A 57,150-nucleotide genomic window follows, 5' to 3' on the forward strand; every position below is an offset into this window, starting at 1 on the left:
ACTCTCCATAAAAGAAATTTGATTAGCTCAAATTGTTTTGCTGGCATCAATTTTGATGTCCAAAATTTTGTTTCGTTCACTAACGAAGTTAGCTAGTAAAAACTATATTGATTACGTTTTGCTTGTTCAGTTTTCAAGGTTCATTTCGTTACCAGTTATTTTCAGCAACTTTTATATAATAACATTTTCGATTTTCTTTGTCAACAACTTTTTGAAATATTTTATTTCCTTAAGAAATGACAACTTTTAAATCTTACCACTTTACAATGTTGATGTCAACACTTTTTTGTGTGTTATTAATGTTTTGTAATACTTAATGTTTCGTCGTCTTAGCGACAAGTAATAATTTAACACGATTCTATAATCTGTGCAAGTGTTTTTCTACAAAAATATCATTTTATAAAAAAAACGTCATTAGTAAGCTATTAATAGCTTATTCTAGCTTCAAAGTTATTGCATTTATTATTACTTTAAAACATTGTTATTACTATACCTCTGTTTTTGTAATTTCACAATAAAATAAAGAGACCCTTTTGATAAAGGATCTCCTCATTAAGATATTATTTTGTAGTGTGGCGCATTGTTGGGAATAATAATACGTCACGAATTGATGGAGAGTTTGTAAGAAGCATAATTAAACGGTCGATACCTATACCTAAACCACCTGTTGGCGGCATACCGAATTCTAAAGCTTCAATAAAGTCATTATCCATTTCGTGCGCTTCGTCATTACCAGCTTCTTTTTCAGCTAATTGTGCCTCAAAGCGTTCGCGTTGATCGATTGGGTCATTTAGTTCTGTAAAGGCATTTGCATGCTCACGACGCACGATAAACAATTCAAAACGATCTGTAAAACGCTCGTCCTCTGGATTTTTCTTCGCTAAAGGAGAGATTTCTACTGGGTGACCGAACACAAATGTTGGTTGTACAAGAGTTTCTTCTACTTTTTGCTCGAAGAATTCGTTAATAATATGGCCGACTTCGTGCGCAGCCTTTACTTCTACTCCATGCTCTTGAGCAAGTGCCTGAGCTTGTTCTTTCGTCATTGGTTGCCAGAAATCTACACCTGTAGCTTCTTTAACAGCATCTACCATGTGAACACGTCTCCAACCTACTGCTAGGTTGATTTGATCTTCACCGTATTGTACTAACGTTGTGCCTAGTACTTCTTGTGCTACATGTGCAATTAAGTTTTCTGTTAATGACATAATATCTTTGTAGTCCGCATAAGCTTCGTACAGCTCAATCATTGTGAACTCCGGATTGTGACGAGTTGAGATTCCTTCGTTACGGAATACACGACCAATTTCATAGACCTTTTCTAGTCCACCAACGATTAAACGTTTTAAGTGCAGCTCGATAGCGATACGCATATATAGTTCCATATCAAGTGCGTTGTGGTGAGTAATGAATGGACGTGCCGCTGCACCACCAGCAATAGTATGAAGCATTGGTGTTTCCACCTCTAAATAACCTGCGTTATCTAAATAGTTGCGAATAGCACGTATAATTTTAGAACGTGTAATAAATGTATTTTTGCTATCTTCGTTCGTCATTAAATCTAAATAACGTTGACGGTAACGTTGTTCTACATCTTGTAAGCCATGGAATTTTTCAGGCATAGGACGTAGCGCTTTTGTTAGGAATGTAAATCCTTCAGCCTTTACTGAAAGTTCTCCCACTTGCGTACGGAATACGTTACCACGTACACCTACGATATCGCCTAGGTCAGCTTGTTTAAATAAGTCATAAGCTTCTTCACCAACGTGGTCCTGACGAACGTAGATTTGAATTTGGCCACCTAAATCTTGAATATGTGCAAATCCAGCTTTCCCTTTACCGCGCTTTGTCATAATACGACCTGCGATAATAACTTCTTGTAAGTTTTCTTCTAGCTGTTCTTTTGTTTGATCTGCAAATTGTTCACGCACTTCTGTCGATAAATGTGTACGTTCAAATCGACTACCAAATGGATCTTGTCCGTTCTCTTGAATAGCAGTCATCTTTTGACGTCTCACCAAAAGCTGATCATTTAATTCTTCTATGTTTGACACTTGTTTCACTCCTTATTAAATTGTCCGCGTTTACGTCCATAATATTTCTATTGTACACAATTTTAAAGCTGTATTCATCTGTTTCGGTTTAATTTCCAAAAGAGTTAAAATTATTAATAATTCTAAAAATTAAAGTAAGCTTAAAAAGTTTTATTCCTTATACACTAGTTTGTTCTATATCTATCTTTCCATGAATCACATAAAAAAGAGGCCTCTCAAAATAAAATTGAGACACCTCTTTTCACTTTATACGATTAATTCTTTCTGCTCTGGCGCAAAAATTCCGGACTCAAGTTCTTCATACTCTTGCACAATCCCATTTAGTATAGCGCGTAGCTCTACTGCTGTTTCGGTTTGGTTAATGGCACTACGAGCTTTGCCGTTACCGCGAATACCTTTTAAATACCATGATGCGTGTTTCCGCATTTCGCGCACAGCCACACTCTCGCCTTTTAATTGTAATAGACGTTCAAAGTGCAGTAAACATACATCCATTTTTTCACGAACCCCCGGCTCGTCTTTTAACTCACCTGTTTCAAGATATTGAACTGTACGATAAATCATCCATGGATTACCTAATGCCGCACGTCCTATCATGACCGCATCAACACCCGTTGTATCAAGCATACGTTTTGCATCTTGCGGTGTTTCAACGTCGCCATTGCCAAGCACAGGAATATTTACATTTTCCTTTACTTGACGAATAATATCCCAATTTGCTTTACCTTCATACATTTGCACACGGGTACGACCATGAACCGCTACCGCTGAAGCGCCAGCACGTTCTACAGCCTGTGCATTTTCTACAGCAAAGACATGTTCATCGTCCCAGCCAATACGCATTTTTACGCTGACTGGCTTTTTCACAGCATCTACAACAGCTGCTACCATTTCATATATTTTGTTTGGATCTAAAAGTAAACGAGCGCCTGCTTCACACTTAATAATTTTATTTACCGGACAGCCCATATTAATATCAATAATATCAGCAGTTGTGTTTTCGTCTACATACTTCGCCGCTTCTACTAATGTTGTTTTATCTCCGCCAAAAATTTGTAATGAAAGGGGGTTTTCTCGTTCATCGATATAAAGCATACCTAACGTTTTTTCGTTTTTATTAACAATCCCTTTATCACTAATCATTTCGGCATATACAAGCCCTGCTCCAAATTCTTTTACTGTTAATCGGAAAGCAGAGTTACAAATCCCAGCCATTGGTGCTAAGACGACACGGTTGTCCATGACAATATCGCCAATTTGAAACGGCTTCTCAGTTGTCTGACTCAACGTCGATTTCCTCCTTCTACGGGCTTTACCCTACATTCCTAAAGATCTATTGTTAATGCTTAGGCAGTTATTGTTAAGTTAACCACAAATAATAAGGTATCATCACTTATGCCCGTTACTTCATAGACGGCATAAATCTCGTATCCGATGATTCCTTCCATAGCATTATGCCTTCCTCTTGGCAATTTAACTGTTTCAGCGTTTCATGCGCTCGTTGTAATTGCTCTCCTACTGGTGTAGGTGTAATTTCTATGAGTGGCACTAACACGAAAGCTCGTTCATACATTCTTGGATGTGGCACAAGCAAACTCTCTGTTTCAATATTTTCGTGATTGTAGAGCAAAATGTCAAGGTCAATGATTCGAGGTCCCCATCGAAACTCTCGAACACGCCCTAGCTCATTCTCTACTGACTGACAAACCTTAAGCATCTCCGAAGAAGAGTAGCTCGTTCTAATATAAACCGCAATATTTAAAAAGTCCGCTTGGTCAGTGTAACCTACAGCAGCTGTTTCATATATAGAAGATATACGGACAACCTCTACCCCTTCTTTTTCTATTAAAAGCTCGATGGCATGCTGAAGGTTTTCATAGCGCTCACCAATATTTGTTCCAATTGATAGATACACATCATTCATTAGAAATCACCTCTAATAAGCTCAACTGAAACTTCTTTATAATAACCATGTATCGGAGGATCTGGTTTAATGAGCTCAACTCGAACACCTTTCACCTTGTCAGGGTAAGCAGAGAGTATACTGTTTGCAATTTTCGATACAAGTGCTTCTATTAACTTAAGCGGCTCACCCTCAACAATGTCACGACATACCTCATACACTTCCGCATAATTTACCGTGTACTTTAAATCATCTGTTTCTCCCGCCTCTGTCATATCAACCGCAAGCGAAACATTGGCACGAAAGCGCTGACCAAGTGTTGTTTCTGCCGCTAAAACACCGTGGTAACCATAAAACTGCATATCCTTCAAATGAATATAGTCCATTATGCTTCCTCCTCGTATATACGTTTGCCGACTAACACATCTGTCATCTGCGAAGCACGTGCCATTTCTTTCACATCATGCACACGAATCATATGGCAGCCTTTTTCAATACCATAAACAACGGTTGCAATTGTTCCTTCTATACGTTCTTCTACAGGAAGCTGCAATACATTGCCGATCATCGATTTACGGGAAGTTGCTAATAACACCGGGTAACCCATGTCCACTAAATTAGCAAGATGCTGCATCATAGCAATGTTATGGGATGTTGTTTTAGCAAACCCAATACCCGGATCCAAAATAATATGCGTGTCCGGCACACCCGCATTTTTCGCAATCGCAATACTTTCTTCAAGATCAGCCTTTGCTGTTTTCCAAAAATCAGCTCCGTAGTCTATATTTTCACGATTATGCATTAAAATTATAGGTACATTTAGTTCTGCAGCAACCTGTGCAATGGCAGGTTCTGATTTCGCACCCCAAATATCGTTAATAATATGCGCACCCGCTTCAATTGCTGCACGGGCTACGTTCGCTTTATACGTATCAACTGAAATAATTGCAGGCACTTCTGCTATTAGCGCCTGAATTACTGGTACAATGCGAGCAATTTCATCTTCATCAGAAATACGCTCATAGCCAGGGCGTGTTGATTCTCCGCCTACATCAATAATTTTTGCACCATCAGCCACCATTTTTTTAGCTTGTTCTACTGCCGCCTCGACGTTATTGTATTTTCCTCCGTCTGAAAAAGAATCTGGCGTGACATTTAAAATACCCATTACGAATGTTTCGCTTGTATAATCTAATGTAATCCCGTTAATTGTTAACGGTGTTATATATTTTTCTAGCATGTTGACGCTCCTTCTATTCTTGTTCCACTTCTTTGACAAATGCTTCATGTAAACGCAAATAAATAGGTCCCTTATTGCCTAACAACTGTATATCTTCTATTCTACAAATGGGAACAAGCTCTTGCACAGAGTTTGTAATAAAACATTCGCACCCTTGTTCCACATCATTTTTAGTAAAAAGACCTTCTTGTACTTCAATTCCTAGTGATTGTGCGCGCTCAATTACCCACGCTCGCGTTATCCCTGGTAAAATACCAGCTTCTAAAGAAGGCGTATATAGTATATCATTTTTCACCCAGAAAATATTTGATGTGATACCTTCAGCAACATAACCTTCTTCTGTTAAAAAGAAACCTTCCTGCGCGGCTAATGAAGGTATTTCAAATCTTCCTAAAACGTTATTGCCATAATGATGTGACTTTACACGATACGCTCCTTCAGGCGTATTCCGTCTTGTCTCTAGCCATTGTGCAGTTTTTTCTTTCCCACGAGGTGCATCAAGTAATTCTTTACGAAAGACAATAACATTTGGTTGCGTATACTCCCTCGGTTGTAAACCAATACCATGCTCACCAGCAGATATATTTACACGAAAATAACCATCTGTTCCATCCGCCGCTGCATTTAGTTGTTCAAAAACAGCAAGCAAATTTTGCTTTGTATATGGCATGTGAATATGGAATTGCGATAGTGCTGCTTGTAATCTTTCCATATGCGCATCCCAAAACAGCACTTTTCCGTCGTAAGTACGAAATGTCTCAAAAAAACCTAACCCATATAAAAAGCCGTGGTCAAATGGTGAGATCCGTAATTCATCCGCCGCTACATAATTCCCATTAATCCAGCACTGCATTTTGCTTCGCTCCTTGTACGTACAATTCGATAAAATGATGCAGCAGCTTTTTCCCCTGTTCCGTCATAATAGATTCCGGATGATATTGCACACCTTCAATTGGATAGTCTTTATGACGAATACCCATAATTTCTCCTTCTTCAGTCCATGCAGTTACGTCAAAGCATTCTGGTAATGACTCTTTCTCCACAATAAGGGAATGATAACGTGTTGCTTTAAATGGATTTGGCATACCTGCATGTAGTCCTATTTCCGCATGTAAAACGGGAGACGTTTTGCCATGCATTAAACGCTCAGCACGAATAACATTACCACCAAATACTTGAGCAATTGCTTGATGTCCGAGACAAACACCTAAAATAGGAATATTTCCCGCGAAATATCGAATAATCTCTAAACTTTCACCAGCTTCGTTCGGACTACAAGGTCCTGGTGAAATAACAATCATATCTGGCGCAAGTTTTTCAATATCTTCAACTGTTAATGAATCGTTTCTTTTCACTATTAACTCATGTCCAAACTCTCCAAAATACTGCACAAGATTATATGTAAAAGAATCATAGTTATCAATCATTAAAATCATTTTGCTCGCTCCTCCGCCATCGCCTTAGCCTGCCACATCGCTTTTGCTTTATTTAGAGACTCTTGGTATTCTCTTTCTGGAACAGAATCTATAACAATACCCGCACCAGCTTGTATATGAGCCATTCCGTCTTTTACAAATGCTGTTCGAATAACAATATTTAATTCCATATCCCCTGTATAGCCTAGCCAGCCAATTGAGCCTGTGTATAATCCTCGACGTACTGGCTCTAGTTCTTCAATAATTTCCATCGTACGAATTTTAGGTGCCCCCGTAATCGTACCGCCTGGGAACATCGCTCGTACAACATCTGCATTTGTCTTGCCTTCAGCTATTTCACCACGAACATTTGACACAATATGCATTACATGTGAATAGCGTTCAATTACCATAAACTCGTCTACTTCAACAGTACCGTATGCTGAAACTCTCCCTAAATCATTACGCTCTAAATCTACAAGCATTACATGCTCAGCTCGCTCTTTCTCGTTATCAATTAATTCTTTCGCCAATGCAATATCTTCTTCTTCCGACTTTCCTCTCGGACGAGTGCCTGCTATTGGTCGTGTTGATAACTCATTACCATGACGCTTTACTAGTAACTCAGGAGATCCCGACACAACAGCAAACTCAGGCGCTTCAATATATGCCATATATGGCGACGGATTAAACGCACGTAATGCCTCATACACATCCATCGCAGTAGCATTTAACTTTTTAGATTGACGCACCGATAAATTCACCTGAAACACGTCACCCTGTGCTATATACGTTTGGATTTTTCTCACTGCAGCTTCGAAATCTGTTCCTGCGAATGACACAAGTAATTCACTTTCATCATTCACTACTTCAACAGCACTTGTCTTTTCAAATTTTCGTAAATGTAAACCTTCCTGTGCCGCTACTTGCCATGCATGCGCGCGCTCCTCTAAATTCACATCGCTGTCTGTTAACTTCATAAGCGTTACTGCGTTTGTCGTGACATCATGTACCGCCCAACAGTCAAATAAATAAAAATAAATATCGGGCACCATTAAATCATCCGATGCCACTTTAGGCAGCTCTTCAATTTTTCGAGCGTAATCGTAAGACACAAAGCCAATAGCACCCCCCTGAAAAACTGGTAGCTTAGGGTCATAAGTCAATTGATAAGTAGCTACTAATTGTTCTAGTAAATCAAGCGGCTCGCCAGTTAACATTTCACTGTTCCCATTTCTCCACTTGACTAGCAAACCACCTTCAATTGATTGGGCTGTTGCTAAAGGTTGCCAAGCCGCAATCGAATAGTGCCCCCCACGCCCACTCTCTAAAAAAACATGGGCTTGTTCATGTTCTGTTTGTTTCTTATAGCTATAAAAAAACGCGTCTGCGTCCATCTTCATTGATTTGGTTGATAATGTATTCACGTTGCTATTCCCCTTTGAATCATATGATGTGATTCCATCTTAACTAGAAAAATGAAAAGATGCGAATATTTTTTGCTAACAAAAAATAACTATAAACACCCCACTTACCACAACAGATCGCAAGCACAATGCCAATACTATTTAGTAACGTCCGCACCGTTTCTTTCACAAAATCGCAAAAATAAAAAGACTCCCATAATAGGTGTCTCTTTGGAGTGTAGACAAACCGTTGATTTCTGTTTCGTGCGCTTCATTTCCGCAGGCACGGCTCCAACTGATTTTCCATTCATGCTGTTTATGCAGAAGTGTCACACATCCCACAAAACGGAGCGTTCTAAAATTTCGAGGTGAATATAAACCTACATCTTCTTTCCAAAGTCGTTTGCGCAAAAGGAATATCATAGTAAAAAATTTTGAAATAAACCTTTTATTTTCGCGCATCTTAGAACGCTCAAAACGTAAGGCGCAACAAACATTGCACACATAAGAAACTTTAACGGAAATCAAGATAAGTCGTCACCGCTGTTCCAAAAAAAGTAGGCAAACTCAATTTATTGAGTTTGCCTACTTTGTGCAAGACTCATAGGAGAGCCTTTTTTATATTCGAATTAATCTTCAAATTGATATAAAGGTGTAGATAAGTAACGCTCACCGTTTGAAGGTACAATTGCAAGAACATTTGAGCCTTTACCTAAACGTTTCGCTGTTTCGATAGCTGCATAAATCGCCGCTCCTGAAGAAATACCGCATAGAATACCCTCTTCACGCGCAACTTTACGAGCTACATCAAACGCAATTTCATTTTCCACAGGGAATACTGATGAATAAACATCTGTATCTAATACTGCAGGCACAAATCCAGCACCAATACCTTGGATTTTATGTGGACCTGGTTGGCCTCCTGAAAGTACAGGAGAGTCTTTTGGTTCAACAGCAATAATTTCAATTTCTGGGTATTTCTCTTTTAATACGCTACCAGCACCTGTAATCGTACCACCTGTACCAACGCCCGCAATAAATGCATCTAATTTTAAGCCATCAAATGCTTCTACGATTTCTGGACCTGTAGTTAAACGGTGTACAACCGCGTTAGCTGGGTTTGTGAATTGTTGTGGTAAAAAGTATCCGTGTTCTGCAGATAATTCTTCTGCCTTTGCGATAGCACCTTTCATACCTGCTGGTCCTGGTGTTAACACTAAATCGGCACCGTATGCACGCAATAGGTTACGGCGCTCTAAACTCATTGTTTCTGGCATTACTAAGATTGCTTTATATCCTTTAGCTGCAGCGATCATTGCTAATCCAATCCCTGTATTACCTGAAGTAGGTTCAATAATAGTGCCACCTGGTTTTAACGTACCATCTTGTTCAGCAGCTTCGATCATTGCTAAAGCTAAACGGTCTTTTACAGAACTTCCTGGGTTAAAATATTCTAATTTAACATAAACAGTACCTTCGTTCTCACCTGTTGCATGATTTAATTTCACGATTGGTGTTTTACCAACTAATTCAGCTACCGAGTTTGCTAATCTACTCATTTATTAATTCACTCCTAATCCCTACTATTTTTATAGGTTTTACTTATTTTGTATTTTATCAATTTTTTAGTTGAATTGTCAATCAATAAAACTTATATTTTCAGAATATTTATTAGAAGCCAGAAAGTACGCTACTCCCTGGCTTCCTTTTATCATTTCTTTGCCTCACCATAATACCAAGTTGCCTTAAACTCTGACCAAAATGCTTCTGGTGTTATAGATTGTTGCAATTGCTCTAACGCAAGCTCTCGTTCGATATGTTCTTTCACATCGTCATATGTAAAGGATTGACCTTCTATTACTTCTTGAACTTGCACAATTCCGTAATGTCCGTTATCTAGCTTAAAGGCCTTACTAACCTCATTTGCTGATAAAGCTTTCGCTGCCTTTAAAATTGCTGGATCAATATTGCCCTGCTTTTCAGTTAGGAAACCGATATCGCCACCTAAACTGGCTGATGCGCTATCAATTGAAATCTCACGTGCAAGCACGGAAAAATCAGAGCCATTTTTCAGTTCACTTAACGCTTCTTCAGCTGCCTTCTTTGAATCCACCTCAATGAAATTCGTACGATAGCTTGTTTCAGTATTGTATAACGCTTTGTTTTCTTCATAGTACTTTTTAACACTATCTTCTTTAATAACTACATCTTTTGTCAGTACTTTATCTAAAATAAGGCCTGAGCGAATTTTCTGTTTTAGCTGCTCAGCTGATAAATTTTGCAATGCCGTATCGAATTTGTCTTGCGCTGAACGCATTAACGCAAGCTCTAAATCAATCTCTTTTTCAGACACTTTTATTTTATATTTATCGGCTGCCTTTTCCATCACTGATTCATTAACTAAATTTTGAAGTGTCTCTTTACCATAGCGTTCTTCCATAGCGATCATCCACTCTTGGCGTGTTATGACATCACCATCAACGGCAGCGACTTGTTCGTCGCTACCGATTTCCTGACCGTTATTTGGAATTAACCAAGCAATGAACCATAAAAGATTTCCTAATAATAATATGGTAAAAATTATTAAAGCCGGCTTTGTTTTTAAACGGCGCTGCAATAAAGGCGTTTGGTTTGATGTTGAAGATGGTTGTGGTCTACGATTACGCGTTGAGCTCATCAATAAACCCTTCTAATTCTTCTTTTGAGAAATGGTACGTTTCTAAACAGAAGTGACATTGAGCTTCTGCCTCACCATCTTCATCGATCATTTCTTGAATTTCCTGTGAACCTAAGCCTAAAATCGCTGCTCCAAATCGCTCTTTTGAACATTGGCATTTAAATTCAACCGGCATTGAATCTAAAATTTGGACTTTTCCTTCTCCTAGTACAGCCTCTAAAATTTGCTCTGGCGTATAGCCTTTTTCAATCATTTTTGATACAGGTTCAATTGTTGCTAAATGCTGCTCGATTGCATCAATCGTTTCTTCTTCACAGCCCGGCATAAGCTGAAGAATGAAGCCACCCGCTGCAAGAATTGAATTATCTGGATTTACCAATACGCCAAGTCCTACAGATGAAGGCACCTGCTCAGATGTAGCAAAATAATAAGTAAAGTCTTCTGCAATTTCGCCAGATACGATTGGTGTTTGTCCAGAGAACATATCACGTAAGCCAAGATCTTTTACTATCGTTAACGCACCTTCTGTACCAACACCAGCTCGTACATCTAATTTGCCTTGTTCGTTTAAATCAAAATGCACGTGAGGGTTTGTCACAAAACCACGCACTTCACCACGTGCGTTACTGTCAATCACCATAGGGCCGATTGGACCATTGCCCTCGACTTTAATTGTAATTTTTTCTTCACCTTTTAACATAGCTCCCATCATTACACCAGCCGTCATTGAACGACCAAGAGCCGCAGACACAACAGGCCATGTATTATGACGACGTTGTGCTTCCCCTACTGTTGCAGTTGTACATGCTGCAAAAACACGCACCTGCCCATTGAATCCTAATCCGCGAACTAAATAATCTTTCATAAATGAAAGTCCCTCTTTTCTATTGGTTACGTTTATATAAATTATATAACCCTTTTAATGTTAAAAATGGATCGACAACATCTATAGCTTGCGTCTCTCCAGCAATTAAATTTGCTAATCCACCTGTTGCAATAACTAGCGGCTCTTCCTTACTTTGTGCTTTCATGCGATTAACAATGCCCTCAACTTGCCCAACAAAACCATAAAAAATGCCCGCCTGCATCGCAGAAACGGTAGTTTTTCCAACAATATGTGTAGGACGCAGTATTTCAATACGCGGTAACCTAGCTGCCTGCGTATAAAGTGCCTCAGTTGAAATAGAAATGCCTGGTGCAATAGCGCCACCCATGTAATCGCCTTTTTCATTCAAATAACAATATGTTGTCGCTGTACCAAAATCCACAATAATTAACGGCGCTTTATAAGCACCCAGTGCTGCTATTGCATTTACAATACGATCCGAACCAACCTCGCGAGGATTTTCATATTTAATATTTAATCCTGTTTTTACACCTGGTCCAACTACTAGTGGTTTTTTGCGAAAATACTTTTGACACATAGATTCTAATGAAAACATAATTGGTGGTACAACCGAGGATATAATAATGCCAGTAATTTGTTCAAATGAAATGCCTGCATGATTAAAAAAAGCAAGTACTTGCATCGCATATTCGTCTTCCGTTTTATGAAGATCTGTTACCATCCGCCAATGGAAAGCTAGCTGGTCATTGGTATCGTAGACTCCTAATACTATATTTGAATTTCCTGCATCCAAAACTAAAATCATGGACGATGCCTCCATATCAGATTCACCTTTATGCCATGTGCTAATTTGCATTTAACGTTAATTATATTTGTGCAAATCCACTACAATGACAAGTCGCTCCTACTTTATTTTAAGAAGGCGCTTCAATGAGCGCCAAATAAAGTTTGAACACTTTAGAAAATGATACCACACTTTTAAGACATTGAAACAGCATTCCTACTCACGATAAAAGGAGCTACTCTACATTTTAGAAGGTAGCTCCTTAAACATTATTTAAAATTAAATTTTTCAGGATCAGGGCCACAACGCAAGCCGTCGTTCATTGCATCTAGCTGTGCCATTTCCTCATCTGTTAAAGCAAAATCAAAAACATGTAAGTTCTCTGTCATACGTGCTGGTGTCATTGTTTTTGGAATTGTTACAACATCATGCTGAACATCATATCGCAAAACAATTTGCGCTGGTGTTTTACTGTATTTACTTGCTAACTGTTGAATCAACTCTTCCTCTAACAATGAACCATTCATTAAAGGTGACCAAGCTTCCACTTGAATACCGTGTTCTTTACAGTAATAACGCACTTCTTCTTGCGTTAAATGGGGGTGGAATTCAATCTGATTGATGACTGGAATAACTGTAGTTTCTTTTAATAAAAGTTCTAAATGATGCACATGGAAATTACTTACACCTATCGAACGAACACGCCCGTCCTGATAAATTTTTTCAAGTGCTTTATATGCTTCAATATAGTTTGTATCTAAGCCTGGCCAATGAATTAAATATAAATCTAAATAATCTAAACCTAATTTTTCTAAACTACTATCATATGCGGCAAGTGTCTCTTCATAAGAAAGTCCATCATTCCAAACTTTAGAAGTTACAAAAAGTTCATCGCGAGAAACTAGTCCTTCGTCAATTGCTGCGCGAATTCCTCGCCCAACACTTTCCTCATTACGGTACACTTGCGCAGTATCTATACTACGGTAGCCTTTTGCGATAGCAGTTTTAACAGCCTCAGCCAAATCATCTCCATCTGGCACACGGAATACACCATAGCCTACTAAAGGCATTTCTAGACCATTGTTCAATGTTACATTTCCCATGTTCAACACTCCAATCCATTATGCATCTGCATAATATACTATTTATATCCTAATGCTTCATACTAAAAAAAGGCAAAGAAAAAGACTGCTTATGAAAATTCATAAGCAGTCTTTTACGTGATTACTCACGCTTTTCGTCGATTCCTTTTGGAGCATCATTTTGATCCGAACCTTCTTTTGGTAAATCCGCTGTTGTTGGAGTTGGCGCATCACTTAGCAATTCTTTTTCAAGAACAGGTTTTCCGACTTTTTCTAATGACGGTTGTGCTTCAGCTTTTGGCGCTTCGTCTTCAACGTTTTCCACCACTTCCGGTTCTGGTAGGACACCATGATCACGTAAATGCTCAATTTCTTGCGCATTTAATGTTTCTTTTTCCATTAATGTTGTCGCAATTAAATCAAGTAACTGACGGTTTTCTGTCAGAATTCGTTTAGTACGCTCATATTGCGTATCGATAATTTTTTGCATTTCTTTATCGATTTCATAAGCAACTGAATCAGAGTAGTTTTGATCTGAATTGAAGTCACGACCAAGGAATACATTTCCTCCTTGACTTGACCCAAACTGCATTGCTCCAAGATTTTCACTCATACCGTATTCAGTAACCATAGCGCGCGCAATACTTGTTACTTTTTGGAAGTCATTATGTGCTCCTGTAGATACTTCACCTAGCACAATTTCCTCTGCCACACGACCACCAAGTAGACCTGCAATACGGTCTAAAAGCTCTTGTTTCGTAGTGAAGAAACGTTCTTCCTTAGGTAACATAATTGCATAACCACCCGCTTGACCGCGTGGGACAATCGTTACTTTATGAACTGTATCCGCTTCATCAAGTTCAAGACCAACTACAACGTGACCAGCTTCATGGAAGGATACAAGCTTTTTCTCTTTTGCTGAGTAAACACGGCTAGCTTTTGCTGGACCTGCGATTACACGGTCAGATGCCTCATCGATATCTGCCATATTAATCGAACGTTTACTTTTACGAGCAGCTACTAGAGCGGCTTCGTTTAATAAGTTTTCTAAATCCGCACCAGAGAAACCTGGAGTACGTTGTGCTACAGCTGCTAAATCGACTGAATCCGATAGAGGCTTATTGCGTGCATGCACTTTTAGAATTGCTTCACGACCTTTTACATCAGGATGACCTACTGTAATTTGACGGTCAAAACGACCTGGACGTAATAACGCTTTATCTAAGATATCTGGACGGTTTGTTGCAGCGATAATAATAATACCTTCGTTCGCACCAAAGCCATCCATTTCCACTAGTAATTGGTTCAATGTTTGCTCACGTTCATCGTGTCCACCACCAAGACCAGCGCCACGTTGACGACCAACAGCATCAATTTCATCAATGAAAATGATACATGGAGCATTTTTCTTTGCATTTTCAAATAAATCACGCACACGTGAAGCACCTACGCCGACAAACATTTCTACGAAGTCAGAACCTGAAATCGAGAAGAATGGAACGCCAGCTTCACCAGCTACTGCACGAGCAAGTAATGTTTTACCTGTACCCGGAGGACCTACAAGTAAGATACCTTTTGGAATACGAGCACCAATTTCAGTGAATTTGCGGTGATCTTTTAAGAAATCAACGACCTCTACAAGCTCCGCTTTCTCTTCATCTGCACCCGCTACATCAGTAAAACGAACTTTTTTCTTTTGGTCATCGTAAAGCTTAGCTTTACTTTTACCAAAGCTCATTACTTTATTGCCGCCACCTTGAGATTGACTCATTAGGAAGAAGAATAAGAAGATGATAATGATGAATGGAATAATACCTGTAAAGAACTGTACCCATCCACTCGTTTCTGGTGCTTTCAAGAAATCTATATTGCTATTCTTATCCTTAGCAGCTGCATCGATTCGATCCATCAATGATTGGTTATCACGGGGAAGGTTAACTGTAAAACTTTCGCCTTTTTCATAACCTTTCATGGAACCTTCAACAATATATACTGATTTATCAGGTTGAATTTTTGCTTCTGTAATTTCATTCTTATCAAGAGCTTCTAAAAACTCTGGGTAAGTAATTTCTTTCGTCGGTGATTTACCACCGTTGAAAGTACCAAATATACCAATGATCACTAGGAAAATCAGTAAATAGAATATGGTATATCGAAATATTCGATTCATCTCCAGCCTCCTCATTACAAACAGAAAAATTATAAGTAAAATCTTAACATATCATGATTTCATCATACAACGAAAAGCCTTACTTAAAAAAAGTTTCGTTCGAATTTTGTCGAAATCTAAACATATTTATTCCTACTAATTACAATCCCAGCCTATTTGCACCCGGTGATTCCTTTTTGGCACAGCTTTTGTGTGCCCGTAATTGAATAGTATCTTAACGACACAACACCTATGTCAGCCGCTGGAGGCTTTAACTTGTACCCACTCGTAAAACAAGCGGATATTTAAGCATTAAAATGAATAAACTTCCGGTTTTAAAATACCGATGTATGGTAAGTTGCGGTATTTTTCCGCGTAGTCTAAACCATAACCAACTACAAAGCCATCTGGAACTTTGAAGCCAACATAGTCAGCAGCTAGATTTACTTTTCGTCCTGATGGTTTGTCTAAAAGAGTAACAATTTTGATTGATTTTGCTTTACGATACTTAAATAGATCAACTAAGTAGCTAAGCGTTAATCCGCTATCGATGATGTCCTCGATAATTAATACGTCACGCCCTTCAACACTTGTATTTAAATCCTTTAAAATCTTTACTTCGCCAGATGAAACCGTGGCATTACCATAGCTAGATACATCCATAAAATCTAGCTCAATAAAAGAATCGAAACGTTTCATCAAGTCTGTCATAAATGGCATTGCACCTTTAAGTACGCCAACAGCTAACGGGAATGAATCTTTATATTCCTCTGTTAATTGGGCACCTAGTACAGCGATTCTTTCTTGCAGTTGTTCTTCAGTAATCATAATTTTTTCGATGTCATTTTGTAACATATCGATTCCTCCTCGTGTTGTTTCAAAAATTTTCAACCTGTATGTAGGTGAAATATTTTACAAAGACCATTAGTCTACGATGAGCACTGTATCATCGCTTGGCTGCGGGGTAGTTGAAAAGTAAATACCCATACGCACACCAATTACCGCTACGACCTCGTCAGATTGAGAAATCAGTAACGGCCAGCTATTTCGCTCATTTAAAGGAATCTTTTCATCTATAAAAAGGCGAGATAAACGTTTGGGCTTATCCATTCCTTTTAACAGCATTCGGTCTCCTTCCTTACGTGCCCTAATATAGAGTGGAAGTGTAAGTTTATTAGCGTTAAAGTAAAAAAGTTGTGAAGCGTCCGTAAGCAATTCAGGTGCTAATTCAGATAGCTGAACGACAGATAAACGAATACCATTTGTCAATATCGTCCCACCATTAACTGACAAAACAAACCCATTTTCAGGATAATTTTCACTTTCTAATGATTCGCTTTTCTGAATCGTCAATTTGCCATAACGGCGAACTGCTATAAAACCTTCTGGCAAGTGAATTTCAGCATACCCAGATGTTGTTTCACAAAGCTTTGAAAGCGAAGTTAAGATAGCATAACTTTGTATCGTATTTGAATCTTTGTAAAGATAGTTTAATAGTATTAAAATGAGCCTCCTTTGTAAAGCAGGTGCTACCATTTCAAACGCTTCTATCTCCATACTATACATATTTCCATTGTATATTTTTACTGTTTTAGAAAATATGTCTTGTGCAAGTGTCATTAAGTACGCATCATCCTCTTGCAAATGCTTTGTAAAACGACTCGTCTGCTCAGCTACACGTGGGTTTTCCGCCTCCAATAGTGGTACTACGTGGTGTCTAAAGCGATTTCTTACGTAGGAATCTTTCGTATTGCTCGCGTCTTCACGATAATTCAAGCCTTGCTTCTGTAAATATTCCCTTATTTCAGACTTTGTAACCGTTAAAAACGGACGAATTAATGATTTTCCTTCAAAAAAACGCTGTGAGCGAATACCTTGCATACTATTCATCGTGGCATTTTTCGTCAAGGCCATTAATACTGACTCCAGTTGGTCGTCCGCATGATGTGCAGTTACAAGCTTGGTTGCCATCGTTGTATGTATGATTTCTCCAAAATAACGATAACGTTCCCTACGACAAATTAGCTGTGAGTTGCCATTTTCTGACGCTATGATTTCTGGAATTGGAATCGCTGTTGAATGCAGGATAACACCATATTCATCACAATATTTTTGCACAAAAGCTCGATCCTCCGCTGATGCCTCACCTCTTAACATATGATCGACATGCACTGCCTCGATTTCAATCCCCCATTGTTCTTTTGTTTTAACAAAGTAATGGAGTAATGCCATTGAATCTACACCACCCGAAACGGCGATGAGAAGATGATCGTCTTGCTGTAGTAATTGCTCTTCATCAATAAATTGTTTGACTTTTAATTCAAATGACAAACGCTTCTCCTCCCCTTTTCGTTTTCTTTTATGAAGATTTACTCATGGAATATTGAACCGGTTTAAATACCGCCCATGTTGGTACGACGTGGGTAACTTCTAACATCAACACTGTACAGTCATCTTCTATTTCATAATACGTCTGGAAGGACTGCATAATTGTTGTTAATTTATCTTGGATTGTTTTATTTGTGCTTGCTACCTGTTGTGCGAACGCTAAAAATGTTTCTTCCTGTTCATCCCAATCGGCGACACTTGAAAACAGTCCATCTGAATGCATAAGAATGACATCGCCTGCCTTAAGCTTTCTTTTTTCAGCCTCAACAGCTGAAATCGACAAAAAGCCAACTGGCGCTGCGTTACTTTCTACTTTCAACACCTCTTTACCTCGTAAAATATAGGTGGACATTCCCCCCGCCTTCCACGACCATAAATCACCATGTTGTAAATCCACTAGAGCAAAATCAAGCGTTGCATACATATCATCTTGTTGTTTAAGCGACATCACGTAATGCAATGTATGCATAGCAGTCTCGGGATTCATATTGAAATTCAAGCATTCCCGCATTAAATGAATCAATTTTCTACTCTCATGCTGTGCTTCTTTACTCTGTCCCATACCATCGGACAATAATATTGCAAATAGCCCTGGATGCAGTTGAAACAGCGCATGGGAGTCACCAGAATAGAGTGTTGCATCTTTTGACATGCTATATATATCATACTCTACTTCAAAGCTAATAGCTGACCTAAAGCTTACTTGTATGTGACGAAATGGTACATCACATTCAACTACTTTTTCAATTTCAAATGGTTCATCAAAAATATCATATAAAATTGGTAAAATCATACGTTCAGCCAATGTCGTGTCCTCTTCCCAATCGACACGTGCAGGTGCTAAAGCACACACTATTTTTCGTGCCCCTGCTTTATTGCTTAGCACATCAAGTTGAAAACATTCTATATGGGCATCCTTCAATCGTTGAACAATATCCTTCTCCACACTAACGAATGAGATCGTTTCTTCTTTCATCTCAGCGATGAGCTGATTAAGGTGATTACTCATATCACGTAGCTGTAGTGCAATCATTTTTTTACCGTGAAAATACTGGCCATTAATACGCTCTCTATAAAGTTCAGTATCTAACTCCTCGAATATTTTCGTTGATTTAACACATTTATAACGTATTTGTTCTTCTACTCGGTGAATAGCTGATTCCTTCCCTACCCCTTTCATATGAAACCAATCCGTCATAAGCTTGTCCATGCCATTATTTTGTGCCCCCCAGCACCGATCATGGCGAAAACAGCTTAAACATGTATTCATAGGGGCTACTTCCTCCTTCACTGCTACAGGAGCCGTCATAAAGCGTTCAAAGACTAGCTCTTTCATGAAATGAACAAAGTGTTGAAAGTGCTCTAGCTTAAATGTAACATGCTCTGTCAACCAATGCTGCCTTGCTAATAACACTTCTTCCCGTTGTGGAAAAAGCTTATTCCGTACTTTATCTGAATAGCCTTTAGGAATAACTAAAAAAATAATACTGCCTATAGCAATTGAAGTGAAATACACACTATCTAAAGGTAATGTTGCATCATAAAATAAAAAAAACACACTTGGCAGGATACTACCGATTGCAACACCAAATCTCCCTGCACGTGCTCCCATACCTGCACAAAGACCTGTTAAGGTAGCTACAGATAACATCCCTGTAAACGATAGCTTGGCCACCCCTATAAGCGTTCCAAGTATCGCTCCTATAACTGTCGCTAGTGGCACACTTCCTACAAATGCACCAAAACAAATTAGTAGCTGCAATAAAAAAATTGGCAATGAAAAATAGCTAATGACGACCGCTTGCATCCCTGTTAGCATAGCTGCAAATACAACTAGTGCTGAGCCAAGCCGTTCATATGTCCAATTGCTTGTAAACCACTCATAAGAGTTGACGAAGAGCACTTGCATAAATAACGTCATAATAAGTGCTAAGGCTACCTCACACCCTACATAAAATTGCACAAGTACTGGCGGAAGACCCTGGTACATTATGCCCTGCCACAGTACTTGCACGCTTAGTACCGCAAGAGAAACGGCAATGCTTTGAGGGAGTCGCCAATATCGGAAACGCATTATACACTCGTACATGCCTATTTGTAATGCTAGAATGAGGACTTGTCCAAAACCTAGGAAATAGCAGCCTATTAAACCGCCTAATAATACGAATTTCGCATACTCTTTATACTTACTGCGAATTATCGCCCAAAAAGGTACAGAGAAAGGTACAGCTGCTTCAAACACAACAGATTGAGCTAAAAAAAAGGATGTTAAAAAAAATAGGGAACCTATAAATAATTGCCTTTTTCTCGCCCCCGATTTTTGGTCGTCTACATTCGCTGTTTCATACCATTCAACACTAGTCATTTCATAATCCCCTTTCTACACTTTTTCGTTATTATAAGAAATTATGTGCGGAAAGATTGTCTGACGATGGCAAAAAAAAATATAAACATTTCGACGAATACATATGCATAAATACGATAATTGTCAGTAACTACTAAAAAAATGGATAGCTGTACATGTTTGCAGTAAATATTTTTCGCAATATTCCACTATTAACTGTATTTATGGTACTAATGTCAATTTTCGCGTTCAAATTATTCATTTCTTTGTCTTTTCATTAAGCTAATACACGTTTTTTCAATTTTATTAGATTTTTATTAAACTTTTTTCATAAAGATATTGACACTTTGTTTGATGGATTGTATTATTTAACTTGTCCTTTAAAAAGACATGCGGAAGTAGTTCAGTGGTAGAACACCACCTTGCCAAGGTGGGGGTCGCGAGTTCGAACCTCGTCTTCCGCTCCAATACTGTTTTGGCGGCCTAGCTCAGCTGGCTAGAGCGTACGGTTCATACCCGTAAGGTCGGGGGTTCGATCCCCTCGGCCGCCACCATAATTGGCCCCTTGGTCAAGCGGTTAAGACACCGCCCTTTCACGGCGGTAACACGGGTTCGAATCCCGTAGGGGTCATACATGTAAAAACGTCTCAGATATTCATCTGAGGCGTTTTTTTATTGTTTCAGACATAGTAACAAGTATCGTTAGCATTTTAGTATACCTACCTTCTCAAAATGTGGCATACTTATTATAAAATGCTCATGTTACTAGGAGGTTCACTGTCTTTGGGTTCATTAACTAAAGCTGCTTTAACATGCGGGAGTGGCTCAATGATCATTCTCGTATCAATACTCATTAACTTACCCTTTGCCATACAAATTTTCTTACTTCTTGCAGGTCTCATCATAAGCGTATACGGTGTGTACTTACTCGTAAAAATGGTGACTAACCCTGTGGAGAAGACACCTGAAACAACACCGGAGCAGCCTGTGTCAGCTCCAAAGAAGAAAAAAGGACCAACATCAACTTTATAGGTACGCCCTACCCAAAATCGTACTTCACCACGTAATTTCAACTACATGAAATTACGTTTTTTCGATTCCAGTAATACTAACTGCCCTCGGCCACTGGAAAGAATTTGCGTTTATAAACAAAAAAGATTAGCCTTTGTTATAAACAAAAGCTAATCCCCGTTCTATTTAATACACTTTTTCTACGATTAAAACAGTCAGCAAACTACCCTCTTCTAGCCCCGCGACCACCACGTTTTGACTCTGTAGCACGTTTTAATGTTGCTAGACGTTCATCACTATCTTTTAAGAAACGTGCCATTTTTTGCTCAAAGTTTTCCTTCGGCTGATGGCGTTCGTTACGATCATTAGAACGATTGTCACGACGCGGACGTTGAGGACGCTCTGGTCTCTCAGCTTGAGGCTTTGCTTTACGGATTGAAAGACCAATCTTTCCATCCGCTTCAACATTCATCACTTTTACTTCAACTTCATCTCCAACTTTTAGATGCTCATTGATATCTTTTACATAATTGTCAGCAACTTCACTGATGTGTACTAAGCCTGTTTTGCCGTCTGGCAGCTCAACGAATGCTCCAAAATTTGTGATTCCTGTTACTTTACCTTGTACCTTGCTGCCTACTTCAATTGACATAAAAAAAATGCTCCTCCTTAAAAATTAAGCGACTCTTTTGAGCCATGTAATCAATTTAATCAAACTTTTTACTTCAATAAGTTTCTCTTTTCATTATATATAACTAAAAAAGTGTGTCAACAATACATAGCTTTTCAGTCGTCTTTTTTATCTTCCTTCTCAGGAATAATGAAAATAATTTCACCTTCCTCTGATAAGAAGTACTCTTTGCGTAATAGCTTTGCTATATACTCATCATCTTCTAATTGTTTAATCTTAAGATTTAACGAATCCTGCTCATCTTTTACCTTTACCAAATGCTGAGTTGCCTCTTGTTTTTTCTTTTCTTTTTCAGCTAACGTTTCAGACTGATGGACTAGAACATTTATGAGGAAGGCGATAATGACGACTGGCACAATCGCAAAAAAAACAATTCGGCGTATTTTTCGTTTACGCGATTGCACTTTACGATTCATAGCCTTATCCGTGTTACGGACATAGTCATTATCAAGCTTTGTGTAGTTTTGTTGTTCATCTTTTGATGAATGACGTTTAGTCATGCCCGCACCTCCGAAGTTATTGTTGTCTTTTATTATACTTGATATATCGAAATTTTTTTAATAAAGTGTAGGACAAATACGAATAAATTTTGACAAAAGGTCTTAAGACGAATGCTCCAATTTTCATAAATATGTGTAGGATTTGTCGAATAATAGCGATTATTAAACGTACGATAAACCAAAAGGGTTTCCATGTTATATTCACTATTATACGTGCAACGAAACGTAAAAAGGTTTGAAAAAAGGTCTGATATAAAAATATACCAGCAATCTGCGCAAGCGGGTCGTAAGCCCGCCATGCGCCATCTTTTAACCAAAACAATAAATAATACGTTAACCCTCCGAGTAGAATCCAAGTCAATAATTCTAGAACCATCATCCACTTTCGGAGGCTTGACCTTTTTGGAGTTGAAAAAACAATGAGCCTTACACTATCAATAATAAATCCAACTGCGATACCGCTCACAACCATGACTAATAGCTGAACGAATTGCTGACTAACAATCATCCAAACAATTTATGAAGGAAACCTTTCGAGAAGCCACTTTCCTCCTCGTCATACTGTAAGGTTTTTACAGTTCCTTCAAGCGTCAATAACCCTTTGTCAACATCTAAGTGAACGATATGCAGTTCCTCTCCACGAATCAATAAATGCCCTTGGGACGTCTTAATAAAAAACTCTTCCTGATCAAAGCGTTCAATTGATTTTACAGAAGTCATGTCCATTCTTTTACGATTACGAATCGTTAAAATATGTTCTCCAGATGGAATTGTGTAACGATTACTTTCTTGATGTAGCGTCATTTTTTTCCTCCTTTAGTCGTCCTAGCTTCTGTTCACTTTATGCGGACAACCTTAAAAGCATGACAAACTTTATGAAAGTTGCCTTACTTTTATTAAGAAAAAATTTATAACATTATTAGCAAATCAATTACAACTCGGTATAATTGCGCCTGGATTTTTCGAGCACGATTAAAATTCGAGACAATTGCAGGAACCTTTAACTTGACTCAGCCAGCGTTTGAACACTATGAAATCAGTGTTGGAGTTTATCCCCGTAGAATACTTCTGAAGCAAGTGAAAATTAGTCTTCGTCATCAATAAATTCAGGCTCAACCTTTTCAAGACGCTCTTCTTTTAATATTGTAAACATCTTCGCCGCATCTTCTTTTTTAACAGTGTCACGCAACTCTTCCACGCGAGCTGTGACAATTTTTTGGCCAAAACGAATAGCTAGTTCGTCGCCAGCCTTCACACTACTACTAGCCTTCGCCACTTTACTATTAATCGTGATACGACCTTGGTCAGCGACTTCTTTTGCTAACGTACGTCGTTTTATTAATCGTGAAACTTTTAAATATTTATCTAATCGCATATTATTACTCCTTCTCAAGTTGCTTTGCTTCATGCCAAAAAGCATCTAATTGTTCTAGTGTATAATCTGAAAATGGCTTACCACTAGCTTTTACTTTCGCTTCAACATAGCCAAAGCGTCTTGCAAACTTCTCATTTGCATGCAGCATGGCCTCTTCGGGTGATAGCTTGTAAAAGCGAGCTAAATTAACGAGTGTAAATAACACATCTCCAAATTCATCGAGACGCGTCATATTAGACCCTTTCGCCACTTCATGACGGAATTCCTGCCACTCTTCTGCAAACTTATCCCATGCGCCATCTACATCAGGCCAATCAAAACCAACTTTAGCTGCCCTTTTTTGATAATTGTACGCTGTTTGCAGTGCAGATGACGCACGATATTCCTCTTCCAATAACGGCTTGTCGCTACTACCTTTTTCTTCAGCCTTGATCGCTTCCCAATTGGCAATGACACCGTCAGCATCCTCAACTGAGACATCTCCAAATACATGAGGATGACGACGAATCATTTTTTCACTAATTGAAGCCAAAACGTCCTCTAATGTGAAGTAGCCTTGATCTTCTCCAATTTGCGCATGTAGAAATACTTGTAATAACACATCTCCAAGCTCTTCAATCATCGCAAAATCATCTTCTGCGTCTACAGCAGCTAAATATTCATGTGCTTCCTCTAGTAAATATTTCTTTAGCGATTCATGTGTTTGCTTTTGATCCCACGGACACCCATTTGGTCCACGCAAAGTAGCAATAATTTGGCGGAAAGTTGCCCAATCACGTAACGCCTCCTCCTGAGAAGTCACCGGAGGCACATAAACCGTTGTTAAGTTATTTACTTCAACGCTTTGGTCAAGCTCATATAGCGGAACTGTCACTAGCTTTTCTTGAGAGGAACCCGCTGCTGTAACGACCGTTACTGGATATTCATCATCATATTTCTCCATCAATGTCAGCTTCACTTCCGACGCACTGAATGTATCATATACTTGTGCAATTAAAATGTGCTGGCGCATATTAATGTCATGCATCGAAAAGCTTGTGCCATCAAGTAATTGAAAGCCCTCAATTGGGTCAATTTTTAAGGCACCAAAAATAGGGTCTAAAAAGCTCTGACCACCTTCTATTACTACATTGACCTTATCTTCTTGTGCTGCTTGAATAAGAAGTTGAACAGTTTGCTCTGCAACTAGCGGATGACCAGGTACAGCGTACATCACATCTCCCATTGCAGTAGCCTCGATTAATCTTTGAGCAATTTCTTCATACACTGGCTGGAATGTACTATGCTTCTCATATACAGCGTCAAAGCTTTCAAATTGTAAGCCTTCGTTAGCTAGCTCCTCTAATACAGGGTGATCAACCGTCCGGACAAACAACTTCTTTGCCGCTATTAATTTTTTATAAACGCCCATTTGCAACTGATTGAAATCACCAGCGCCAAGGCCAATTATCGTTAATGTATTCAATAACTCCACCTACTTCTTTCTATTTAACCATAGTTGATAAACAGCCATTCTACGACCAAATGGCAGTAGATACCATTCCTTTTCAGCAAGTACTCGTAGCTTTGCAATGCAAGTAATCATCACCACTGCGCCAATACAAACCGCACTAAAGCCAGCAACCACAGCGACAAGGCGTTCAGATAAAAATCCATTTAGCAAAGCTGGGGTAAATTGTAGCCAAAGTATTACTGCCACTGACATACATAATGATGCAATACTAACCTTTTGATAAAAGCTTGCAGGTGCCAATTGAATGCCTGTAATTTTCTTTAAGTACAGCACGAGCGCTAATGCTGTGAACAAAAGTCCCACATTATTAGCAACAGCAGCGCCTAGAACACCAAACGGAGCAATTGAGAAGACATTCAGTAATACTTTCAATAAAAAACCTACAAATAAAAATAGAGCTGGCATTTTTAATTTCCCAAAACCTTGCAAAATAGCTGTAAATGTCAAAATAATTGACAACGGTACAATTTGTAGAACATATAACATAAGTACTTCTGATAGTGCATCTGTTTTAAATAACATTGCATTAATATAAGGCATGACTAATATTAGCCCTAGTGAAGCTGCCCAGCCAAACAATACAGAGGCCCTAAACGTAAGCTGTATAAACGGCATTGCACTGCGCCCATTTTGCTTGTTAGACATATGTGCAACAAGTGGCACAATAGCAAGCGATAATGAGGCAGCAATGACAACCCCTAGCTGCACCAATGGTTGTCCGCGGTCATAAATACCTTTTGTTTCCTTAGCTAATGTCTCGTCCATTCCACTATCTATGAGAAGTGAAAAAATAGTAAATGAATCGACAAGCTGATAGCCAAGCAATAACAAGCTACTCATACTGACACTTAAACTAAGCAATGTCACCTCTTTTAACACAGGAAAGCTTGCTATTCTTTGTTGTTGTTTGCCAATAAAAGAACCAAAGCGTTTTCTAAAAAGAAACGCAATTAATAATAAGCCAACTACTTCTCCGATGACCGTCCCAATAATAGCCATTTGTCCTGCCCCATAGAGGGATTTTGTTGTCGCCATAATTATAAACGTTCCTGCCAAAATAACGGAAACTCTTACCGTTTGCTCCAGTACTTGTGCATAAGCAATTGGCTCCATAATCCCTCTCGATTGAAAGCCACCCTTAAAAATAGCAAGTGCCGGCATTACTAATACAATAAAAGATCCTGTGCGTATTAATAGCGCAAGATTGGCATCACCCATCATGTTCGCAAGTACATCTGCTCCAGCAAATAAAACACCAAAAAATATGAAGGAAAGTACTGTTAAATAACGAAAAATAATCCGCATAATGCTTCGTCTTTTCTCTGTACGTTCTTCCTCGTCTACAATACAATCATTATCTGCAAGCATTTTTGAAATAGCTACTGCAAAACCACTTGATGTCCATACTACAAAGATGGATATTACAGGATACACTTGTTGATAAATGTAAAATCCTTCGTCACCAACTAGATTTTGAAAAGGTACACGATAAATTGCGCTTAAAACTTTCACAATGAGTGCTGCAATGGTTAGTAATGCCGCACCCTTCATGTAACTTTTCATACCAAATCGTTCCGACATAAATTATCCTCTTTCCTTCATTTAACAATGCCAATAGTATAGCATACCTCAAAAGTATGACGCTCACGTTAACACTGTCTCCGCTATCGGCACAGCATTATGTATACAAAAAAAGTTATTGTTCACCCTAAAAGAGTCATGACAATAACTTTCGATGTTCATCAATTATTCATTTGTTTTGCTAAGAAATTAGCAGCTGTTTCCACTACTTTTACTTCTACTTCGCCAACAAAATGTACTTTAGATAAAACAATGATACAACCAATTGGATCACCATTCACCATGATTGGTGTTGCACAATATGATTTAACTTGCTCATATTGTCCAGGAACAATTTCAATAGTTGTTTCCATTTTCTCAATTTTTGTTGAACGCTCATCCATAAAACCTTCTGCAAAAGATGTAATACGGCGATTGATATATTCTTTCTTGCCAATCCCTGCAACAGCGATTACTTCGTCTCGGTCTGTTACAAACGCTGGAGTGCCTAGCGTTTCATACAATGTTTCTACATACTCACGTGCGAATTCTCCTAAATCATTAATTGGAGAATACTTTTTCAAAATGATTTCACCTTCACGGTCCGTATAAATTTCTAACGGGTCACCTTCGCGAATACGTAGCGTTCTACGAATTTCTTTCGGTATTACCACACGTCCTAAATCATCTATACGACGAACAATTCCTGTTGCTTTCATGCTAAACTGCCTCGCTTTCGTATTCATTAAAATTTTTCTACAACAATAGTATGGTTTTTCTCAAGACAATCTATGCAAAAAATGAACGAAAAGGATTTTGAATCCAACATTATTTTTTTTAATAAAAATTTGTCTTTTCATACAATAAGGCTGAACTTGCCAATTTGTCAACAAGTTCAGCCTTTTTTCACATATTTTTTTTCGATTTTGCAATAATCTGCATTATTTCTTCTAATATATCAAAATGATGGTATTTATTGCATTTACGCTCATCAATTGTCAATATCAATTGCATACTATCCATACCAAAGCCAACAGCTCGCTCAAATTTCATCGTTTCAGTTACAATTTTACTGCCATCTACTTTTGCAGACCCCTCTTCAGATATCAAAATAGAGATAACCTTTTGCTTTTCTTTAATAGAGGAAACGCCCATTTCTAAGCCCCAAATTTTCATCCGTGCAATACGCAGTAATCGTTCTGTTTCAATCGGTAAATCACCGAAACGGTCTTGCAATTCTTCGATAATTTCTTCGTATTCCTCCACTTGGTCCATCGCTTTAATGCGCTTATACATTTGAATTTTTTGATAGCCATCCGGAATATACGTATCAGGAATATAAGCATCGACGTTCAATAAAATTTCTATCTCTGGCTTCTCCTCTTTTTTCACGCCAGTTTGTCGTTCTGCAATGGCCTCTTCTAACATTTGCGAGTACAAGTCAAAGCCAACAGAATCAATAAAGCCATGTTGCTGTGCACCTAATAAATTTCCAGCTCCTCGAATCGATAAATCACGCATAGCAATTTTAAAACCAGATCCGAGCTCCGTAAACTCTTTAATAGCTTGTAGTCGTTGCTCTGCTACATCTGTAAGTACTTTATCACGCTGATACATAAAGTAGGCATACGCTACTCGATTTGATCGACCTACACGACCTCGCAATTGATACAGTTGCGCTAAACCCATTCGATCTGCGTCATGGACAATAAGCGTGTTGACATTAGGAATATCTACTCCAGTCTCGATAATTGTAGTCGTTACAAGAACATCATAATCCCCTTCAATAAAGGCTAAGATGACAGATTCTAATTGTGCTTCAGTCATTTTGCCGTGTGCATGTCCGATACGTGCTTCAGGGACAAGCGTTTGAATTTCGTCAACCTTCCGTGCCATATCCTCTACTCGATTGTATAAGTAAAATACTTGACCACCACGTGCCATTTCACGCTCAATTGCTTCTCGTACTAGTGCACCACTATGCTCCATAACATAAGTTTGCACTGGGAAACGGTTTGCAGGAGGTGTTTCAATAACCGATAAATCACGCACACCTACCATAGACATATGCAGCGTTCTTGGAATAGGCGTTGCTGTTAAAGTTAACACGTCCACGTTCGTTTTCAACTGTTTAATTTTTTCCTTATGTGTCACACCAAAGCGCTGTTCCTCATCTACAATGAGTAGGCCAAGATCTTGGAACGTTAAATCTTTAGATAATATTCGATGAGTTCCTATTACAATATCAACTTGCCCCTCTTTTAAACCCTTTAATGTCGCTCCTTGCTCTTTTTTCGTACGGAAGCGAGATAGTAGGCCAACATTAATTGCAAAGTCCTGGAATCTCTCACGGATCGTCTCGTAGTGCTGCTGCGCTAAAATCGTCGTAGGCACGAGAAAGGCAACTTGCTTACCGTCTTGAATGGCTTTAAATGCAGCACGAATGGCTACTTCTGTTTTGCCATATCCTACGTCGCCACATACTAGGCGATCCATTGGGCGTTCTCGTTCCATATCACGTTTTACTTCAATAATTGAACGTAGCTGATCTTCTGTTTCTTCATAAGGGAATGATGTCTCAAAATTACGTTGATCATCATTATCAGGCGCAAAAGCATGCCCTTTTTCCGCTTCACGCTTAGCATAGAGCTTAATTAAATCATCTGCAATATCTTGAACGGCAGAGGAAACCTTTGCTTTAGCTTTTTTCCACTCCGCTCCACCTAATTTATGTAGCTTCGGTTCGCGATCTTCAGATGCCACATATTTTTGAATTAAATCAATTTGCTCCACAGGCACATATAATTTATCATCTGCGCGATATCGTATATGCAAGTAGTCTTTATGTGTCCCATTGACTACTAGTGTTTCTACACCGATATATTTCCCAATCCCATGGTGCACGTGCACCACATAGTCGCCCGGCTTAATTTCTGTATAGCTTTTAATACGCTCTGCATTTGTCATTTTTTGAGGTCGTGATTTTTTCTTTGCTTGCTGTTTAAATAATTCATCCTCTGTTACGACGGCCAAACGCTGCAAAGGCAATTCAAATCCACTTGATAATCCGCCTTCTACAATATAGAGACCAGACTCAGTCGGCTCCCCAATTGTTGCATGAATGTCGTATTCCTCAAGCATTTGCTGTACACGCTTCACGCGGTTTTTATCCCTAGCTACGATAAGCACCGTAAATTTACCGAGCTGCCATCGTTCAACTTCATTTTGTAATAATGCCATCTGCCCGTGGAATTGCTGCATCGGCTTACATGAAAAATTAGTTGTCTTATTAAAGGTAATACCAGCAAATGTACGTGAAAATAATGAGAAATATAGCTTCTGCTGTGAAAGCATTGCCAAAATTTCCTTTAAAGAGAAGGCTGGCTTCACATCATGTACCATTTTCCCCTCTTCAATCAGTGATAAAAACCACTCTTCTTCTTCACGCTCCCATGCATCCATTACTTCTTGAATGCGGCCAAGCTCATCAAATAATACGATGCCATCCTGTGCAAAATAATCGCCTAAATAAGCCGTTTTATCATATAACAATGAGCCATATTTATTAACGAAATCTGGGAGGTTTCCTTGCTGCAACAGTTCAATATCGTATTGAATATGTTGATACAGAAGCTCTTTCGTCTCCTGTTTCTTTACTTTTTTTAAGCTTGTCGCTAACGCAATTTCTAAACGACCTGCTAAAGCTATTCTTTCTTCCTTTGTCAAAATTACTTCTGATGCAGATAAAATACGAACTTTTTGTAATTTATCAATTGAACGCTGATCATCTGCAGAAAATGTACGAATCGAGTCTACTTCCGTATCGAATAACTCTATTCGAATAGGTGCTTCTAAATACGGAGGATATATATCTAAAATGCCTCCACGCAACGCAAATTCACCAGGCGTAGTTACCATTGAGTTACGGACATATCCCATCGCTACGAGCGTTTGAAGCCATTCCTCTATTTGTACTTCCTCACCTACGGCCGTCTGTAAAAAATAATGTATCCAATGTTCTTTCGGGGGCATCATTTTTCGCAAGCCAGCAATAGGTATAATGTAAACGGCCTTTTCACCTCTCGCTAGACAATCAAGCGTTGCGATACGCTCTGCTCGAAGCTCTGGAGAGGCCACTGATAAGTCTGCTGCAATAAACTCATCTGCTGGGTAATAGTGGACATATTCCTCTCCTAATAACCCTACAAGCTCATCCGCCATTTTTTGTGCCTGCAATAAGTTGGGTGACACAATATAAATTGGTTTTTGTACATGGTCAAATAACGCATCGACCATAATTGGCCGTGCGCTTCCTGTTAAACCTGTAATGAGCTGAGATGCTGTATTGCCGCTCTGAATCTCCTGTAAAAATGATGTGATATGTTTGTCCTGCGACACAATCTGTCGTAAAACTTCCACAGTCAAAAGCTCCTTTCAGCGCGAAAATTCTAATTATTCAATGTGCTCATACTATCAATCTAGTACGATATTACACATTTCATTTGTCTAATTATCAAGTTCACCTTTGTATAATTGTCCTAGTCATTAAACTCTCGGTTTATAAAACATAACGCACTCATATACATCATGTTTATTATCCTTGCATTACTATTAAAAGCAGCGTAAATTTCTACTTCAAAAAATAAAAACGGAAAAAGCTTTGAACGCACGCAATGTGCGCCAAAGCATCCTTCCATTATTGAATCCATTTATTGAGTGCGTGATAATCTGGATATTGTCTAAGCGAATCCTCACATTGCTCACAAATGCAGTGTACAGTCGTTTGTCCATGTTGATCCTTTTCAACATAATCATCTGCCTCACCTAATTCGAAAATATGCAACTTTCGAATTGTATCATCTGCATCAAATGGTAGTGTTCCTATTTCTACTTCACAATGCCTACAACGGTAGCGAATTGCCATCTCCAAATCATCCTCCTTTAAGCAACTTACTACTTAAAGTATAGACATTTTGGAAAAGGATTATGCACCGTTAAATTGGCTCATCACATCAAGAAATGGTTTTGAAAGAGACGCTTCTATTGCATTAACACTATTATCAATAGCATCTGCCATAACAATATTGTCTTCTTTAGAAAACTTCGATAGCACATAATCCGCTACCTTCATGCCAGCCGGTGGACGACTCACACCAATACGAATTCGATTAAATTCCTGTGTTCCTAAATGTTGAATCAAAGATTTAATGCCGTTATGTCCACCTGCACTACCTTTTTGACGCAAACGCAATTTTCCTGTTTCTAAATCTAAATCATCATAGATTACAATTAAATCTTTTACATCAATATCAAAATAGTCCATGAGAGGTCTAACGCATTCACCTGATAAGTTCATATATGTTAAAGGCTTAACAAGTAGAACCTTTCCTTCAGGACGATGTACTGTCGCATACATGCCATTGAATTTTGAAGTTGCTAACGGAGCATCCCACTTTTTAGCTAATGCATCAATTACATCAAATCCAATATTATGTCTTGTATGCTCATAAGGTTTACCTGGATTTCCTAAACCAACGATAATTTTCATAAGTACCTCACTTCTTTCAATCTAATAGTCATTATTTTACCATACTGAGCTATAAGAAAACATTTCGTTCATCCCAGTATGAACAAATATAAGTATGATAAAAATTTATCGCGCCGTCGTAAAAACCATTAATTTTTACTACAACAAAAAAAGCTATCGAGTCCGTCTTTTACGACTTCCTCGATAGCCTTCCCTTCAAACATACATTTAACCTTATGACTCAACGCTTTCTTCAACTTCAGTATCGTCATCTGCCGAAACTGTTGGCGCCATAATTGTTACTAAAATATGATCATCTTCGTTCACAATTTCAAAATCCACATGATCGCGAATATCCGCTACCATAATAGTTTCTCCAATTGCTAGTTTCGTAATATCAATTTCTAATGTTTCTGGAATATCAGTAGGTTTAACTTTTATTTTCACTTCCAAATTCGGCTGCATTAAAATGCCACCTTCACTTACACCAGCTGATTCTCCAACAAGTGTTACCGCTACGTCTACTTCTAATTCTTCAGACATATTAATTGCTAAAAAATCAACATGATTCACTTCATCTTTCAGTGTACATCTTTGTACTTCTGATACAACGACATTTACCCTTTCACCATCTAACTCCACCGGAATGACACCATTACGTCCGTTTTTTTGAACGAACTGTCTAAATTCTTTCGCTGAAATAGAAATTGGGGTTGAATCTAGTTTGTAGCCATAAATAACAGCAGGAATGGCTCCCCCTTTTCTAAGTTGGGTTAATGTTGAACGATGCCCAGCTTCGCGTTTATTTACACTTAACACTGTACTCATACTATACCTTCCCCTTCCAAGAAAATTATTTATGCCTTAACACTGATGCCACATGCCAATTACAGAATTTAATATAAAAAATGCTATCTTCTGTTATTAGTTTATGACAGTCGCTAAAGGCTTTAATAATATTTACATCTCATTTCTCTAATAAACGTAAATATTACACAGTAACAAATACTATTATACCCTTTAATTAGAATATTCAAACTTAACAACTATACAAAAAGGACAAATCTACTCATAAATGTAGATTTGTCCTTTTTTTGTCACACATTATGCTATATCAAATATATATTTATTCTAATTAAAATTAATCGAATAAAGTACTTACTGATTTGTTTTCGTATACACGAGAAATTGCATCTGCCATTAATTTAGCTACTGAAAGCTCTGTAATTTTTGGTGATTTTTTCTCATCAGAAAGTTGAATTGTATTTGTTACTACTAATTCTTTAATTGCAGAGTTTTCAATACGCTCGATTGCTGGACCTGATAGTACTGGGTGTGAGCAGCAAGCATATACTTCTTTGGCTCCAGCAGCACGTAAAGCGTCAGCGCCAATTGTAATTGTACCTGCAGTATCGATAATATCATCAATCAAGATTGCCACTTTACCATCAACATTACCAACGATATTCATCACTTCCGCAACATTTGGTTTTGGACGGCGTTTGTCAATAATTGCAATCGGTGCTTTTAAACGTTCTGCCATTTTACGCGCACGAGTTACTCCACCGTGGTCAGGAGAAACAATTACGATTTCCTCAGAAGGAATACCTTTAGATTTGAAGTAATCAGAAAGTAAAGGTACCGCCATTAAGTGGTCAATTAAAATATCGAAGAAACCTTGGATTTGTGGTGCGTGTAAGTCTAAAACGATAACACGTGTTGCACCAGCCGTTTCAAGTAAGTTTGCCACTAATTTAGCTGTAATTGGCTCACGCGCTTTTGCTTTACGGTCTTGACGAGCATAACCATAATAAGGCATTACAACGTTAACTGTACGAGCAGATGCGCGCTTCACGGCATCTACCATAATTAAAAGCTCCATTAAATGTTCGTTTACAGGTGCAGAAGTAGACTGCACGATAAACACATCACAACCACGAATACTTTCTTCAATACTAATTTGAATCTCTCCATCGCTAAAGTGCTTAACTGAAGATTTCCCTAATTCAACTCCCATTTCTTGCGCAATTTCTTGGGCTAGTGGGTTATTAGAATTGAGTGAAAATATTTTTAATTGTGAGTTTGCATATTGATACGGCATGATGGCCTCCTGTTTATTTGATAATTATTTTGAATTTAATTTGCTTACATAATTCGGTTTGTTTTCTTGTCTTGCACGAGCAATTGCTAGTGCATCCTCAGGAACTTCTTTTGTAATTGTAGATCCTGCTGCAATAAATGAACCTTTTCCAACTTTCACTGGCGCTACTAAGTTAGTATTACATCCTACAAATACATCATCTTCAATAATTGTTTGGAACTTGTTTTTCCCATCATAGTTTACTGTAATAGAACCACAGCCAACATTGACGTTATTGCCTATTTCAGCATCTCCAATATAGCTTAAATGAGATACTTTTGTGTCGTTACCTAATTTACTTTTCTTCACTTCTACAAAGTTACCGATTTTAACATGGCTACCGATATCAGAAAGTGGGCGAATATGTGCAAAAGGTCCAATTGCTGTATCTTCCGCTACAGTGCTTTCTCGTACAACAGATGAATGCACAGAAGTACGATCACCAATACGGCTATCGATAATTTGTGTATTTGGGCCGATTAAACAATCTTCTCCAATTACAGTTGCACCTTCAATCATAGAGCCTGGTTGAATCACTGTATCACGACCAATTACTGCATCCGCGCTAATGTACGTAGCATTTGGATTAATGATCGACACGCCATTACGCATATGACGCTCATTAATACGCGTACGCATTAACTCTTCCGCTTGTGACAATGCCACACGGTCATTCACACCGAGTGTTTCTTCAAAATCATCCGTTACATAAGCTTCAACGATATCGCCTTGTTTTTGTAAAATTTCAATTACATCAGGTAAATAATACTCACCCTGTGCATTATCATTTTTCACAAGTTTTAACGTTTCAAATAATGCTTGGTTATCGAAGCAATATGTCCCAGTATTAATTTCTTTCACTCGTTGCTGCTCTTCACTTGCATCTTTTTGTTCAACAATTTGCTCCACCTGCCCACCATCGCCACGTAAAATACGACCATAGCCAGTTGGATTTTCAGCAACAGCAGTTAAAATTGTTGCTTTTGCATTTTTTGCTTGATGATGCTCAAATAAAGCTTTCATCGTTTCAGGGCGAATAAGTGGCGTATCTCCACAAACAACTAATGTTGTTCCTTGCTCGCTTCCTAAAATTGACTCTGCTTGTTGTACTGCATGTGCTGTACCTAATTGTTCAGCTTGTAAAACATACTCGCTCTTATCTCCAAGTTGTTGTTTTACTTTTTCTGCACCATGTCCTACAACCGTTACGATGCGGTTCACATCTAACGTTTGAATGTGATCCACTACATGCTGTACCATGGGTTTCCCACATACTGGATGGAGCACTTTATATAATTTGGACTTCATACGTGTACCTTGACCTGCAGCCAAAATGACAGCAAAAATATTGCTCATCAGTAAGTCCTCCAATACGCTCATTTTCTCTTATGACTATATAGCAAAATTCATCTATTTTCAAGGCATGTAGAATTGACTAAACGGTGAATTCCTAAATCAAACACACCTTATGCTCGAATGTAATGAGCTATGCACTACAAATTGCTGTTTTTCTCTTTTTTGAAAATAAAAAGAACTCCTCAATAATTGAAGAGTTCTTTTTATTTTCTTCCGCCAAAAGGATACTTATTTGTAAATAACCTTTAAACGAGTATTTATTTTCATAAAACTATACGCCAATTCCTTCTAATTCAACTGCTTGTTCTGACTCTGGTAAATCGCTAGAGTTATGGTAAGCATTTAAAATAATTTCTTGAATTTTGTTACGTGTCGTAGAATTGATAGGATGCGCAATATCTCTAAATTCGCCATCTGGTGTACGTTTACTCGGCATAGCGACGAACAAGCCTGTATTCCCATCAATAACGCGGATATCATGTACCACAAACTCATTGTCGAGTGTAATGGAAGCAATCGCACGCATGCGACCATCCGTTTGTACATGACGTAATCTTACATCAGTAACTTCCATTTTCTCACCACCTCTCATCTTAGATGCCTAAATGAAAATATTATATTCATATTACCGAATATTTCCCTTTTCATAGTCTACCAAATTTTCTAAAAAATTTGAATACTTCATTTTTAATTTGTTATAATATTTTCTCTAGTTTACGGTAAATTTGACAATTGTTTGTCAAATTTTAAAAAACTAATTAATTACGCGGCGTAATTGCGACTTTTTAGATCCATTAACTTGTTTCAACAGTGGTTTGATTCCACACTGAAATCAGTGCATATTTAGTTTTTATTCGGCTCTTTAAGAATTAGAAGGCATATTTAAAGCAAGTAAAAAAAAGCCCTATAAAAGAACTTTCAGCCTTTTGATGCTCATAAATTAGAATACTCTACCAACGTGTTCCGTTGTTTGGAGTGAAAGACCGCCACTTCTGCTCAGCACAGCACATAACGTAATGCGTAACAAACCTTGTCTTAGCGAGTTACGGCTTACAGAGTGCTGTAAAGAAAGCGCCACACGCCACGTAAATGAACGGCAGTAATAATCTATAATAAAAGAATAAAAGCCCTTTAAAAGAGCTTTCGTTCTTTTAAAGGGCTACTAATTTTTATTTTACGATTGCGATAACTTCTATTTCTACTTTCACATCTTTTGGTAAACGTGCTACTTCCACTGCTGAACGAGCTGGTTTATGCTCTCCAAAATGACTTGCATATACTTCGTTCATTGCAACAAAGTCATTCATATCCTTCATAAAGACTGTTGTTTTTACTACATTGTCTAGTGATGAGCCTGCAGCCTCTAGCACTGCCTTTAGATTAGCAAATACTTGGTGCGTTTGAGCGACAATATCACCCTCTACTAATTCGCCTGCTGCAGTTAATGGAATTTGACCTGAACTATAAAACATCCCATTAACGATCATTCCTTGTGCATATGGTCCAATTGCTGCTGGTGCATTCGTTGTAGATACTACATTCATTTGTCATTTCTCCCTTTTTGTAAAATAATTGCCTTCACTTAATGCAATCGTACGATCTTTTTCATTGACCTCATGAAGCTTTACAAGTGAATAGTAATCATCTACTAAAGTTTCGTCTGCATGCTCTGCCTCAACTAGCACAGCGATGCCTGCTAATTGACAGTCAAACTCTTCTAATAGATTCTTCATGCCGTTCATCGTACCACCGACCTTCATAAAGTCATCGGTAATAAGTACACGCTGTCCACTCTTCATGCTTCTTTTAGATAATACCATTGTCTGAATTCTTCGAGAAGAACCAGATACATAGTTTATACTGACTGTAGAGCCTTCTGTTACTTTGCTATCTCTACGAACCACAACAACTGGAACGTTTAAATGCCTTGCAATGGCATGGGCAATAGATATTCCTTTTGTTGCTACTGTCATAATAACATCGATTTGCTGGTCAGCAAATGCAGATGCAAAAACCTTCCCAACTCGATTAATTAAATCTGGATTGCCCAATAAATCCGTCATAAATAAATAGCCACCAGGTAACAAACGATCTGAATGTTCAAGCTCGGCTTTTAAATCCTGGATGACTAAACGAACTTCCTCTTCGGACATTTTAGGAATATACTTCACACCACCTGCTGCTCCTGGCACTGTTATCAATAACCCGATTCCTTTTTCTTCGAAAGTTTCTTTAACAATCGTTAAATCTTCACTAATCGAAGACTTTGCGGATTGATATAATTCTGAAAAATAAGTTAGCGGGATCAGCTGATGTGGATGTTCTAGTAAATAGTACGTCATATCAACTAGTCGTTCACTACGCTTCCATTTCATGCGACCCTCTCCTAAACACGAATATTTATAGGTAAAATTAACACAATTATGCGTTTTTAAGCAAGCGTATTACGCTCCCCTAATATACGCACAGCATATACTTCTTCACAAAAGCCTCGTAAGCCATTGTAAATTCGGCTCACCCGGGCCTCAGTATCCACGAGACCAAAGACCGTTGGACCGCTTCCGCTCATTAACGTAGCATCTGCCCCAAAGCGCTTCATCTGTTCTTTTAACATAATAACTTCCGGGTGTAACTTAAATGTTACAGTTTCCAAAACATTTCCTAAAGATGCACATAATAGATCATAACTTTCTGTTTCAATTGCTTTGATCATTTGCTTTGTATTAGGGTGCTCAAGCCCTTCAACCTTTAAGCCTCCATATACTTCTGCTGTTGACACCCCGATTTTAGGCTTAGCTAACACGACCCAACAGCTTGGCGGTGCAGGTAATTCTTGAATTTTCTCCCCTCGCCCAGTTGCTAGTGCAGTACCTCCGTATACACAAAAAGAAACATCTGAGCCGATTTTAGCACCAAGCTCCGCTAGCTCGTCTATTGATAGCTTTAAATTCCAAAGCTCATTTAAACCTTTTAGTGTTGCCGCGGCATCGCTACTGCCTCCTGCAAGACCTGCTGCAATCGGTATTTCTTTTTCAATTGTAATGGATACACCTTGTCTAATGCCGTATGTATCTTTTATAAGACGCGCTGCTTGATAAGCAAAATTGCGGTGATCATTTGGTACGAAATTATCCGTTGAAATAATTTCAATTACTCCATCTTCACGAGATTCTAAGCTAATGCGATCTGCCAAATCGACAGTCGTCATGACCATCTCCACTTCGTGATAATTATCTGGTCGTTTATAAAGAACATCTAATGTTAAATTAATTTTTGCAGGCGCCTTTACATAAAGCATCTTACTTCCTCCCTCATAACTACACGCATAAACAGCCGTTCATTTTTCGCGCAAGATAATTCATTTTATTTTACCATAATGAGAAAGCAAACTGAAAAAAGAACCGTTTTAAAAACGGTTCTCTCTCGTCAGTTGTTTTGTTGTGTTCAGCATCGGCTCATTTCCTAGCTGAATGAAGTAAAAAATGTAAACAAGTTATTTTATGCGAAGTACACTACTTCCGCTCTTGCTCACTGCTTGCTCTTTCCGCCATCTCAATGGCACGTTTCACCATATTACCAGCATCTCGAGCTTTAATTCCACCCCAACCTTCTTTTTGCACAACATCATAAAATCCAAGTTCTTTGGCGATCTCTTCTTTTAAACGAGGTGACATGATTCCCTTTCTAGGCATGCAAACTCCTCCTTTAACAACTGACGAAATTAGTATGTCCGATAAAACGAAAAACACTCATGTAGTTTTTAACATACATGAGTGCTTCAAAATATAGAAATAAGTACTAGAAACTATTTCGCGACAGCAGCCTGTGCTTCGTCTAAAAATGTAATCTCTACTGCCTCAGTTAAAATATCTGTGTAGCTATACGATACGCGCTTGCACGTATTGTCTTCTTGATCAAGTTCAACTACAAAAATTGCACGATATGTTTCACGCAATATCCCTGCACACTCGACCGTTTTCTTGCGACCACCGTTTGCTTTTAACTGCAAACGTTTACCCAAATGACAATCCAACGACTTTTTAATGTCCGCTAAAGTTTTTGGCATTTTCGCTTACACCTCACTATTAATTAGTATAAGGGATACGCCCAAAAATGTCAACAAAATATAATATTTTATCAGCCCTTTATAAATGTTGTCAACTTATTTTTTTAAAAAAAATACGTTTTTTTTCATTTTGAATGAAAATGTAACATATATTTTCACTTTGAAAAGGTTGGATATAAGGCATCCGCTAACTTTCCAAACTCCTGAATTGACAACGTCTCACCACGACGAGTTGGTTCAATATTCACAGATTCTAAAGCTTCAATTATTTTTTCTTTATTTGCCTTACCGTTTGGTAGACCTGATTGTAAATTATTTAAAATTGTTTTACGGCGCTGTACAAATGAAGCGCGTGTTACTACGAATAGGAAATCCTCATCAATAACATTTACTGGTGGCTCATCATGCTTAATTAGGCGAATAACCGCTGAATCTACATTTGGTTGTGGCATAAAAACAGTTTTTGGCACGGTCATAGCAATTTCAGCCTTCACATAATACTGAATTGCAATAGATAGTGAACCATATTCTTTTGTTCCTGGTTTTGCTGTAATCCGATCAGCGACTTCCTTTTGCATCATCACAACAAATCCACGAATTGGTAAACGATCATTTAGCAATTTCATTAAAATAGGCGTCGTAACATAATAAGGCAAATTAGCAACAACCATAATATCTTCGATGCCTGGCATTTCTTCCTCAATGACCTTCGCCACATCTGCCTTTAAAATATCAGAATGAACGATAGACACGTTATTATATGGACTTAATGTATCTGCTAGTACTGGTAATAAGCGCTGATCTATTTCAAACGATACGACCTTTTTTGCGCTGCGTGCTAAATGCTCTGTTAATGCGCCAATCCCAGGCCCTACTTCAATTGCGCCACTATTTTCCGTTAAATTTGCATGACTAACGATGTTTCTTAAAATATTTGGGTCAATTAAAAAATTTTGGCCTAAACTTTTTTTAAACGAAAATCCATATTTCTTCAAAATTTCCTGTGTTCGAATTGGTGTTGCAATATCCTTATGCATTATTTTCCTCCTGATCTACCTGTGCGACAGCTGCACCAAATTGCTGTTCTGTTATTTGAAACATTTTCAATCTTTTATGAAGTTGTTTACCATTTGTTGCACCTATATTTAATATTTCTCCTAGACGATCTCGGCGGCTTTTCGCCGATGGATGACCAATTAAGCGAGCAGTCATTAAATCTTCTAGTGTAATATCATCAGCAATGGGCTCAGTGCTATTTGGAGTATAAACAAGACTCAATGCCTCACGAATATCCTCATCTGCCGCATGCTCAATACCTAAACCTTTACCATTCTTCGCAATTGTTTTGGATTTTGGTAAAAAGGCATGTTTAACACCTTGTACGTGTTGTTCAATAATTGCTCGAATTCGGCGCCCTGGATAATCAGGGTCTGTAAATACTATGACACCTCGTTTATCCTGTGCATGCTGAATCCGTTTAAGCGTCTCTTCTGAAATGGCCGATCCATTCGTTTCAATTGTATCTGCCTGAACAGCTCGCTTAATTGCGGTTGTATCATCTTTTCCTTCAACGACAATCACTTCTTGAATTTGCAAAAAGGCTCCTCTTTTCTACCTTATCTTCAGACCATTTTACAACTGACCTGTATGATTGTACAGAAATACAAAGCTTTTGCCTGGTATACGTGAAAAAGCTTTCCTGCCAGTCAATACAGGAAAGCCAATGTATGCTTAGTGAAAAAATTTTGATATTTTTTACAATTTTTTTAATTTAATACTTTAATACGCACTTTCTTGCGTCCCCAATTACGAGCTTGTGCATCTGATTGTACTAGTATGTCGATCTTATTACCCTTAATTGAACCACCAGTATCCCCAGCAATCGCTGTTCCATAGCCTTCAACCCAAACTTTTGAGCCTAGTTTAATAACAGATGGATCTACTGCAATTACCTTTAAACCAGAATCTGAACGTAAGTTAATGCCAGTAGCTGATGTTCCTGAACAACCTTTACAGTAAGGTGTATATGCGGTTGCAGTTACATAAAACTCTTTCCCACTAGATGGCTCCGCTGAACCACGAGACACAGTTGTAGTGCTAGCTACTAATTGTTTAGTACCAACTGCAACTACTTGTTTCTTTGGCTCATTTATGACTTTTTCAGATTGTAAATTTTTCGCGACAATTTTGCCGTTTTCTTTAACGACTTCATACGTTCGAGAAATTTTACCCTTCTCGCCCGTTGTTACTACTTTTTGTTTCCCTTTTAGCAAAGAAGCATCCTGCTTCTTTTCAATTGCGAAATCTAATGAGTCTTCCACTACATCGATAACCTTTTCTACGCGAACTACTGCGATTTTACTCTCTGGAGTGATAACGTCCTCCAGGTTATTCTCGACACGATCGAATTCATTTAGCTGAATTCCCTGTTGTTTTAAAAAGTTAGCGACCGTAGTCGAAGTGGACCAAACTTGTCTATTTTCTAAACCATCGACAAGCGTTACCTGAAACGCTTTTTGAATATCGATTTTGTTATCTGCTCCTACTTCTGTATCCAAGCTCTGCTTTAATGTATCATGCTCTGATACTTCGATATTTGCTTCCTTCAAAATGTTCTTCACTAGTTTTTCAGTTGTCCAAACTTTTGACTGATTTCCATCAACTGAAATTGTTACTTCTTTTGCCTGTTCCCAAGTAATTGCTAATCCATTAACAATTTTGGCATTCAGAGAGGGTGATATTTTATCATGCGCTGCTACGTCTATATTTTGATTTTGTAATAGTTCTTCTACAGTTTTGGCATGTGTTGCTACTTCAATTGCATCCCCGTTAGCGCTAAGCGTTACGGTTTTTTTAGTACCTTGGAAAAGTACGAATGAAATTACTGATACAAACAGGACAATTGAAACAATTCTTATCACTGTTTGCTTACTCCTCAATGATCCTAAGAACAAGTTTTTCATGGAATTATTTGACATGAAAAAACGCCTCCTTAATACAAAGTTGGATTATACGGACTAGAATTAGCACTGTCAACCCGATTGTATTTCAAAAAAATTTGACCATGCTATTTTAGCCAACCGCAAACACAGTATTGGAGGCACTTTAGCTAGTTAATCGTCAATCCTAAAAAATTTTTTTGCATTGGCAGTCGTAACTTGAGCAACTTCCTCAATTGATATTTCTCTTAAACGTGCAATTTCCTCTGCAACTAACGGCACCAATGCTGGTTCGTTACGTTTACCGCGATAGGGATGTGGCGCTAAATATGGCGCATCCGTTTCAATCATCAAGTGCTCTAAAGGTATTTCCATTGCCACTTCCTTCGGCATACGTGCATTTTTAAAAGTCACTGGTCCACCAAGACTAATCATAAAATTCATCCCAATACATTGACGGGCAGTTTCTACACTTCCGCTATAACAATGCATTACGCCTCCAACAGAAGCTGCGTTTTCTTCACGCAAAATGTTGACAACATCTGCTGTCGCCTCTCTGTTATGAATAATAATTGGTAAATTAACTTTTTGTGCTAAATGAATTTGCTTACGAAAAAGGGCTTGTTGAACATCTTTGGGTGATTTATCCCAATAATAGTCTAATCCTGTTTCGCCAATTCCGACGACCTTAGGATGTGCAGCCAATTCTTCGATCCATTTTAAATCCTCTTCAGTACAATCAATGGCATCTACTGGATGCCAACCAATAACACCATAAATAAAATCATATTGCTCTACTAATTCCATTGTTTTTTCAATCGTTTTACGATCAAATCCTACAACTACCATAGTTTCAACTTTTGCTTCAAGGGCTCGATCAATGACTTCTTGTAAGTCTTCTTGATACTGCTCTGCATTCAAATGTACATGTGTATCGATAAACATTGCCATTCTCCTAACATTGATTTTATTAAAAATTATTATTTCATATTTTGCATCAGTATTACAAATTTGTTACAAACAATTTAGTATTGTGACAATACACATATATTTATTCGCCATAAGTATTACCATATACCTAAAATTCGTCATTTTACGCATTGTATAAATTATCCTAAAATAATTAAATAGCCATTTTTAGTCCAAATTTACAATGGCCTGCTGAATATTTTCTACTCAACAGGCCATTCTTCGTTTTTTATTTTACTTTTGCACCATTTTCAAGTTTTGGATCAACAGATGCAAGCTTTAAAATTCCATCTTTTTCGCCAGCTAATATCATTCCTTGTGATAATTCACCACGTAACTTAACAGGTTTTAGGTTTGCAACTACGATTACTTTTTGCCCGACTAATTCTTCCGCAGAATAGTACTTTGCAATACCCGAAACTACTTGTCGTTGCTCATAACCAAGGTCAACCTGAAGCTTTAATAATTTATCTGCTTTAGGGACTTGCTCACATGCTGTAACCGTTGCCACACGTAAGTCAACTTTCATAAAATCATCAATTGAAATTTCCGGAATTTCTGGAACCTCAATCACTTTTGATTCTACGCTTGGTTCTTCCTCCTGAGAAGTTTTTACTGAGCCACGCATTTCCTCTCGAATATAAGTTATTTCAATTTCGCTATCTAAACGAGGGAAAATCGGCGTTCCTTTTTCTACCACTTTAATGTTTGCTGGAATAGTATTACCGAATGTTTCAATTGTTTCCCATGCTAAGTATTTGTCATCTAGACCCAATTGTTGGATAATGCGTGTCGGTGTAGATGTCATAAATGGTTGTAACATGACTGCAATATGTTGCAAGCTCTCTGCCAAATTTCGCATAACAGACCCTAATTTTGGCTTATCCGCCTCATCCTTAGCAAGAACCCATGGTTGTGTTTCATCAATGTATTTATTTGTGCGTGATACTAGCGTCCATAGGTCGGCTAATACGACACTAAATTGCATTTTTTCCATACTTTCTTCATATTTAATACGAACTGATTCTGCATGCACTTTTAATGCCTCATCAAATTCAGTAGATTGAAGATTTTCTGTAGGAATATTGCCATCAAAATATTTGTTAATCATAGAAATCGTACGGTTTAATAAATTGCCTAAATCGTTTGCTAAGTCGAAATTTGTTCGCTCAACAAATGATTCTGGAGAAAATACACCATCAGAGCCAAATGGAAGCTCTCTTAATAGGAAGTAACGCGTTGCATCTAATCCATAACGCTCGATAAGCATTTCAGGATATACAACATTTCCTTTTGATTTAGACATTTTACCGTCCTTCATCATAATAAATCCGTGTGCGAAAACTTTTTTAGGTAATGGTAAATCAAGAGCCATTAAGAATATTGGCCAATAGATTGTATGGAAACGTACAATATCTTTTCCAACTACATGCACGTCCGCTGGCCAATATCTGTTAAATAACGTTTCATCATCTGATAAGTATCCTAAAGAAGTAATATAATTTGTTAACGCATCTACCCAAACATAAATTACGTGTTTTGGGTCTCCAGGCACTTTAATTCCCCAGTCGAATGAAGTACGTGAAACTGATAAATCTTCAAGCCCTGGTTTAATAAAGTTGTTAATCATTTCATTTTTACGTGATTCTGGCTCGATGAAATCAGGATTTTCTTCATAATAAGCTAACAGTCGATCAGCGTATTTCTTCATATTAAAGAAGTAAGATTCCTCTTTCACTTTGTGTACGGCACGTCCACAGTCTGGACATTTACCATCTTCTAATTGTGTCTCTGTAAAGAATGACTCACAAGGTGTGCAGTACCAGCCTTCATACTCACCTTTATAAATATCACCGTTATCTAAAAACTTTTGGAAAATCTTTTCGACAGTTTTTGTATGACGTTCCTCTGTTGTTTGAATGAAATCATCATATGAAATGTCCATTAATGTCCAAAGGTTTTTTGCTGCATCGGCAATCTCATTTACATATTCCTGAGGATGCTTGCCAGCTTCTGCTGCTTTCTCTTGAATCTTTTGTCCGTGCTCATCCATCCCTGTTAAGAAACGTACATCATATCCACGTAAACGTTTATAACGTGCTATCGTATCAGACGCCACTGTTGTGTACGCCGTACCAATATGAAATTTTCCACTAGGATAATAAATCGGGGTTGTTATATAGAATGTTTTGTTTTGTTCGCTCACGAGAACTGCCTCCAATGTTTCACAGTATAATATCTATTCTATCGAAGTACGAAATTCGTTTCAATGAAAGTTTATTGAATGCGAAAATTGTCGAATATTATACTAATCCATTTAATGTATTTTATAAGAAGCTTTTTTACTATAAAATAAAATCTATAATAAAAACCTTTTAAAAAAATTGAAATAACAGTTTTCTTCTCAAAAATTTTTACAAATAAGAGATTATTACTGTATTAATTAATTGACGTTTATGGCATTACTTGGTATGATAACTATCAGACAAAGAAATAATGTCGAAATTTGACGAAATACAATATAACTTTTACTTTTAGGAGGAAAAATAATTATGAAATCAACAGGAATTGTTCGTAAAGTCGATGAATTAGGTCGTGTGGTAATTCCAATCGAACTTCGCCGTACATTAGGTATCGCTGAAAAAGACGCTTTAGAAATCTACGTAGATGATGACAAAATCATCCTAAAAAAATATATGCCTAATATGACATGTGCTGTTACTGGCGAAGTTTCTGATGATAACTTCCGTCTAGTTGGAGGCAAATTAATTTTAAGTCCTGAAGGCGCAGAAATGTTAATGAAAGAAATCCAATCTAGCCTAAAAAAATAATTTCTTTCTAGCACCTAAATCGAGAACAAAGATTTAGGTGTTTTTATTATTTGATAAAAATTTCTTTTTATAATGGAAAAGTAATATACATGATACCCTTATAATGTCCATGTCAGACATCTTTTATTAAGATTACTCTTTTTTACAATTATTATCAATTTTAAATATTTTATTTTAACAATGAAAATAACAACATTTTGTATAATTTTGTATAAAATCATCAAAAAAGGTTGCCTCTATTGAGACAACCCCGCTGTTATTGACACTTACTCACTATGATAAGCATTATAAATATCTCGTTTTGCTACTTGACGTAGTTTTGCTACTTCTTTAATAGCTTCCTTGGAAGTAACATCTGTTTCAGCAATAATATAATCTACGTGTTCCACAACACTCATATCTTTCCAATATGCATCTTCTTGATTGTCTTCTTCTGCATTTTGATTTCCTTCTAGAACAATGCAAAATTCCCCTCGAATTTCTTCGGTTTGTGACCACTCAACCGCTTCTACTAAGGTACCACGAAGGAATTCTTCAAATTTCTTTGTCAGCTCACGTGCTAGCACAATACGACGATTGCCAAGAATTAATTCCATATCCTTTAACGTTTCCTTTAAGCGATGTGGCGCCTCGTAAAATAAGATAGTTTCTTGTCGTTTTTTTAATTGCTCTAATTGCTGTCGTCTCTCTTTTTTTCCACGGTTTAAAAAACCGTAAAAGAAAAACGGCTGAGGTGTTAATCCTGACGCAATTAAAGCCGATAATGCCGCATTGGCACCTGGTATTGGTACTACTGCAACTCCTTCAGCGATTGCCTTCACGACAATATCTGCACCAGGATCAGAAATACAAGGTAGACCAGCATCACTAACTAATGCCACCGTTTTCCCTTCTCGCAAAAAGCCTAGTAGCTTCTCTCCCCCAGCATCGATATTATGTTCGTGGTAACTCACAAGTGGTGTATCGATTTCAAAATAGTTACATAGCTTCTTTGTATTACGTGTATCTTCAGCAGCGATCACATCCGCTTCTTTTAATATACGAAGTGCACGTACACTCATATCCTCTAAATTCCCAATTGGTGTTGCCACAAGATATAGGTATCCTTGATGAGTATGCATCGTACTTTTTTGTGATTTCACGATTTATCCCTCCCTATATATTTTGTTTTTTGCGTCCGTGTTAACTGCTTAAAAGCATATTCTGCTCGCATCGCTTCTTGTTTTGTGTCGAAAGCTTCGACATATATACATTCTACAGGTCCTCTTGCTTTTGTATATTTAGCACCTTTACCTGCATTATGTGCGGCAACACGCTTGTCTATATTATTTGTATAACCTGCATAGTACGACTTGTCTGCACATTCTAATACATAGAAGAAATGGCTATTCGTTTTTTCCATAGAGCATTTCTCTCACTTCTGCTGTATATTCATTGTTTGCATTATAAACATAAAGTGGGGGTAATATTTTCAAATCTGGTTTACCATCCTTTATTCCTTCTATTAATAAGGTATTGGCTTCTTTCCCCGCTTTCGGATAAATTAGCTGCATTCGTTTTGGTTCTAATCGATTTGCCCGCATCGCAGTGACGATATCTAAAAGGCGGCCAGGCCGATGAACAAATGCTGCTTTTCCACCTTGCTTTAATAATTTACTTGCAGACTGAACCGCTTCATCGAGTGTTAAATGTAATTCATGTCGTGCAATAGCATGATGTTCACTTAAATTTTTATCACTCGCTTCATGAGCTAAGAAATACGGCGGGTTACATGTTACCACATCATATTTTTCCACCCCTATTTGTGATGGAATTTCCTTTACATCACCAAGGACCATTTGGATTTGTTCCTCTAAGTTATTATAACGAATACTTCGCTCTGCCATATCAAATAAACGTGGTTGTATTTCTACACCTGTAATTTGTCCTTTCGTTCTAGCGCTTAAAAATAGTGGTATGACACCGTTACCCGAACACAAGTCAACAATTTTTCCTTTATAATAAGGTACATTGACAAATTTCGAAAGTAACACTGCATCCAATGAAAAAGAAAAGACAGATGGGCTTTGAATTATACGTAAATCCTCTGCCAACAAATAATCTAGCCTTTCATCATCCTTTAACCAATTTTCCACGAACCCTTCCTCCTACTATACAAAACAAAAGACTGACACCACCGAAGCGGGAATCAGTCTTCTATTACACATTTTGCTTATTTAAAAATGATAGACAAAACAGACAGTCTTCACCTTTACGTGAACTCCCAAAATGCACATGACAAACGTGGAAGCCCTCCTGGTATAGACGTGCTAAGTTATCATATCCCTCGCCAATATCTAATGGAATCTCTTTCTTCTCATCTGCAGCCTGTACGGTGTTCTCTTTAGAAAGTAGTTCTTCTAGACGTGTACGAAGGTGATGATTTTCTGTTTCGAGTGCCTTATGTTCTTCCATCATTAACGCTACAAATTGCTTCAATGCACCAAATTGCTCCTGCATTGCTTCGAGCTGTTGTTCGAACTCCATAACGGTATCTAAGAAATTACGGTCCTTCACCCAAGCCACCTCGTTAAATTCTCTATCTTATATAAGATTTTTTTCGCATGCCAGCAGTTCTTCTAGTGTATACTCAACGGTGCGCTCCTGCTCTTGTAAATATACTTGAATAATTCTTTCTAGCACATTTAAACCTACAACTCTTCCGCGGCCATCTGGTGTCATTGTCATTTCACCAACATCTGGCATACCTTCTTTTGCTTCTTCATACTCATCGTTTTCATACTTTAAACAGCACATTAAACGACCACACAAACCAGATATTTTTGATGGGTTTAAAGATAAATTCTGATCTTTTGCCATTTTAATAGAAACTGGATCAAAATCACCTAAAAATGTTGAACAGCATAGCATTCGGCCACATGGACCGATACCACCTAATAATTTTGCTTCATCTCGTACACCAATTTGGCGTAGCTCGATACGCGTTCTAAAAACAGAGGCTAAATCTTTTACTAAATCCCGGAAATCGACCCGACCTTCTGCTGTAAAATAAAAAATGATTTTATTACGATCAAATGTATATTCAACATCAACAAGTTTCATCTCTAATTTGTGTTCTATGATTTTTGCGCTTGCTAGCTCAAATGCCCGCTTTGACTCTATTGCATTTTCTTCAACTTGAATACGATCCCGTTCGTCTGCTGGTCGTAGTACTTGCTTAAGTGGTAATACGACATCATTTTCCCCTACTACTTTTTGAGGGACAACTACCTTACCATATTCTACACCGCGAGCTGTCTCTACAATGACATATTGACTGTCTTCTAGTAGAAATGATGCTGGATCGAAATAATATATTTTACCCGCTTTTTTAAAGCGGATTCCTACTACATTATACAAATGTATATCCCTCCTGCAGATTAAGCATTAGCTGCTCCATCATTAACGTCCTATTCATGTTACGCTGTAAAGATGCGCGCGCCTGTAAAATAGCCTCCATTTGACTAGATAGGCGTTCGAAAGTCGAATGTAACGCAGCTTCTTTAAAAGTCTGTAACATGTCTGGATAAGTACAAGCTGCTTCGGGATTAGCTTTTATTGACACTATATCACGGTAAGCAAATAGTAGTAAATCCAATGCTTGCTCCATTTCGCTTTTTTCCTTAAATAGTGGCAACCATTCCTCATGCACAACAATCATAGCTTCGTGTACATTTTGGCGAATTGCCTCTACTAATTTTAACACTGTTTTTCGAGCCTGTGCAAACTGCTCATCTTTTGCTAAAAAAATAGCTGTTTCGAGCTCGTTCGTCATCATGCTAACTGTAGAAGCCATGGAGTGGGGAATTTCATTTTCTTGCAAATGCTTTAACAAAACTTGTCTAGGCATTTTTTGAAACTTAATATGCTGACAGCGCGAACGAATTGTAGGTAATATCGATTGCATCTGCTCTGTTAACAAAATAGCCGTAACTTCTCCATCCGGTTCCTCTAAAAACTTTAAAATCATGTTAGCTGATGCTATATTGAGGCGGTCTGCATGATGTAGTACGTAAATTTTCCGTCCTTGCTCTACCCCCATCATCTTCATCTCAGCAATAAGATCACGGATTTGATCAATTTTAATAAATTGACCTTCAGGATAAATTTGATGAATATTCGGATGATTTCCGGAATCCACACGTCTGCAATTTCGACATGTTTCACATGGAACATTTTCATGTGGATGTTCACATAGCATTAATTTTACAAAAAAACGCATAATATCCACTTTTCCTGTCCCTTTTTCGCCATCAAAAATGTATGCATGGGCTAATCTATTTTTGTCAAAAATCGTTTGAAGCTGCTTCATTACGACTGGCTGTAGTGTGAAAAGCTCTTCAACATTCTTCGCCATTTTTTATTAAATTCCTTCCTATACAATAAAGCCTTTTAGACTTGTACAAGTAAATTTATTTCAGTAGAAATACATTCCACCAATTTTAATATTTAAAACCCTACTGAACCAATTTGAAAAAAGCCCGCGCCTACAAGTGAACAAGACACGGGTTTTACATATATAAATTAATTAACAGACCTTTAATCTCTCCGATTTTATCGAGAAGGTCAATTGCTTCTTTTTCTTCATCTAAAATATCTTGTGCAAGCTCCACAAGACGACTATCAATCGTTTCAATAATCTTTAATCGTCTTCCTTCACCAAAGCGATTCCATGTATGTGATTGTTTTAATTCCATTCCATGTTCTACAGTTTCCTGTAAAAAACGCTTCACAAGCATTTTAAAACGAGCAAGCTCTCGTAAATTTCGGGATCTTGCAACACGGTCACCAGCAGTAGAAATATCCCCCAACAATCGTGTTAATTGTTCGGTTTGCAATTTTGAACCTTGCTTAACGACCATATCACCGAATCGGTTGTTTTGATTATTATTTTGAAGAGGCTCTGTACGATTAGTATTTAACCCGACACGTATATCTTGATTGATCTTCAAGCTGCTTTCGCCCCCAATTGCTTTCTTATAAAATTCATCTTCATTTGTGAATTCGTAATGTCTGCTTGGCAATTCTTACTGAATAACATAATTTCTATTATTTAAATACCGTTAAAAATGATGAAATTGTTCAATCGGTAAAACAAATACAGTTGCGCCCCCTACCTCTACCTCCACTGGATATGGTATATAGGAATCTGCATTACCACCTAATGGTGAAACAGGTGCAACCAACTGTTCACGCGCTCGACAATTATCACGGATAATATCTAAAACTTTGGGTATGAGAGAGTCTTCTGTTCCAATTAAGAACGTCGTATTACCAGAGCGTAAAAAACCCCCTGTACTCGCTAATTTTGTTGCGCGAAACTGATTTTTCGTTAAAGCATTCGATAAGCGGCTACTATCCTGATCTTGTACCACAGCTACGACTAACTTCATTCGCACTCACCCCTTTTATATAATTGGCCTTGATAGAATTTATTCAAAAACAGCAACTTCTACCATCAATTTTAACTTCAATTAAAACAAAAGCACAAAATTAATTAGGCTTTCGTATTATTACCAAGAAGTAATAAATTGCGCTAGAGAAATTCACTTCTTTATTTTATCATTGATTTGCGTAACCGATGATAATTAGTTAAATTGCACTCTTCTTAGCACCTATAAGGAAAGGTCCTCTTTTATCCGATGCAGTTCATCTGTCACCGTATGTTACCATTATATCACAATATGGTAGCCGACTTCATGTTTTTACTGTATTGCTTCGTACAATATTGCCCATACATCTTCAACTACACGCTCAATACTTTGGTCTGCATTGACGACATTTATACGTTCTGGATAACGTTTTACTAATTGTAAATATCCTTCACGCACCTTTTGATGAAAAGCCAGACTTTCAACATCAAGACGGTTCACTTCTCGGTCACCATGTGCATGAATACGCGCTAAACCAACCTCTGGATTAATATCAAATAGGATTGTTAAGTCAGGTAATTTTTTTCCTATTGCAAATTCATTAATGGAAAGTACCTCATCTACACCAATGCCACGTGCATATCCTTGGTAAGCTAATGATGAATCGATAAATCGATCACAAATTACCATTCTTCCAGCATCTAAAGCAGGTCTTACTTTTTCAAAGTAATGCTGACTTCTAGCTGCCGCATATAATAATGCTTCTGTACGCTCATCCATTGCTGTATGCTCCGGGTTTAAAATGATTGTACGAATCTTTTCAGCGATTTCAATGCCACCAGGTTCTCTCGTTGCTAAAACATCAATATTCTCTAGAGATAACCGTTCAGCGATTTTTTTAATAATGGTTGTTTTGCCAGCACCTTCTGGACCTTCGAATGTAATAAATAAATTGCACTTCATGCTGTTATTGCCCCCAACTATTTAATGACCTCAATCATTTTTTCTTCTAACCGGTGATTCCCTTGGAAAGTTGCACCTGTTGCAAGTAATTCCTCTAGTTGACTTAGTTTAGCCACTGTAATTTTTTCACCTGGAACAAGTAATGGTATGCCAGGAGGGTAAGGAATAATCATACTTGCAGCCGTACGTCCCATCGTTCGCATATAGGGTAGCCATTCCTTCTTCATATTCGTTATTTCATCAAACGAATACATTGGTTCTGTAATAGCTACAAAATTATAAGCAGTTTGGGAAACAGCTTGTATTTCTGTTCTTTCAGTGTTTAATAATGCTGTAACAGCGTCTTTAATGCGAACGCGTATATCTGCAAACGGGTAACTATACCCTTGTTTTAAAAGTGGCAATACAAGTAATACTTGGTGTGCATCTGCAAGCTCAGCATAAACATGCTGAGCTTCTAATGCTTCTTGTAATTGATAACCACTATAACCTTTGACTCGTAGCAATAACTTTATAGGATCATCTACTTCAATTACTTCAAGTGAGCCAATTGCACGTAATGCTTCAGCCCATTGATTTTTTTTCTCTATTATATATGCACCATCACTCTCCATATATGTCTGTATATAATAGCGTGCATCATCTAAAGAAGCTAACAATACATACGATGGACTGCTGGATTGTAACATGCGCAAATAGTGATGAATGCTATCAACATTCACTAATTCTGAGTTCACATGCATAAAAGAAGCCATTGTCATAGCTGGCAACGTTTTGTGCGCTGACTGTACAACAACATCTGCACCAAAGGTCAATGCAGATGGCTGAAATAAAGAACAGGCACTAAAATGAGCGCCATGAGCCTCATCTACCAAAACGGGTATTTTTTTTTCATGACAATATGCGACTTGCTGCGAAATTTCTTTCGATGTCATACCGTAATATGTGGGGTACGTTAATACGACTGCCTTTGCCTCAGAATAACAATCTACTGCTTGTTTTAAGTCGTGATAAGAGACATGTGTTGCTGTTAATGTTCGATCATCCCACTTCGGAGAAACATATACTGCCTTAGCTCCAACCAGCTCAATTGCGTGAAATATAGACTTATGTGCATTACGTTGTACGATAATTGTATCGCCCCTTTTACATGTAGCATAAATCATAGCCAAATTTCCTACCGTAGAGCCACCTACTAAAAAAAAGCTTTTCATCACGCCATATGTATCAGCCAGTAAATTTTCTGCCTCTAAAATCATCTCTTCAGGGTAATGTAAGTCATCTAGCCCTGTTAATTCTGTCACATCGTAACGCATGACATCTTTAAAAGCTTGTGGTAGATGTGACAATTCACCATGTTTATGTCCTGGTACATGAAAAGATATATTTTGTTGTTGTCGAAAACGCTCTAAACCTTCTACAATTGGCTTTTTCTTTTGCAAAACAAGACACCCTTTTCAATTTATTATCCTTTAATTATACGGGATTATTGCAGGATAAAAAAGCTATCCTACAAAATAGGATAGCTTAAGATTTAAGGTGTAGAAAATTTTAAATTCCTATTGATACAAAAACACGCGTGCTGCTACAACGATTTAAAAGAGTGCTATTCATTTTAGCTACTGAATTGGCATAAAGGCGACTTGCCAAATACCGTTTTCATTTTTCACCATTTGATAGCCCATGTCACTTTCATTTTTTGTAAAAAGAATAGCTCCTCCATTATCGGGCAATTCTTTAAATGTCCCATTTTTCATCGCTTTCGCCATTTCCAATGCCCAAGATCTATTTCTTTCTGCCTCTACTTGTGTATGCATTCGCATATGCTCGGCTTCGCTCCATTTCGAATAGTTTTCCCGAGTTGTATACAGCCGATATACAGTTTGTTCATCGGCTAAAAACTTCGCGTATAACTGCACACGGGCTATCGTCAATGGATCTACATCACGGAATATTTCCACATCATTTTGTTCTCTAAAAGCTTCATATAATGCCCTTTCCGTTTTGGACCATTCATTTGCTATCTCTAATGCTTCATAACCTAGCACTTTCCCAATAATTTGAGAATCCGTAATTTTCGTCATTATACCATGTCCCCAATTATCTGCTACTACATAATATTCGCCTGCATCAAGGGTCAGTTCATCCATATTCCAGAAAAAATATTTACGAATTTCATTTTCATCAAAAAACGTACCATCTTTTTTTAACTGCTCAATATATGCCTCAAACACATCGAAGCCCATTTGTGTTGCAAAGCCATAATAAATATCTAGTGGTATTGTATTTACAGTAATAGTCCCGTCATTAATAGCAATTTTTTCTCCCGGTAATCCAACAATACGTGTCATTGTCTTTGTTCCATCTTCTGCATTTACATAAACAACATCGCCTCTATTGAAATTTTCAACATTTGGCTCTATAACAATAGGATAGGCCGTATATTCGTTGTTACCACGATTCATCGCATTACCTGTATACTGTATCTTATATTGTTGCCCCGTCATATTGCCTATCACAGGGACCCTATTATCCATTTCTGTGTACGCCCATTCAATTGAATTCATACGTTGCATTAATCCATCCATATATTCGTAAACAACACGTGCAACAGGTTGCTTGCTAAAGGCGAACCAAAACATCTCAGCATCGGCTACCTCCAATATCTTCGCTTCCTGTTGTCCAACTATAACTTTCTTTAAAGCGTTGCTTTTCTCTGCACCACAATATAAATAAGGCGCCTGTCTAGAATTTAAATAATGTACAGTTTCGTCTTCTGTACCAAATCCATTCGTACAATAGTCTTTGGAAATCCATTCGCCATCCTTATAAATTAAATATGCTGCATGAACTAGCAAACTCGAATCTGTCTGTACTTTATAAACAACAAGAGCATCCTCCTTTTGCAACACATTCAATTCTTCATAGAGAATTCCATCTGCATCATTTTCCTGCAACCACAATGCTAGTGAGTCTTCTTTGGATATATTTGAATCAAAAAATACGATCACTGCTAGTAAAACTATAAGAAAAATAGAGCCACACATTATAAGAGGATACTGCCATGAACGTTTACGACTAGTATTTCTTCTAGCTATTATTTCTTGCATGACCCGTTTCTCATTTGCCTCCGAAAATCTAGATTCATCACTAAATAACTTATCAAATTCATGCTTTATTTTATTCATGCCGTAACACCTCCCACTCTGCTTCATCTAACCTCTGTTTTAGCATCTCCCTTGCACGTCTCAATCTTGTTTTAATTGTATTCTCAGATAGATTCAGTAACTCCCCAATCGACGCAGTGGTCAGTTCTTCATAATAAAACAGTATAATTACTTCTCGGTACTTCACTGATAACTGTAGAACACTTTTAGCTATATCAAGCTTCTCTAAACGTTGTAACATCTCGCTATCTATTGAGCACTTTTCTGCATTGATTTGATTTAACCAGTAGTTAGAAATTATTTGTCTCCTACTTTTCCAACTACGTAAATAATCATGGCATCGATTGATTGTTATTTTAGCTAAGTAAGTTTTTAATGTAGCACGTTCCTCAAATTGGTGATGCGTTTCGAAAAACTTAATAAAGACGTCCTGCACAATATCTTCAGCTGTAGCCCAGTCCTTAACATATAAATACGATAATCTCATTAAATAGTCTCCATATGTATGCATAATTTCCTTCATATTTTGTGCTTCATACTGCTCCATATAATCCCCCCTTTCTATCATGTTTGAATTACTAAATATAAATTTTACTCAATAGACGGATACAAATTAGGTATAGTTTCATTTTCTTTTTATGTAATTTTTTAACTAATAATAAGTAATCAATTACTGTGTATGAATGGGTTTTTTTACTTTAACTAAAACAAAAAAACACCGAAGATTTCTCTTCGATGTTTTGAATGTGCCTAGCGACGTCCTACTCTCACAGGGGGAAGCCCCCAACTACCATCGGCGCTAAAGAGCTTAACTTCCGTGTTCGGTATGGGAACGGGTGTGA

At 37.8% G+C, this 57,150-nt stretch carries 56 protein-coding genes, 3 tRNA genes and 1 rRNA gene; 5 read left to right on the forward strand and 55 right to left on the reverse strand.

The window, feature by feature from the left end:
* Window positions 1-560 precede the first annotated feature (560 nt).
* The 17 genes from lysS to ACIP9C_RS22300 all read right to left on the reverse strand — a co-directional run bounded on the left by lysS (window position 561) and on the right by ACIP9C_RS22300 (window position 20,310).
* Window positions 561-2,063: a lysine--tRNA ligase gene (lysS, locus tag ACIP9C_RS22220; protein ID WP_401014794.1), complete on the reverse strand. Its 1,503-nt coding sequence runs from the start codon at window positions 2,061-2,063 to the stop codon at window positions 561-563.
* A 237-nt stretch (window positions 2,064-2,300) separates the two neighbouring features.
* Window positions 2,301-3,341, reverse strand: coding sequence for a tRNA dihydrouridine synthase DusB (gene dusB, locus ACIP9C_RS22225; protein WP_401014797.1), 1,041 nt, complete (start codon window positions 3,339-3,341; stop codon window positions 2,301-2,303).
* 115 nt (window positions 3,342-3,456) lie between these two features.
* The gene (gene folK, locus ACIP9C_RS22230) at window positions 3,457-3,978 is read right to left on the reverse strand and encodes a 2-amino-4-hydroxy-6-hydroxymethyldihydropteridine diphosphokinase (RefSeq protein WP_401014800.1); all 522 of its coding nucleotides are present in this window, start codon (window positions 3,976-3,978) and stop codon (window positions 3,457-3,459) included.
* Window positions 3,978-4,343 (reverse strand): dihydroneopterin aldolase, encoded by a 366-nt coding sequence (folB, locus tag ACIP9C_RS22235; protein WP_401014803.1) that lies wholly within the window; start codon window positions 4,341-4,343, stop codon window positions 3,978-3,980. The genes folK and folB overlap by 1 nt, the downstream gene beginning before the upstream one ends.
* Entirely contained in the window at window positions 4,343-5,197 is an 855-nt protein-coding gene (gene folP, locus ACIP9C_RS22240) for a dihydropteroate synthase (RefSeq protein ID WP_401014806.1), read from the reverse strand. Before folP ends, folB begins: the two co-directional genes overlap by 1 nt.
* Window positions 5,198-5,210: 13 nt before the next feature.
* A complete protein-coding gene (gene pabC / locus ACIP9C_RS22245) occupies window positions 5,211-6,050 on the reverse strand; it encodes an aminodeoxychorismate lyase (RefSeq protein WP_401014808.1) in 840 nt (279 codons plus the stop codon).
* Window positions 6,034-6,633 (reverse strand): aminodeoxychorismate/anthranilate synthase component II, encoded by a 600-nt coding sequence (gene pabA, locus ACIP9C_RS22250; RefSeq protein WP_401014811.1) that lies wholly within the window; start codon window positions 6,631-6,633, stop codon window positions 6,034-6,036. Before pabA ends, pabC begins: the two co-directional genes overlap by 17 nt.
* Window positions 6,630-8,009: an anthranilate synthase component I family protein gene (locus ACIP9C_RS22255; RefSeq protein WP_401014914.1), complete on the reverse strand. Its 1,380-nt coding sequence runs from the start codon at window positions 8,007-8,009 to the stop codon at window positions 6,630-6,632. The genes pabA and ACIP9C_RS22255 overlap by 4 nt, the downstream gene beginning before the upstream one ends.
* 638 nt (window positions 8,010-8,647) lie before the next feature.
* Complete coding sequence (gene cysK, locus ACIP9C_RS22260) at window positions 8,648-9,577, reverse strand: cysteine synthase A (RefSeq protein WP_337980132.1); 930 nt, start codon at window positions 9,575-9,577, stop codon at window positions 8,648-8,650.
* Window positions 9,578-9,729: 152 nt separating this feature from the next.
* Window positions 9,730-10,695, reverse strand: coding sequence for a peptidyl-prolyl cis-trans isomerase (locus tag ACIP9C_RS22265; RefSeq protein WP_401014815.1), 966 nt, complete (start codon window positions 10,693-10,695; stop codon window positions 9,730-9,732).
* Window positions 10,679-11,560, reverse strand: coding sequence for an Hsp33 family molecular chaperone HslO (gene hslO, locus ACIP9C_RS22270; RefSeq protein WP_401014818.1), 882 nt, complete (start codon window positions 11,558-11,560; stop codon window positions 10,679-10,681). The genes ACIP9C_RS22265 and hslO overlap by 17 nt, the downstream gene beginning before the upstream one ends.
* 19 nt (window positions 11,561-11,579) lie before the next feature.
* Window positions 11,580-12,347 (reverse strand): type III pantothenate kinase, encoded by a 768-nt coding sequence (locus ACIP9C_RS22275; RefSeq protein ID WP_401014821.1) that lies wholly within the window; start codon window positions 12,345-12,347, stop codon window positions 11,580-11,582.
* 248 nt (window positions 12,348-12,595) lie between these two features.
* On the reverse strand, window positions 12,596-13,429 hold the full coding sequence (locus ACIP9C_RS22280) for an aldo/keto reductase (RefSeq protein ID WP_401014824.1): 834 nt from the start codon (window positions 13,427-13,429) through the stop codon (window positions 12,596-12,598).
* 121 nt (window positions 13,430-13,550) lie between these two features.
* The gene (gene ftsH / locus ACIP9C_RS22285) at window positions 13,551-15,578 is read right to left on the reverse strand and encodes an ATP-dependent zinc metalloprotease FtsH (protein WP_401014827.1); all 2,028 of its coding nucleotides are present in this window, start codon (window positions 15,576-15,578) and stop codon (window positions 13,551-13,553) included.
* Window positions 15,579-15,869: 291 nt separating this feature from the next.
* Complete coding sequence (gene hpt, locus ACIP9C_RS22290; RefSeq protein ID WP_228134267.1) at window positions 15,870-16,412, reverse strand: hypoxanthine phosphoribosyltransferase; 543 nt, start codon at window positions 16,410-16,412, stop codon at window positions 15,870-15,872.
* A 69-nt stretch (window positions 16,413-16,481) separates the two neighbouring features.
* The gene (gene tilS / locus ACIP9C_RS22295) at window positions 16,482-17,888 is read right to left on the reverse strand and encodes a tRNA lysidine(34) synthetase TilS (RefSeq protein ID WP_401014830.1); all 1,407 of its coding nucleotides are present in this window, start codon (window positions 17,886-17,888) and stop codon (window positions 16,482-16,484) included.
* Between the two features lie 28 nt (window positions 17,889-17,916).
* On the reverse strand, window positions 17,917-20,310 hold the full coding sequence (locus tag ACIP9C_RS22300) for a SpoIIE family protein phosphatase (protein ID WP_401014833.1): 2,394 nt from the start codon (window positions 20,308-20,310) through the stop codon (window positions 17,917-17,919).
* A gap of 371 nt (window positions 20,311-20,681) precedes the next feature.
* On the opposite strand from ACIP9C_RS22300, the gene ACIP9C_RS22305 reads away from it, so the two are divergent.
* The 4 genes from ACIP9C_RS22305 to ACIP9C_RS22320 all read left to right on the forward strand — a co-directional run bounded on the left by ACIP9C_RS22305 (window position 20,682) and on the right by ACIP9C_RS22320 (window position 21,321).
* Window positions 20,682-20,756 (forward strand) — tRNA-Gly (locus ACIP9C_RS22305).
* A 10-nt stretch (window positions 20,757-20,766) separates the two neighbouring features.
* Window positions 20,767-20,843 (forward strand) — tRNA-Met (locus ACIP9C_RS22310).
* 5 nt (window positions 20,844-20,848) lie between these two features.
* A tRNA-Glu gene (locus tag ACIP9C_RS22315) sits at window positions 20,849-20,920 on the forward strand.
* 152 nt (window positions 20,921-21,072) lie between these two features.
* Window positions 21,073-21,321: a hypothetical protein gene (locus ACIP9C_RS22320; RefSeq protein WP_401014836.1), complete on the forward strand. Its 249-nt coding sequence runs from the start codon at window positions 21,073-21,075 to the stop codon at window positions 21,319-21,321.
* A 202-nt stretch (window positions 21,322-21,523) separates the two neighbouring features.
* On the opposite strand, the gene ACIP9C_RS22325 is transcribed toward ACIP9C_RS22320, so the two are convergent.
* The 25 genes from ACIP9C_RS22325 to metG all read right to left on the reverse strand — a co-directional run bounded on the left by ACIP9C_RS22325 (window position 21,524) and on the right by metG (window position 46,142).
* Window positions 21,524-21,952 (reverse strand): S1 domain-containing RNA-binding protein, encoded by a 429-nt coding sequence (locus ACIP9C_RS22325; RefSeq protein WP_024362602.1) that lies wholly within the window; start codon window positions 21,950-21,952, stop codon window positions 21,524-21,526.
* Between the two features lie 134 nt (window positions 21,953-22,086).
* Window positions 22,087-22,491: an FtsB family cell division protein gene (locus ACIP9C_RS22330; RefSeq protein WP_401014840.1), complete on the reverse strand. Its 405-nt coding sequence runs from the start codon at window positions 22,489-22,491 to the stop codon at window positions 22,087-22,089.
* Between the two features lie 16 nt (window positions 22,492-22,507).
* The gene (gene yabQ, locus ACIP9C_RS22335) at window positions 22,508-22,999 is read right to left on the reverse strand and encodes a spore cortex biosynthesis protein YabQ (protein WP_401014843.1); all 492 of its coding nucleotides are present in this window, start codon (window positions 22,997-22,999) and stop codon (window positions 22,508-22,510) included.
* Window positions 22,996-23,295 (reverse strand): sporulation protein YabP, encoded by a 300-nt coding sequence (gene yabP / locus ACIP9C_RS22340; protein WP_004229167.1) that lies wholly within the window; start codon window positions 23,293-23,295, stop codon window positions 22,996-22,998. Before yabP ends, yabQ begins: the two co-directional genes overlap by 4 nt.
* Before the next feature lie 280 nt (window positions 23,296-23,575).
* The gene (locus tag ACIP9C_RS22345) at window positions 23,576-23,866 is read right to left on the reverse strand and encodes an RNA-binding S4 domain-containing protein (protein ID WP_228134262.1); all 291 of its coding nucleotides are present in this window, start codon (window positions 23,864-23,866) and stop codon (window positions 23,576-23,578) included.
* Window positions 23,867-23,870: 4 nt separating this feature from the next.
* Window positions 23,871-25,331, reverse strand: a complete 1,461-nt coding sequence (yabN, locus tag ACIP9C_RS22350; RefSeq protein WP_401014847.1) for a bifunctional methyltransferase/pyrophosphohydrolase YabN — start codon at window positions 25,329-25,331, stop codon at window positions 23,871-23,873.
* A gap of 9 nt (window positions 25,332-25,340) precedes the next feature.
* Window positions 25,341-26,960, reverse strand: coding sequence for a putative polysaccharide biosynthesis protein (locus tag ACIP9C_RS22355; protein ID WP_401014850.1), 1,620 nt, complete (start codon window positions 26,958-26,960; stop codon window positions 25,341-25,343).
* A 161-nt stretch (window positions 26,961-27,121) separates the two neighbouring features.
* Window positions 27,122-27,658, reverse strand: a complete 537-nt coding sequence (spoVT, locus tag ACIP9C_RS22360; protein ID WP_107896456.1) for a stage V sporulation protein T — start codon at window positions 27,656-27,658, stop codon at window positions 27,122-27,124.
* A gap of 187 nt (window positions 27,659-27,845) precedes the next feature.
* Window positions 27,846-31,358 (reverse strand): transcription-repair coupling factor, encoded by a 3,513-nt coding sequence (gene mfd, locus ACIP9C_RS22365; RefSeq protein WP_401014852.1) that lies wholly within the window; start codon window positions 31,356-31,358, stop codon window positions 27,846-27,848.
* Window positions 31,359-31,635: 277 nt separating this feature from the next.
* Complete coding sequence (locus ACIP9C_RS22370; protein ID WP_228134495.1) at window positions 31,636-31,863, reverse strand: anti-sigma-F factor Fin; 228 nt, start codon at window positions 31,861-31,863, stop codon at window positions 31,636-31,638.
* A 60-nt stretch (window positions 31,864-31,923) separates the two neighbouring features.
* The gene (pth, locus tag ACIP9C_RS22375) at window positions 31,924-32,487 is read right to left on the reverse strand and encodes an aminoacyl-tRNA hydrolase (protein WP_340821444.1); all 564 of its coding nucleotides are present in this window, start codon (window positions 32,485-32,487) and stop codon (window positions 31,924-31,926) included.
* A 213-nt stretch (window positions 32,488-32,700) separates the two neighbouring features.
* On the reverse strand, window positions 32,701-33,294 hold the full coding sequence (locus tag ACIP9C_RS22380) for a 50S ribosomal protein L25/general stress protein Ctc (protein WP_401014856.1): 594 nt from the start codon (window positions 33,292-33,294) through the stop codon (window positions 32,701-32,703).
* A 313-nt stretch (window positions 33,295-33,607) separates the two neighbouring features.
* On the reverse strand, window positions 33,608-34,567 hold the full coding sequence (locus ACIP9C_RS22385) for a ribose-phosphate diphosphokinase (RefSeq protein ID WP_228134256.1): 960 nt from the start codon (window positions 34,565-34,567) through the stop codon (window positions 33,608-33,610).
* 24 nt (window positions 34,568-34,591) lie between these two features.
* Window positions 34,592-35,962 (reverse strand): bifunctional UDP-N-acetylglucosamine diphosphorylase/glucosamine-1-phosphate N-acetyltransferase GlmU, encoded by a 1,371-nt coding sequence (gene glmU / locus ACIP9C_RS22390; protein WP_401014859.1) that lies wholly within the window; start codon window positions 35,960-35,962, stop codon window positions 34,592-34,594.
* A 271-nt stretch (window positions 35,963-36,233) separates the two neighbouring features.
* Entirely contained in the window at window positions 36,234-36,536 is a 303-nt protein-coding gene (gene spoVG, locus ACIP9C_RS22395) for a septation regulator SpoVG (RefSeq protein ID WP_401014862.1), read from the reverse strand.
* A gap of 595 nt (window positions 36,537-37,131) precedes the next feature.
* A complete protein-coding gene (locus ACIP9C_RS22400) occupies window positions 37,132-37,506 on the reverse strand; it encodes a RidA family protein (RefSeq protein WP_340821450.1) in 375 nt (124 codons plus the stop codon).
* A gap of 3 nt (window positions 37,507-37,509) precedes the next feature.
* Entirely contained in the window at window positions 37,510-38,337 is an 828-nt protein-coding gene (gene purR / locus ACIP9C_RS22405) for a pur operon repressor (RefSeq protein WP_340821451.1), read from the reverse strand.
* Window positions 38,338-38,393: 56 nt separating this feature from the next.
* A complete protein-coding gene (gene ispE / locus ACIP9C_RS22410) occupies window positions 38,394-39,260 on the reverse strand; it encodes a 4-(cytidine 5'-diphospho)-2-C-methyl-D-erythritol kinase (protein ID WP_401014866.1) in 867 nt (288 codons plus the stop codon).
* Window positions 39,261-39,474: 214 nt separating this feature from the next.
* Window positions 39,475-39,654, reverse strand: coding sequence for a small, acid-soluble spore protein, alpha/beta type (locus tag ACIP9C_RS22415; RefSeq protein WP_004229193.1), 180 nt, complete (start codon window positions 39,652-39,654; stop codon window positions 39,475-39,477).
* A 113-nt stretch (window positions 39,655-39,767) separates the two neighbouring features.
* Window positions 39,768-40,028 carry a biofilm formation stimulator Veg gene (gene veg / locus ACIP9C_RS22420; RefSeq protein ID WP_010857021.1) on the reverse strand — a complete coding sequence of 87 codons (261 nt, stop codon included), beginning with the start codon at window positions 40,026-40,028 and terminating at the stop codon, window positions 39,768-39,770.
* Between the two features lie 155 nt (window positions 40,029-40,183).
* Window positions 40,184-41,065, reverse strand: coding sequence for a 16S rRNA (adenine(1518)-N(6)/adenine(1519)-N(6))-dimethyltransferase RsmA (gene rsmA / locus ACIP9C_RS22425; RefSeq protein ID WP_401014870.1), 882 nt, complete (start codon window positions 41,063-41,065; stop codon window positions 40,184-40,186).
* A complete protein-coding gene (gene rnmV / locus ACIP9C_RS22430) occupies window positions 41,058-41,624 on the reverse strand; it encodes a ribonuclease M5 (protein ID WP_401014873.1) in 567 nt (188 codons plus the stop codon). Before rnmV ends, rsmA begins: the two co-directional genes overlap by 8 nt.
* 170 nt (window positions 41,625-41,794) lie before the next feature.
* A complete protein-coding gene (locus ACIP9C_RS22435) occupies window positions 41,795-43,006 on the reverse strand; it encodes a resuscitation-promoting factor (protein ID WP_401014877.1) in 1,212 nt (403 codons plus the stop codon).
* Between the two features lie 135 nt (window positions 43,007-43,141).
* Window positions 43,142-43,912 carry a TatD family hydrolase gene (locus ACIP9C_RS22440; RefSeq protein WP_401014880.1) on the reverse strand — a complete coding sequence of 257 codons (771 nt, stop codon included), beginning with the start codon at window positions 43,910-43,912 and terminating at the stop codon, window positions 43,142-43,144.
* A gap of 253 nt (window positions 43,913-44,165) precedes the next feature.
* Window positions 44,166-46,142: a methionine--tRNA ligase gene (metG, locus tag ACIP9C_RS22445; RefSeq protein ID WP_401014883.1), complete on the reverse strand. Its 1,977-nt coding sequence runs from the start codon at window positions 46,140-46,142 to the stop codon at window positions 44,166-44,168.
* A 346-nt stretch (window positions 46,143-46,488) separates the two neighbouring features.
* On the opposite strand from metG, the gene ACIP9C_RS22450 reads away from it, so the two are divergent.
* Window positions 46,489-46,767 carry a transition state genes transcriptional regulator AbrB gene (locus ACIP9C_RS22450; RefSeq protein ID WP_024362580.1) on the forward strand — a complete coding sequence of 93 codons (279 nt, stop codon included), beginning with the start codon at window positions 46,489-46,491 and terminating at the stop codon, window positions 46,765-46,767.
* 266 nt (window positions 46,768-47,033) lie between these two features.
* Here the strand turns inward: ACIP9C_RS22450 and rsmI are convergent, their stop codons facing one another.
* The 13 genes from rsmI to rrf form a co-directional block, all read right to left on the reverse strand.
* Window positions 47,034-47,909 carry a 16S rRNA (cytidine(1402)-2'-O)-methyltransferase gene (gene rsmI, locus ACIP9C_RS22455; protein WP_401014887.1) on the reverse strand — a complete coding sequence of 292 codons (876 nt, stop codon included), beginning with the start codon at window positions 47,907-47,909 and terminating at the stop codon, window positions 47,034-47,036.
* A complete protein-coding gene (locus ACIP9C_RS22460; RefSeq protein WP_340821460.1) occupies window positions 47,906-48,169 on the reverse strand; it encodes a GIY-YIG nuclease family protein in 264 nt (87 codons plus the stop codon). The genes rsmI and ACIP9C_RS22460 overlap by 4 nt, the downstream gene beginning before the upstream one ends.
* Complete coding sequence (locus ACIP9C_RS22465; RefSeq protein WP_401014891.1) at window positions 48,153-48,902, reverse strand: tRNA1(Val) (adenine(37)-N6)-methyltransferase; 750 nt, start codon at window positions 48,900-48,902, stop codon at window positions 48,153-48,155. Before ACIP9C_RS22465 ends, ACIP9C_RS22460 begins: the two co-directional genes overlap by 17 nt.
* Window positions 48,903-48,966: 64 nt before the next feature.
* Complete coding sequence (gene yabA / locus ACIP9C_RS22470; RefSeq protein WP_228134245.1) at window positions 48,967-49,323, reverse strand: DNA replication initiation control protein YabA; 357 nt, start codon at window positions 49,321-49,323, stop codon at window positions 48,967-48,969.
* Between the two features lie 27 nt (window positions 49,324-49,350).
* Entirely contained in the window at window positions 49,351-50,166 is an 816-nt protein-coding gene (locus ACIP9C_RS22475; protein ID WP_401014895.1) for a PSP1 domain-containing protein, read from the reverse strand.
* Window positions 50,159-51,163, reverse strand: a complete 1,005-nt coding sequence (gene holB, locus ACIP9C_RS22480) for a DNA polymerase III subunit delta' (RefSeq protein WP_401014898.1) — start codon at window positions 51,161-51,163, stop codon at window positions 50,159-50,161. The genes ACIP9C_RS22475 and holB overlap by 8 nt, the downstream gene beginning before the upstream one ends.
* A gap of 154 nt (window positions 51,164-51,317) precedes the next feature.
* The gene (locus ACIP9C_RS22485; RefSeq protein WP_340821465.1) at window positions 51,318-51,758 is read right to left on the reverse strand and encodes a YaaR family protein; all 441 of its coding nucleotides are present in this window, start codon (window positions 51,756-51,758) and stop codon (window positions 51,318-51,320) included.
* A 111-nt stretch (window positions 51,759-51,869) separates the two neighbouring features.
* Entirely contained in the window at window positions 51,870-52,199 is a 330-nt protein-coding gene (locus ACIP9C_RS22490; protein ID WP_024362572.1) for a cyclic-di-AMP receptor, read from the reverse strand.
* A gap of 312 nt (window positions 52,200-52,511) precedes the next feature.
* Window positions 52,512-53,141, reverse strand: coding sequence for a dTMP kinase (gene tmk / locus ACIP9C_RS22495; protein ID WP_401014902.1), 630 nt, complete (start codon window positions 53,139-53,141; stop codon window positions 52,512-52,514).
* A 17-nt stretch (window positions 53,142-53,158) separates the two neighbouring features.
* Window positions 53,159-54,583 carry an aminotransferase class I/II-fold pyridoxal phosphate-dependent enzyme gene (locus ACIP9C_RS22500; RefSeq protein WP_401014905.1) on the reverse strand — a complete coding sequence of 475 codons (1,425 nt, stop codon included), beginning with the start codon at window positions 54,581-54,583 and terminating at the stop codon, window positions 53,159-53,161.
* Between the two features lie 177 nt (window positions 54,584-54,760).
* On the reverse strand, window positions 54,761-56,329 hold the full coding sequence (locus ACIP9C_RS22505; protein WP_401014908.1) for a S26 family signal peptidase: 1,569 nt from the start codon (window positions 56,327-56,329) through the stop codon (window positions 54,761-54,763).
* Window positions 56,322-56,855, reverse strand: a complete 534-nt coding sequence (locus tag ACIP9C_RS22510; RefSeq protein WP_401014910.1) for a sigma-70 family RNA polymerase sigma factor — start codon at window positions 56,853-56,855, stop codon at window positions 56,322-56,324. The genes ACIP9C_RS22505 and ACIP9C_RS22510 overlap by 8 nt, the downstream gene beginning before the upstream one ends.
* Before the next feature lie 201 nt (window positions 56,856-57,056).
* Window positions 57,057-57,150: ribosomal RNA gene (rrf, locus tag ACIP9C_RS22515) — 5S ribosomal RNA — on the reverse strand; the annotation flags it as partial.

Origin of the sequence: Lysinibacillus sp. NPDC093210 (assembly GCF_044753985.1) — a bacterium.
Lineage (GTDB): Bacteria > Bacillota > Bacilli > Bacillales_A > Planococcaceae > Lysinibacillus.

Coding starts and splice junctions, on each gene's coding strand:
- folP (WP_401014806.1), bottom strand. CDS start 5,197: ATGCTAGAAAAATATATAACACCGTTAACAATTAACGGGATTACATTA.
- spoVG (WP_401014862.1), bottom strand. CDS start 36,536: ATGGAAGTTACTGATGTAAGATTACGTCATGTACAAACGGATGGTCGC.
- ACIP9C_RS22415 (WP_004229193.1), bottom strand. CDS start 39,654: ATGCCTAGAAAGGGAATCATGTCACCTCGTTTAAAAGAAGAGATCGCC.
- pth (WP_340821444.1), bottom strand. CDS start 32,487: ATGAAAATTATCGTTGGTTTAGGAAATCCAGGTAAACCTTATGAGCAT.
- yabQ (WP_401014843.1), bottom strand. CDS start 22,999: ATGATTGTTAGTCAGCAATTCGTTCAGCTATTAGTCATGGTTGTGAGC.
- ACIP9C_RS22255 (WP_401014914.1), bottom strand. CDS start 8,009: ATGGACGCAGACGCGTTTTTTTATAGCTATAAGAAACAAACAGAACAT.
- ACIP9C_RS22280 (WP_401014824.1), bottom strand. CDS start 13,429: ATGGGAAATGTAACATTGAACAATGGTCTAGAAATGCCTTTAGTAGGC.
- rsmA (WP_401014870.1), bottom strand. CDS start 41,065: ATGCATAAGGATATTGCAACACCAATTCGAACACAGGAAATTTTGAAG.
- purR (WP_340821451.1), bottom strand. CDS start 38,337: ATGAAATGGAAGCGTAGTGAACGACTAGTTGATATGACGTACTATTTA.
- holB (WP_401014898.1), bottom strand. CDS start 51,163: ATGGCGAAGAATGTTGAAGAGCTTTTCACACTACAGCCAGTCGTAATG.
- ACIP9C_RS22370 (WP_228134495.1), bottom strand. CDS start 31,863: ATGGCAATTCGCTACCGTTGTAGGCATTGTGAAGTAGAAATAGGAACA.
- yabP (WP_004229167.1), bottom strand. CDS start 23,295: ATGACGCTACATCAAGAAAGTAATCGTTACACAATTCCATCTGGAGAA.
- ftsH (WP_401014827.1), bottom strand. CDS start 15,578: ATGAATCGAATATTTCGATATACCATATTCTATTTACTGATTTTCCTA.
- ACIP9C_RS22355 (WP_401014850.1), bottom strand. CDS start 26,960: ATGTCGGAACGATTTGGTATGAAAAGTTACATGAAGGGTGCGGCATTA.
- hpt (WP_228134267.1), bottom strand. CDS start 16,412: ATGTTACAAAATGACATCGAAAAAATTATGATTACTGAAGAACAACTG.
- hslO (WP_401014818.1), bottom strand. CDS start 11,560: ATGAAAGATTATTTAGTTCGCGGATTAGGATTCAATGGGCAGGTGCGT.
- ACIP9C_RS22275 (WP_401014821.1), bottom strand. CDS start 12,347: ATGATTTTAGTTTTGGATGCAGGAAATTCAAATATAGTATTAGGAGTC.
- folB (WP_401014803.1), bottom strand. CDS start 4,343: ATGGACTATATTCATTTGAAGGATATGCAGTTTTATGGTTACCACGGT.
- ACIP9C_RS22450 (WP_024362580.1), top strand. CDS start 46,489: ATGAAATCAACAGGAATTGTTCGTAAAGTCGATGAATTAGGTCGTGTG.
- tmk (WP_401014902.1), bottom strand. CDS start 53,141: ATGAAGTGCAATTTATTTATTACATTCGAAGGTCCAGAAGGTGCTGGC.
- ACIP9C_RS22400 (WP_340821450.1), bottom strand. CDS start 37,506: ATGAATGTAGTATCTACAACGAATGCACCAGCAGCAATTGGACCATAT.
- folK (WP_401014800.1), bottom strand. CDS start 3,978: ATGAATGATGTGTATCTATCAATTGGAACAAATATTGGTGAGCGCTAT.
- ACIP9C_RS22380 (WP_401014856.1), bottom strand. CDS start 33,294: ATGAGTACAGTGTTAAGTGTAAATAAACGCGAAGCTGGGCATCGTTCA.
- glmU (WP_401014859.1), bottom strand. CDS start 35,962: ATGAGCAATATTTTTGCTGTCATTTTGGCTGCAGGTCAAGGTACACGT.
- ACIP9C_RS22345 (WP_228134262.1), bottom strand. CDS start 23,866: ATGCGATTAGATAAATATTTAAAAGTTTCACGATTAATAAAACGACGT.
- ispE (WP_401014866.1), bottom strand. CDS start 39,260: ATGCTTTATGTAAAGGCGCCTGCAAAAATTAATTTAACATTAGATGTT.
- ACIP9C_RS22300 (WP_401014833.1), bottom strand. CDS start 20,310: ATGACTAGTGTTGAATGGTATGAAACAGCGAATGTAGACGACCAAAAA.
- ACIP9C_RS22385 (WP_228134256.1), bottom strand. CDS start 34,567: ATGCCGTATCAATATGCAAACTCACAATTAAAAATATTTTCACTCAAT.
- pabC (WP_401014808.1), bottom strand. CDS start 6,050: ATGCAGTGCTGGATTAATGGGAATTATGTAGCGGCGGATGAATTACGG.
- cysK (WP_337980132.1), bottom strand. CDS start 9,577: ATGAGTAGATTAGCAAACTCGGTAGCTGAATTAGTTGGTAAAACACCA.
- ACIP9C_RS22505 (WP_401014908.1), bottom strand. CDS start 56,329: ATGAATAAAATAAAGCATGAATTTGATAAGTTATTTAGTGATGAATCT.
- ACIP9C_RS22460 (WP_340821460.1), bottom strand. CDS start 48,169: ATGGAAAAAACGAATAGCCATTTCTTCTATGTATTAGAATGTGCAGAC.
- veg (WP_010857021.1), bottom strand. CDS start 40,028: ATGCCAAAAACTTTAGCGGACATTAAAAAGTCGTTGGATTGTCATTTG.
- spoVT (WP_107896456.1), bottom strand. CDS start 27,658: ATGAAAGCAACAGGAATTGTTCGTCGTATAGATGATTTAGGACGTGTG.
- pabA (WP_401014811.1), bottom strand. CDS start 6,633: ATGATTTTAATGATTGATAACTATGATTCTTTTACATATAATCTTGTG.
- ACIP9C_RS22510 (WP_401014910.1), bottom strand. CDS start 56,855: ATGGAGCAGTATGAAGCACAAAATATGAAGGAAATTATGCATACATAT.
- ACIP9C_RS22330 (WP_401014840.1), bottom strand. CDS start 22,491: ATGACTAAACGTCATTCATCAAAAGATGAACAACAAAACTACACAAAG.
- ACIP9C_RS22440 (WP_401014880.1), bottom strand. CDS start 43,912: ATGTTTATCGATACACATGTACATTTGAATGCAGAGCAGTATCAAGAA.
- ACIP9C_RS22265 (WP_401014815.1), bottom strand. CDS start 10,695: ATGAGCTCAACGCGTAATCGTAGACCACAACCATCTTCAACATCAAAC.
- ACIP9C_RS22325 (WP_024362602.1), bottom strand. CDS start 21,952: ATGTCAATTGAAGTAGGCAGCAAGGTACAAGGTAAAGTAACAGGAATC.
- ACIP9C_RS22435 (WP_401014877.1), bottom strand. CDS start 43,006: ATGTCAAATAATTCCATGAAAAACTTGTTCTTAGGATCATTGAGGAGT.
- ACIP9C_RS22490 (WP_024362572.1), bottom strand. CDS start 52,199: ATGAAGTTAGTCGTAGCTGTGGTACAAGATCAGGATAGTAGCCGCTTA.